Origin of the sequence: Corynebacterium freiburgense (assembly GCF_030408815.1) — a bacterium.
Taxonomy (GTDB): domain Bacteria; phylum Actinomycetota; class Actinomycetes; order Mycobacteriales; family Mycobacteriaceae; genus Corynebacterium; species Corynebacterium freiburgense.
In genome coordinates this window covers 1-57,671 of sequence record NZ_CP047355.1, presented here as the reverse complement: position 1 = coordinate 57,671, position 57,671 = coordinate 1, and the positions used below count along the sequence as shown (strand labels likewise).

55 protein-coding genes and 3 tRNA genes (1 of these 58 running past the window's edge) are annotated in these 57,671 nt (G+C 48.2%); 30 read left to right on the top strand and 28 right to left on the bottom strand.

Features of this window, described 5'->3' with window-relative positions; genetic code table 11:
• Positions 1-752 carry the 5' portion of an HNH endonuclease signature motif containing protein gene (locus tag CFREI_RS00290; RefSeq protein WP_027011585.1) on the bottom strand. Its footprint begins 739 nt before the window's first position, so 752 of the gene's 1,491 nt are visible here — the first part of the coding sequence; it begins with the start codon at positions 750-752; its stop codon lies off the left edge, out of view.
• Between the two features lie 623 nt (positions 753-1,375).
• On the opposite strand from CFREI_RS00290, the gene CFREI_RS00285 reads away from it, so the two are divergent.
• From CFREI_RS00285 to CFREI_RS00265, 5 genes are read left to right on the top strand one after another with little or no spacing between them, the layout of a single operon-like run.
• Complete coding sequence (locus CFREI_RS00285; RefSeq protein WP_205618440.1) at positions 1,376-1,822, top strand: hypothetical protein; 447 nt, start codon at positions 1,376-1,378, stop codon at positions 1,820-1,822.
• 36 nt (positions 1,823-1,858) lie between these two features.
• Entirely contained in the window at positions 1,859-3,604 is a 1,746-nt protein-coding gene (locus tag CFREI_RS00280) for a hypothetical protein (RefSeq protein WP_240483174.1), read from the top strand.
• Positions 3,601-3,858, top strand: a complete 258-nt coding sequence (locus CFREI_RS00275; RefSeq protein WP_051255756.1) for a hypothetical protein — start codon at positions 3,601-3,603, stop codon at positions 3,856-3,858. The genes CFREI_RS00280 and CFREI_RS00275 overlap by 4 nt, the downstream gene beginning before the upstream one ends.
• Positions 3,855-4,400 carry a hypothetical protein gene (locus CFREI_RS00270; protein WP_035111269.1) on the top strand — a complete coding sequence of 182 codons (546 nt, stop codon included), beginning with the start codon at positions 3,855-3,857 and terminating at the stop codon, positions 4,398-4,400. The genes CFREI_RS00275 and CFREI_RS00270 overlap by 4 nt, the downstream gene beginning before the upstream one ends.
• A gap of 4 nt (positions 4,401-4,404) precedes the next feature.
• Positions 4,405-5,955 carry an AAA family ATPase gene (locus CFREI_RS00265; RefSeq protein ID WP_027011581.1) on the top strand — a complete coding sequence of 517 codons (1,551 nt, stop codon included), beginning with the start codon at positions 4,405-4,407 and terminating at the stop codon, positions 5,953-5,955.
• Here the strand turns inward: CFREI_RS00265 and CFREI_RS00260 are convergent.
• Both CFREI_RS00260 and CFREI_RS00255 read right to left on the bottom strand, forming a co-directional pair.
• Positions 5,952-6,659, bottom strand: a complete 708-nt coding sequence (locus CFREI_RS00260) for an SDR family NAD(P)-dependent oxidoreductase (RefSeq protein WP_027011580.1) — start codon at positions 6,657-6,659, stop codon at positions 5,952-5,954. The two genes, CFREI_RS00265 and CFREI_RS00260, sit on opposite strands and share 4 nt — an antisense overlap.
• Positions 6,660-6,663: 4 nt before the next feature.
• The gene (locus CFREI_RS00255) at positions 6,664-7,278 is read right to left on the bottom strand and encodes a DNA-3-methyladenine glycosylase I (RefSeq protein WP_084170627.1); all 615 of its coding nucleotides are present in this window, start codon (positions 7,276-7,278) and stop codon (positions 6,664-6,666) included.
• A gap of 76 nt (positions 7,279-7,354) precedes the next feature.
• Here CFREI_RS00255 and CFREI_RS00250 point away from each other — a divergent pair, with 76 nt between their 5' ends.
• Positions 7,355-9,592, top strand: coding sequence for an ATP-dependent RNA helicase (locus CFREI_RS00250; protein ID WP_027011578.1), 2,238 nt, complete (start codon positions 7,355-7,357; stop codon positions 9,590-9,592).
• Here the strand turns inward: CFREI_RS00250 and CFREI_RS00245 are convergent.
• Positions 9,582-10,307 (bottom strand): TSUP family transporter, encoded by a 726-nt coding sequence (locus CFREI_RS00245; protein WP_051255755.1) that lies wholly within the window; start codon positions 10,305-10,307, stop codon positions 9,582-9,584. The genes CFREI_RS00250 and CFREI_RS00245 overlap by 11 nt on opposite strands.
• A gap of 143 nt (positions 10,308-10,450) precedes the next feature.
• Here CFREI_RS00245 and CFREI_RS00240 point away from each other — a divergent pair, with 143 nt between their 5' ends.
• Positions 10,451-10,975: a CYTH domain-containing protein gene (locus CFREI_RS00240; protein WP_051255754.1), complete on the top strand. Its 525-nt coding sequence runs from the start codon at positions 10,451-10,453 to the stop codon at positions 10,973-10,975.
• Here CFREI_RS00240 and CFREI_RS00235 read toward each other — a convergent pair.
• The 3 genes from CFREI_RS00235 to CFREI_RS00225 form a co-directional block, all read right to left on the bottom strand.
• Complete coding sequence (locus tag CFREI_RS00235; RefSeq protein ID WP_156907676.1) at positions 10,972-11,142, bottom strand: hypothetical protein; 171 nt, start codon at positions 11,140-11,142, stop codon at positions 10,972-10,974. The two genes, CFREI_RS00240 and CFREI_RS00235, sit on opposite strands and share 4 nt — an antisense overlap.
• Before the next feature lie 94 nt (positions 11,143-11,236).
• Positions 11,237-12,844, bottom strand: a complete 1,608-nt coding sequence (locus CFREI_RS00230; RefSeq protein ID WP_027011576.1) for a DUF885 domain-containing protein — start codon at positions 12,842-12,844, stop codon at positions 11,237-11,239.
• A gap of 20 nt (positions 12,845-12,864) precedes the next feature.
• Positions 12,865-13,839 carry a TIGR00730 family Rossman fold protein gene (locus CFREI_RS00225; protein ID WP_027011575.1) on the bottom strand — a complete coding sequence of 325 codons (975 nt, stop codon included), beginning with the start codon at positions 13,837-13,839 and terminating at the stop codon, positions 12,865-12,867.
• 134 nt (positions 13,840-13,973) lie between these two features.
• Here CFREI_RS00225 and CFREI_RS00220 point away from each other — a divergent pair, with 134 nt between their 5' ends.
• Positions 13,974-14,831, top strand: coding sequence for a MarR family transcriptional regulator (locus tag CFREI_RS00220; protein WP_027011574.1), 858 nt, complete (start codon positions 13,974-13,976; stop codon positions 14,829-14,831).
• On the opposite strand, the gene CFREI_RS00215 is transcribed toward CFREI_RS00220, so the two are convergent.
• Both CFREI_RS00215 and CFREI_RS00210 read right to left on the bottom strand, forming a co-directional pair.
• Positions 14,783-15,340 (bottom strand): gamma carbonic anhydrase family protein, encoded by a 558-nt coding sequence (locus CFREI_RS00215; RefSeq protein WP_027011573.1) that lies wholly within the window; start codon positions 15,338-15,340, stop codon positions 14,783-14,785. The two genes, CFREI_RS00220 and CFREI_RS00215, sit on opposite strands and share 49 nt — an antisense overlap.
• A gap of 16 nt (positions 15,341-15,356) precedes the next feature.
• A complete protein-coding gene (locus tag CFREI_RS00210; protein WP_027011572.1) occupies positions 15,357-15,938 on the bottom strand; it encodes a nitroreductase family protein in 582 nt (193 codons plus the stop codon).
• A gap of 74 nt (positions 15,939-16,012) precedes the next feature.
• Between CFREI_RS00210 and CFREI_RS00205 the strand changes: the two genes are divergently transcribed.
• A complete protein-coding gene (locus CFREI_RS00205) occupies positions 16,013-16,591 on the top strand; it encodes a DNA-3-methyladenine glycosylase (RefSeq protein ID WP_027011571.1) in 579 nt (192 codons plus the stop codon).
• Here the strand turns inward: CFREI_RS00205 and amn are convergent.
• Positions 16,584-17,969: an AMP nucleosidase gene (gene amn / locus CFREI_RS00200; protein ID WP_027011570.1), complete on the bottom strand. Its 1,386-nt coding sequence runs from the start codon at positions 17,967-17,969 to the stop codon at positions 16,584-16,586. The two genes, CFREI_RS00205 and amn, sit on opposite strands and share 8 nt — an antisense overlap.
• A 68-nt stretch (positions 17,970-18,037) precedes the next feature.
• On the opposite strand from amn, the gene CFREI_RS00195 reads away from it, so the two are divergent.
• Positions 18,038-18,484 carry a hypothetical protein gene (locus tag CFREI_RS00195; RefSeq protein ID WP_051255752.1) on the top strand — a complete coding sequence of 149 codons (447 nt, stop codon included), beginning with the start codon at positions 18,038-18,040 and terminating at the stop codon, positions 18,482-18,484.
• A 187-nt stretch (positions 18,485-18,671) separates the two neighbouring features.
• On the opposite strand, the gene CFREI_RS00190 is transcribed toward CFREI_RS00195, so the two are convergent.
• Positions 18,672-19,310 (bottom strand): TetR/AcrR family transcriptional regulator, encoded by a 639-nt coding sequence (locus CFREI_RS00190; protein WP_169719120.1) that lies wholly within the window; start codon positions 19,308-19,310, stop codon positions 18,672-18,674.
• Positions 19,311-19,407: 97 nt separating this feature from the next.
• Here CFREI_RS00190 and CFREI_RS00185 point away from each other — a divergent pair, with 97 nt between their 5' ends.
• Together CFREI_RS00185 and CFREI_RS00180 are read left to right on the top strand one after the other, a co-directional pair.
• Positions 19,408-20,646 carry an ABC transporter permease gene (locus CFREI_RS00185; RefSeq protein WP_027011568.1) on the top strand — a complete coding sequence of 413 codons (1,239 nt, stop codon included), beginning with the start codon at positions 19,408-19,410 and terminating at the stop codon, positions 20,644-20,646.
• Entirely contained in the window at positions 20,643-22,061 is a 1,419-nt protein-coding gene (locus CFREI_RS00180) for an ATP-binding cassette domain-containing protein (RefSeq protein ID WP_027011567.1), read from the top strand. Before CFREI_RS00185 ends, CFREI_RS00180 begins: the two co-directional genes overlap by 4 nt.
• A 24-nt stretch (positions 22,062-22,085) precedes the next feature.
• Here CFREI_RS00180 and CFREI_RS00175 read toward each other — a convergent pair whose 3' ends face one another.
• Positions 22,086-22,529, bottom strand: a complete 444-nt coding sequence (locus CFREI_RS00175) for an HD domain-containing protein (RefSeq protein WP_027011566.1) — start codon at positions 22,527-22,529, stop codon at positions 22,086-22,088.
• On the bottom strand, positions 22,526-23,272 hold the full coding sequence (locus CFREI_RS00170) for an SDR family oxidoreductase (protein WP_027011565.1): 747 nt from the start codon (positions 23,270-23,272) through the stop codon (positions 22,526-22,528). The genes CFREI_RS00175 and CFREI_RS00170 overlap by 4 nt, the downstream gene beginning before the upstream one ends.
• 82 nt (positions 23,273-23,354) lie before the next feature.
• Here CFREI_RS00170 and CFREI_RS00165 point away from each other — a divergent pair, with 82 nt between their 5' ends.
• Positions 23,355-24,839, top strand: a complete 1,485-nt coding sequence (locus CFREI_RS00165) for a succinic semialdehyde dehydrogenase (RefSeq protein WP_027011564.1) — start codon at positions 23,355-23,357, stop codon at positions 24,837-24,839.
• A complete protein-coding gene (locus CFREI_RS00160) occupies positions 24,827-26,062 on the top strand; it encodes a cryptochrome/photolyase family protein (protein ID WP_027011563.1) in 1,236 nt (411 codons plus the stop codon). The genes CFREI_RS00165 and CFREI_RS00160 overlap by 13 nt, the downstream gene beginning before the upstream one ends.
• Before the next feature lie 47 nt (positions 26,063-26,109).
• On the opposite strand, the gene CFREI_RS00155 is transcribed toward CFREI_RS00160, so the two are convergent.
• Together CFREI_RS00155 and CFREI_RS00150 are read right to left on the bottom strand one after the other, a co-directional pair.
• Entirely contained in the window at positions 26,110-26,616 is a 507-nt protein-coding gene (locus CFREI_RS00155) for a mycothiol transferase (RefSeq protein ID WP_027011562.1), read from the bottom strand.
• A 10-nt stretch (positions 26,617-26,626) separates the two neighbouring features.
• Entirely contained in the window at positions 26,627-28,285 is a 1,659-nt protein-coding gene (locus tag CFREI_RS00150; protein WP_027011561.1) for a redoxin domain-containing protein, read from the bottom strand.
• An 808-nt stretch (positions 28,286-29,093) separates the two neighbouring features.
• Between CFREI_RS00150 and CFREI_RS00145 the strand changes: the two genes are divergently transcribed.
• Genes CFREI_RS00145 through thrC form a run of 4 tightly spaced genes read left to right on the top strand, consistent with a single transcriptional unit; the run spans position 29,094 to position 32,131 of the window.
• Entirely contained in the window at positions 29,094-29,399 is a 306-nt protein-coding gene (locus CFREI_RS00145) for a pentapeptide MXKDX repeat protein (protein WP_156907675.1), read from the top strand.
• A 60-nt stretch (positions 29,400-29,459) separates the two neighbouring features.
• Positions 29,460-30,029, top strand: a complete 570-nt coding sequence (locus CFREI_RS00140; RefSeq protein WP_027011559.1) for a sigma-70 family RNA polymerase sigma factor — start codon at positions 29,460-29,462, stop codon at positions 30,027-30,029.
• Positions 30,026-30,673 carry an anti-sigma factor gene (locus CFREI_RS00135; protein WP_051255751.1) on the top strand — a complete coding sequence of 216 codons (648 nt, stop codon included), beginning with the start codon at positions 30,026-30,028 and terminating at the stop codon, positions 30,671-30,673. The genes CFREI_RS00140 and CFREI_RS00135 overlap by 4 nt, the downstream gene beginning before the upstream one ends.
• A gap of 30 nt (positions 30,674-30,703) precedes the next feature.
• Positions 30,704-32,131 (top strand): threonine synthase, encoded by a 1,428-nt coding sequence (gene thrC, locus CFREI_RS00130; RefSeq protein WP_027011557.1) that lies wholly within the window; start codon positions 30,704-30,706, stop codon positions 32,129-32,131.
• Positions 32,132-32,253: 122 nt separating this feature from the next.
• On the opposite strand, the gene CFREI_RS00125 is transcribed toward thrC, so the two are convergent.
• Positions 32,254-32,553, bottom strand: coding sequence for a threonine dehydratase (locus CFREI_RS00125; RefSeq protein ID WP_084170625.1), 300 nt, complete (start codon positions 32,551-32,553; stop codon positions 32,254-32,256).
• A gap of 588 nt (positions 32,554-33,141) precedes the next feature.
• Positions 33,142-33,224: transfer RNA gene (locus CFREI_RS00120), tRNA-Leu, on the bottom strand.
• 211 nt (positions 33,225-33,435) lie between these two features.
• On the opposite strand from CFREI_RS00120, the gene CFREI_RS00115 reads away from it, so the two are divergent.
• The 8 genes from CFREI_RS00115 (at position 33,436) to crgA (ending at position 43,200) form a co-directional block, all read left to right on the top strand.
• Positions 33,436-34,614: an FHA domain-containing protein gene (locus CFREI_RS00115; RefSeq protein WP_027011556.1), complete on the top strand. Its 1,179-nt coding sequence runs from the start codon at positions 33,436-33,438 to the stop codon at positions 34,612-34,614.
• 25 nt (positions 34,615-34,639) lie between these two features.
• Complete coding sequence (locus tag CFREI_RS00110; RefSeq protein WP_027011555.1) at positions 34,640-35,113, top strand: FHA domain-containing protein FhaB/FipA; 474 nt, start codon at positions 34,640-34,642, stop codon at positions 35,111-35,113.
• Positions 35,114-36,493 carry a PP2C family protein-serine/threonine phosphatase gene (locus tag CFREI_RS00105; RefSeq protein WP_027011554.1) on the top strand — a complete coding sequence of 460 codons (1,380 nt, stop codon included), beginning with the start codon at positions 35,114-35,116 and terminating at the stop codon, positions 36,491-36,493. It abuts the gene before it with no gap.
• A complete protein-coding gene (locus CFREI_RS00100; protein ID WP_027011553.1) occupies positions 36,490-37,800 on the top strand; it encodes an FtsW/RodA/SpoVE family cell cycle protein in 1,311 nt (436 codons plus the stop codon). The genes CFREI_RS00105 and CFREI_RS00100 overlap by 4 nt, the downstream gene beginning before the upstream one ends.
• Entirely contained in the window at positions 37,797-39,233 is a 1,437-nt protein-coding gene (locus tag CFREI_RS00095) for a penicillin-binding transpeptidase domain-containing protein (RefSeq protein WP_027011552.1), read from the top strand. The genes CFREI_RS00100 and CFREI_RS00095 overlap by 4 nt, the downstream gene beginning before the upstream one ends.
• Before the next feature lie 7 nt (positions 39,234-39,240).
• The gene (locus tag CFREI_RS00090) at positions 39,241-40,812 is read left to right on the top strand and encodes a serine/threonine-protein kinase (protein ID WP_051255750.1); all 1,572 of its coding nucleotides are present in this window, start codon (positions 39,241-39,243) and stop codon (positions 40,810-40,812) included.
• 56 nt (positions 40,813-40,868) lie between these two features.
• Positions 40,869-42,815 (top strand): Stk1 family PASTA domain-containing Ser/Thr kinase, encoded by a 1,947-nt coding sequence (pknB, locus tag CFREI_RS00085; protein WP_051255888.1) that lies wholly within the window; start codon positions 40,869-40,871, stop codon positions 42,813-42,815.
• Positions 42,816-42,930: 115 nt separating this feature from the next.
• Positions 42,931-43,200: a cell division protein CrgA gene (gene crgA / locus CFREI_RS00080; RefSeq protein ID WP_027011550.1), complete on the top strand. Its 270-nt coding sequence runs from the start codon at positions 42,931-42,933 to the stop codon at positions 43,198-43,200.
• 620 nt (positions 43,201-43,820) lie between these two features.
• On the opposite strand, the gene CFREI_RS00075 is transcribed toward crgA, so the two are convergent.
• Positions 43,821-44,519, bottom strand: coding sequence for a rhomboid family intramembrane serine protease (locus tag CFREI_RS00075; protein ID WP_051255749.1), 699 nt, complete (start codon positions 44,517-44,519; stop codon positions 43,821-43,823).
• A 77-nt stretch (positions 44,520-44,596) separates the two neighbouring features.
• The gene (locus tag CFREI_RS00070) at positions 44,597-45,121 is read right to left on the bottom strand and encodes a peptidylprolyl isomerase (RefSeq protein WP_027011549.1); all 525 of its coding nucleotides are present in this window, start codon (positions 45,119-45,121) and stop codon (positions 44,597-44,599) included.
• Positions 45,122-45,205: 84 nt separating this feature from the next.
• On the opposite strand from CFREI_RS00070, the gene CFREI_RS00065 reads away from it, so the two are divergent.
• Entirely contained in the window at positions 45,206-45,763 is a 558-nt protein-coding gene (locus CFREI_RS00065) for a hypothetical protein (RefSeq protein ID WP_027011548.1), read from the top strand.
• Between the two features lie 42 nt (positions 45,764-45,805).
• On the opposite strand, the gene CFREI_RS00060 is transcribed toward CFREI_RS00065, so the two are convergent.
• From CFREI_RS00060 to gyrA, 4 genes are all read right to left on the bottom strand, one after another.
• Positions 45,806-45,878 (bottom strand) — tRNA-Ala (locus CFREI_RS00060).
• An 11-nt stretch (positions 45,879-45,889) separates the two neighbouring features.
• Positions 45,890-45,963, bottom strand: a tRNA-Ile gene (locus tag CFREI_RS00055).
• A 97-nt stretch (positions 45,964-46,060) separates the two neighbouring features.
• A complete protein-coding gene (locus CFREI_RS00050) occupies positions 46,061-46,405 on the bottom strand; it encodes a DUF3566 domain-containing protein (protein WP_027011547.1) in 345 nt (114 codons plus the stop codon).
• Positions 46,405-48,957, bottom strand: coding sequence for a DNA gyrase subunit A (gyrA, locus tag CFREI_RS00045; RefSeq protein WP_027011546.1), 2,553 nt, complete (start codon positions 48,955-48,957; stop codon positions 46,405-46,407). Before gyrA ends, CFREI_RS00050 begins: the two co-directional genes overlap by 1 nt.
• Before the next feature lie 135 nt (positions 48,958-49,092).
• Between gyrA and CFREI_RS00040 the strand changes: the two genes are divergently transcribed.
• The 3 genes from CFREI_RS00040 (at position 49,093) to CFREI_RS00030 (ending at position 50,333) form a co-directional block, all read left to right on the top strand.
• Positions 49,093-49,317 carry a hypothetical protein gene (locus tag CFREI_RS00040; protein WP_027011545.1) on the top strand — a complete coding sequence of 75 codons (225 nt, stop codon included), beginning with the start codon at positions 49,093-49,095 and terminating at the stop codon, positions 49,315-49,317.
• Positions 49,314-49,577, top strand: coding sequence for a hypothetical protein (locus CFREI_RS00035; protein ID WP_027011544.1), 264 nt, complete (start codon positions 49,314-49,316; stop codon positions 49,575-49,577). Before CFREI_RS00040 ends, CFREI_RS00035 begins: the two co-directional genes overlap by 4 nt.
• A gap of 315 nt (positions 49,578-49,892) precedes the next feature.
• Positions 49,893-50,333 (top strand): DUF6918 family protein, encoded by a 441-nt coding sequence (locus CFREI_RS00030; protein WP_027011543.1) that lies wholly within the window; start codon positions 49,893-49,895, stop codon positions 50,331-50,333.
• Positions 50,334-50,405: 72 nt separating this feature from the next.
• On the opposite strand, the gene gyrB is transcribed toward CFREI_RS00030, so the two are convergent.
• From gyrB to dnaA, 5 genes are all read right to left on the bottom strand, one after another.
• Positions 50,406-52,460, bottom strand: a complete 2,055-nt coding sequence (gyrB, locus tag CFREI_RS00025; protein WP_027011542.1) for a DNA topoisomerase (ATP-hydrolyzing) subunit B — start codon at positions 52,458-52,460, stop codon at positions 50,406-50,408.
• Positions 52,461-52,588: 128 nt separating this feature from the next.
• A complete protein-coding gene (locus tag CFREI_RS00020; protein ID WP_027011541.1) occupies positions 52,589-53,128 on the bottom strand; it encodes a DciA family protein in 540 nt (179 codons plus the stop codon).
• On the bottom strand, positions 53,121-54,305 hold the full coding sequence (recF, locus tag CFREI_RS00015) for a DNA replication/repair protein RecF (RefSeq protein WP_027011540.1): 1,185 nt from the start codon (positions 54,303-54,305) through the stop codon (positions 53,121-53,123). Before recF ends, CFREI_RS00020 begins: the two co-directional genes overlap by 8 nt.
• A gap of 10 nt (positions 54,306-54,315) precedes the next feature.
• On the bottom strand, positions 54,316-55,500 hold the full coding sequence (dnaN, locus tag CFREI_RS00010) for a DNA polymerase III subunit beta (protein WP_027011539.1): 1,185 nt from the start codon (positions 55,498-55,500) through the stop codon (positions 54,316-54,318).
• Between the two features lie 509 nt (positions 55,501-56,009).
• Positions 56,010-57,671 carry a chromosomal replication initiator protein DnaA gene (gene dnaA / locus CFREI_RS00005; protein WP_027011538.1) on the bottom strand — a complete coding sequence of 554 codons (1,662 nt, stop codon included), beginning with the start codon at positions 57,669-57,671 and terminating at the stop codon, positions 56,010-56,012.

The following is a 57,671-nucleotide window of genomic DNA, read 5'->3' as shown; positions in this document are numbered from 1 at the left end:
CCAACACCGATAATGCGGATTTGGCGTACATCCTCACGGATTTTTGCCTCACCGCAAAGTCGGTTGGATACTACTTGGTCTTGACGGATTTTAAATTCTTTTGCATCTAGCTCGATAGTGTATTTGGCTTCGACTGCCTCGTCTGCGGGCATAGTAACCGAAAGAACTGATACTGAAGGGTTTTTTGTTGCTAAGAGTTCAACTCCGTATATGCAATCTGGAGAATCAAAATCTACCGCCCCGGTTTCCGCTTCTTCAAAATCTTCATAACAACCGAGCCGCACGAGTTCATTTTGCAAAGCCCGTTTGATATTTGTGGGCGTAGGTAAAGCTTGGTTCGGCAAACTTGGCGTGAGCTTTTCTACAAGTACCGCGTCGAGCTGCGCCCAAATTTCTGTGTCCTCGGGAGCTATGGGAGCAATCATCACTCCTTGCCAAATTGCACGAAGCATCCGATAGTCAAGGTGCCCCAACTCTAAGCCAAGTGTTTTTGTTTGGGGTAAATAGTGGTGCAGTAAAAAACACGCACCTACGATATTATTCATTCGCTCTTCGGAATATAATCCTGATTGAGCAGAAAATTCCTTTACCAATTCACGCATATTCGTTGCATATGCGTCTACACCATGGGTTGCTAAAAGATAGCAACTAAGAAATTCCCGATTTTGTACTACTTCGGAAGCACCTAAAAGGTTTTTAGGGTCGTGAATGGCAAAGCAGACTGGAATTGCGTTTATCGCTTTGGCACCCATCCCGTATCTCCTCCGAAACACTAACCACCCTGTTAGTAATTATTCTACCCAATAATCGCTTTAAAAAACAGCAATAATGCAGGTCAAAGCACCTTTAGCGCAATATAAACCGCCACCCCCGCGGACGCCGATAAGCAGCGAAAACAACATGCATTTAAACGGCAAGCAACATGAATACGTGCAATACATTTTGCGTAGCCCATGCGGTAAAAACTTCAAATATGCCCGAAATTCACACCTACAACAAGTTTAAACTGCTATATGAATAATAAAACACAAAAACAAAGCACTAGTGCTGTAAAAAATAATTTATGATACGTGTCATTATTTTAAATACATACCCCTACCTAAAAATGGAGGTAACCCTACCCCGAGAGGGCAAGATGTGACATAAATCACCTGAAATAGGATCGATTATCAATCTCCTATTTTCAATAGTTATCCGTGAAATTTTAAAGGTATCAATATTGAATCCTCCCCTATTTTATCCCCCACTGTAAAAAATATTGAGAATTAGATATAAAACTTCTTTACATCCTATACGATGCTCTTGCACTTGATTTCCGTACGAGCCTTGCGCCACTCCAAACCGCCTGCCGGAAGACCAACAAAGGAGACCTTTTGTGAACAATGGCCGCTCACGTAGCCGTTTTCGCCCTCTAGACATTATGCAGCAAACCAGTGTTCAAAAAACAACCGTAAATGCATTCGAACTAGAGAATCGCAGAAAGATTCGTTCGGCAGAAATTCTGCAAGCGGTGCGCAACTTGGACCACACTCAAGACGATGCCTACCGTCTTGAACTTATTCAGTGGATCGAAAATGCGTATGCAGAGCGCATGGGCGGCGTACTTACTGGATTATTTAGTAAGTGCTACTTAGGGCACCCGTATATTGATCATCGCCTCACAATTACAGGTAATATTATCGAGCACTATACACGTGCCGAAACACCACCTCCGCCCTACGATAAAGCACGCCCTTTTATCCTTTCCGGCGCGTACGAATTCGTAGAAGTGTATTCCGACGGTGAAGTTATCCCGATTTCAGCCGATGGATCACCGAGTTAGTAAACCTCCAACACGCAGCATTTCCTAGGAGATTTCGTGAGCAATAGTATAAGAATTGACTATTCGCCTGTATTGAACGCACTCGATACCGTAAATTCAAATATCGAGGTAATCCGCGGTGATATTATTCGCGTCGAAGGCCAAGTGGGGAGCATGGCTGTCGATCTCGACTCAACGCGAAACGAACTCCGCGAATTAAGAAAAGCATTCGAGAAATACGCTAAGGAGTCAGAACGTACTGCTGCTGTCCAGCGCGCAGAAACAAAGATTGGCAATCTGAAGGCAGAATTGGATCGCCAGTACGGGCATTACGCCGTGGTACGCCGAACCAGTGTTGGTGTATTGCAGGCATTCGACGTCGGCAATGTTACAAACGAAGTGGTATCCCAGGTTTCAGAAGAACTCATGATTCAAAGCCCGCGATACTGGCTCGCTCCCGCACTAGTTGGTCTTGCCGCATGGTCACGTGATGACCAGGAAATTTGCGAAAAGTCCCTCAAGGAAGCCTATAACCGCGATCAAGCAAAAACATCATTGTTTTTCGCTTTAGTGTTGCGTCGCGTAAAGCGGACTGATGCCGCAAATCAGTGGCTTAAGCATTATTTAATGACCTGTGACTCAGGCTCGCTCACTCGGGAATTCGCAGTCATTCTTGAGGCTGCTGCCGAAGGTGCTTTCGGACCTATTGCCGAGCACATTCTTTCGGAAAAACTCCATGAGTGGAACCGTATGCTCCGTCAGCAGCCTACTGTTGTAGAAGCCCAAACGGAGGAATGGAACAACGAGTTTATGAGCAATAAGCAGCAACTCGTTACAGATGACTACGCCAAACTTGCGCAACTAAGCCCTGATTTCCCGCGTTTACGCACACTAATCGAATCTGCTACTGCGCTTGGCATCTTTGCGGATAAATATGAAACTATACGCGACGTCGAATTGCAAGCTACGGACCGCATTGAAGACGCCCTCGATGATCTCTTAGAGCAATTAGTCACCGAGTATGACGAAGAAGAACTCCCAATTCGTCGCGACGTCGCTTACAACGAGGCAATTCTGGACACTCACGGCGACCTTGACGCCGCGAAAGTAAAAGCAGATCAATACGTTCGAGCATTAGAGGAAACCTTGGACGCGGTCACACTTCAAACTCGTGCCGCGATCAATCCAGAGCTTCTTGGTGTTTCAATAAATACCCAGCGCGTGGCTATTGGTACAGGTTTAGAGGATGTCCGTGCTGGCTTAGCAAAATTTACCAAAGGCTACCGGGCAGACTACTTGGATGCCGCGACTATCATCTTGGATGAAAATCACTCTGGATTTGCCCAGCAATTTAACTTTGGCCGATTCACTACGAGTACAGCTGAAGACGAGCAAACCTCCCTAAACCGACTAAAAGAACAATGGAATGCTGCCTTCCAGGGTTATATCCAACAGGTTCAATTCACCAATGTTCAGATGGTTCTTCCCATTATTGCCGCAATCCTCATAGTTTTAGTTATGGGATTGGGTGGGATTATCTCGGCATTATTAGGCCTTATTTTGGGTGCTGGCGGCGCCGCTTTTTGGATCTACACCAAAAAGACAACCGCTGAGCGGAAAGTAGCTGAAGCTGAAACCGCGCGCGAGAACGCGTTTCTTGTTTCTCGGGATTTGCTCCTTGAAACCCGTGCGGAATTTCTTGATCTTCATTTGGAATACCATGACCTCGATCAAGACGAAGAAAAGGTAAAGCGCTTGCTTGATACATGGCCTACTACTATGCAGAAAGTTTCAAACTCATGACACAACCAAACCTTGAACCAGTTGAATCGCCCATGCCGGTTATTCGACGGGAACGCCGTCACCCGCGTTTCGTTGAACCACCCAAGCAGAAAAACCAAGAACTGCTTAATCGCTCCGATCTTATTCACCGTACAAATCGCGATGGCAAGAAACCGGCTTTTAGCCGCCAACGTAATATTGCTGGTGATTTACCAACTTGGAATCCTGAACCTCCAGGCGGGATCCTTATTCAGCGGAGCAATACAACATCATGATTTCTACTCACGGGGCTCAAGCCAATGGAGTGTACGAACAATGGGTTCTTACCATTCGGGAATGGGCAGAAGACTCTACTGTTTCCCTGGCATTACTGCCTCCATTAACGGATGAGAGTTTTAATCCACCTACGTTTAAGCGTTTGCTCAAACATATTGACCGTGCGCTAAGTGCAGTCGATACTCGGTGGAATGAATCTTTGCAAAAGGCACTAAGTACGGCTAATTCACTCCACGAATTTGAGCTTGCGCTTGTGCAAAGCCGCGCGCTTCTGGCTCGGCGCATTCAACTTTGCAAACATCCATCGCTCCCAGATGTAATTCGTACTTCATTGCTTCAAGATGCTCGGGCAAAAATCCAGGACTGGCAAAACCAACTGGAAACCAGTGTTGCTCGTGCTTCATCACGTTCTTCGATTGACAACCGGGAGCGTGAGCAGTTATTGAACCTCGTGAGAAAATCTCCGCTTACAGCAGTACTCGATGAAGATTTTCAAACTTCTAATAGTCTTTTCAAGGTAATCGACCAGCAGAGTTCATAGCGCCATGCCTAATTATCATGAAACAACCGATATTATTCGGCGGTATCTCAAAGCCAGGGTTCCACTGATTGTTATTAATTCCATCGAACCGAAACGGGTTTTAGATATTTTGAAGCAACTTTCGCGGGAACTTCAATCACTTCCTTTTTTTGAATATTCCAGTGCTGAAGGTTTGCGGGAAATGTCGTCTGGGCAAACAGTCATCGATGACCAGTCTCTGATTTCCGTGCTTGAGCACGCGCGCACTGTATTTAAATCTCGTATGAATGTAAATTTTGTTTTTACAGAAATCGATGATTTATCTGCAGATACGCCCACTGCTCGGCATTTTGCTCAAATGACTCGAATCGCCGAACCGCACCAAGGTTCGCTGATTATGGTTGTAGATAAACCCGTGTGGAGTGGGCTTTCCCGATTGGGTATGACAGTAGCCTTGGACCTGCCTACGACCGATGAACTTTTTGAAACCGTCGAAGACATGATCGAAGGTCATCGTGGAACTGTACCTATTGAATGGCAACATCAGGAAATGCGCCAAGCAGCCGAAATGCTTTCTGGGATCACAGAAGCGGAAGCAATTAATGTTTTGGCCACATTGATTGTTAAAGGTGAAGTTCGTAATGAAGATCTCACGGAGTTATCGCACTTTAAGGATGCGATCTTCGGTGAACTTACTGGAATTGAACGGATTCGCCTGCGAGAGGATTACCAGATTGGCGGGTTACGTAATCTTAAGCAATGGCTGCGTAAGCGCGAGTGGTTGATTAAAGCTGATCTTTCTAATTCGAATCTTCACCCGCCGAAGGGTGTGTTATTGTGTGGCGTCCCTGGGTGTGGGAAGTCTCTCTCTGCAAAAGCGATTGCGTACGAATGGGGTCTACCCTTATATCGCCTGGATATGAGTTCGGTTTTAGGCATGTATGTCGGTGAGTCAGAGTCGAATCTTCGCGAAGCTCTTGCCACTGCGGATCGCGTTGCACCTTGTGTTTTGTGGATCGACGAAATTGAAAAGGCTCTCGCCTCAACTGGTAGTGATGGAAATGTTACCAAGCGGCTTATCGGCCAGTTCCTATTTTGGTTGCAAGAATCCACATCGAAAGTGTTTATGGTCGCTACGGCAAATGACGTTGCTACGCTTCCCCCGGAATTATTACGCAAAGGCCGCTTTGATGAGGTCTTTTTCGTTGATCTTCCCACAAGCCAAGATCGTGAGGAGATTATCCAAATGTGCTTCCGCAAATACATCAATATCAACCCCCCGCACGAACTTGTTACTGATCTAGTGGGGTTATCAGAAGGTTTTGCCGGTTCAGATATTGATGCTGTTATTCACGATATTGCATCAGATATGTTGGCTCATCAATCCACTATGCTTCCAGACGCTGCATATATTCGTGATTTGTTTGCCAATGTCATGCCATTTTCTAAGTCCAACCCGGAGGAAGTCGCGGCAATTCGCAGCTGGGGGCACACTCGTGCTGTTCCAGCTGGTGAATCGCTGCAACCAACTTCCTCGGTTCCAACACCAACCGTTGGCCGGCAAGTTGTACTTTAGATTTGGTCGGTGGGCATGATTCGCATCGTGTCAATATTCATATGCTTTGGGCATGATGCGACCCACCGGACTGCTTCCGCAATATCTTCCGCAGTCAGGCTGAGGTTTCCTTCATAGACTTTGGCTGCTTTTTCGCTGTCACCACCAAATCGGATAAGGGAAAATTCTTCGGTGTGTACGCGACCGGGATCAATTTCGCACACCCGCAAAGGTTGATCTGCGGTTTCCATTCGCAGCACTCGAGTCATTGCGGCCACACCGTGTTTGGCTGCGTTATAGCCAGCACCACCAATATAAGGTACGTGTGCTGCCACTGAACCAATATTGATTATTTGGCCTTCAGCTTTTAAAAGTTTCGGTAGCAATGCCTGGGTGACACGTAAGGTACCCAACACATTAGTGTCAAACATCCATTGCCAGTCTTCGATATTGCCATTCGCCACTGAATCTAGGCCTTTTGCACCGCCTGCATTGTTTACAAGCAAGTCAACGTTGTCGATTGCTTCCGCAAAGTTACTTACCGACGCCGCGTCCGTGACGTCGAGAAGCATGGCTCGGCCGCCGATACTCGCGGCAAGCTCTTCGAGGCGTTCCTTCCTACGCGCAGCGCAAATAACAAACCAACCATCATTTGCAAGAGCCTTGGCAGTTGCCCGCCCGATACCACTAGAAGCTCCCGTTACTACTGCAATACGCTGATTCATACCTTTAACCTAGCATGGAAGTTGAGCCTGGAATCCGGCAATCAACCATGCCAACGGCCTGCATAAGCGCAAAACAAATCACCGGCCCTACAAATATAAATCCATGCTTTTTCAAAGCTTTTGCCATTGCTTCCGATTCATTCGTTTGGGTTGGGATTTCTAAATGGTTTAACGGGATCTCCCACTGCTCAGGTGCAAACGACCACAGTAAGTTTGATAAACCTTCAGTTTCGCGCAGTTGAATCGTTGCTAAAGCATTGGTTTTTACGGCTGCAAGTTTTCGTTTATTGCGTATAAGTTCTGGCCGTTCAGCCAGGGATTCTATTTCTTTATCTGTCATTGCAGCGACGCTATCTGGATCAAAATCATGGAACGCTGTGCGTAAATCTGCTCGTTTTCTCAGCACTACATTCCAAGAAAGTCCGGCTTGGAACCCCTCTAAGCAAACGCGTTCAAATAGTCCACGTTCGTCTCGAATCTCCCTGCCCCATTCTTCGTCGTAGTACTTCCTCATTTGGTCATTCGCTTCGGCCCAAGCAGGGCGGATACGGCCATCAACACCGCGCTGTAAACCAAGTTGAGCGAGATGGGCATCGTCAAATGTATAAATATCCTTCATAATCTGAAGAGTATTATTTCCACGATGATTGAAAAAGACGCCAAATTTGAAGACCTTGCCCCTGGATACCATGACTATGAGATTTGATCTACAGCACATTGGCCAGAGACTCCCAGTTATGCAGGCAGTTCCGGAACTTTCAATGGCAATCCAAGAGCATCACGCCGCAATTGTCCAGGCACCACCAGGCACCGGAAAAACTACACTCGTACCGCCGTTGCTTCATAACCTTACGGCAGGAAAAATTCTGGTCACTGCCCCGCGAAGAGTTGCTGTGCGTGCTGCGGCCCGACGACTCAGTAAACTCAGCCAGACTCCTTTGGGTTCACTGGTTGGGTATGCCATACGTGGCGAATATGTGCCAGGCAGCGCTATAGAATTCCTGACTCCTGGTGTGCTGCTTCGGCGATTACTTCAAGATCCTGAACTACCAGATATTGCGGGAGTGATTATTGATGAAGTCCACGAGCGCCATATCGAATCAGATTTGGTTCTGGGGATGGTTGCCGAACTCCGACAACTTCGTGAGGATCTGACTGTCGTAGCAATGTCTGCAACATTGAATGCATCCACATTTGCTGATTTTCTTTCTGCGCCCATTGTGCGCACTCCCGCCGTTACCTTTCCATTGGACATTACCTACGTACCCGGGCCGGAGCGTCTTACTAGTAGTACAACGTTTTTAGATCATATTGTCAGCCAAGCGTTAGGTCACTCGGATTCAGTCTTAGTATTTGTACCTGGCCTACGGGAAGTTGAGTACGTTTGCAAGCAAATTGGTGGTCTCGCAATTCCGCTCCACGGACGCCAAACTCCCGCCGAACAAGATCGAGCTTTTGAAAGCGCACATCGCATAGTTGTAGCAACAAATATTGCAGAATCTTCGGTGACAGTACCTGGCGTTCGGGTGGTAATCGATGCTGGGCTTTCTCGTGTTCCACGGCGCGATACTTCCAGAAATATTACTGGACTGGTTACGGAATCATGCACACGTTCACAGGCTGATCAACGTGCTGGTCGGGCAGGACGCGAGGGGCCAGGCCAGGTTATCCGCTGTTACTCTAAAAGGGACTATCAGCATTTTAAACCTGATATCACACCAGAAATACAGACCTCTGACCTTACTGAAGCTGCGCTTTTTATTGCCTGCTGGGGCCCGATGGAACTTATCGACGCCCCACCACCAACAGCGCTAAAAGCAGCGCGAGAAACCCTTACCCGCATTGGCGCATTACATCAAGAAAGCATTACACCGTTGGGGCGTCGATTAGCGCAAATGCCTGCGGATCCACGCTTAGCCAGGGCACTAATTGATGCCGCTCCTTTGACGGGTTCCCGGGCCGCCGCCAAAGCAGTATCAATTCTCGCTCACGGCGATACCCGCGATAGTAAACGATTTGAAAAGCTCATTGATTATTTCCCTGATACCCGACATAATGCATCCGCACTGGTAACCGCATATGCATTTCCCGACCGGATAGCGAAATATAATAACGGAGAATACATACTCGCTTCCGGAACACGAGCCCAAACCACCGAATACAATGACCCCTGGTTAGCGATCAGTGAAATTCAACGAATCGGCCAGAAAGTAGTAATTAGGCAAGCATTCCCGATTACTGAACAGGTGGCTTTGAGTATTCTGCCGATTACCGAGCAATTGGATATCAGCCTAGATGCGAAAGGCCAGCCATTAGGGAAAAACATACGGTTTGCAGGTGCAATAGAACTCTCGAAAACGCCAGCTACACTTTCTCCTGAAGACCAATGGGAAGCCATAGCCCAAGGAATTATTAATGGTGCAATCACCCTTCCCAAACCCCAACAGGAAATCCAAGCTCGTCTCCAGTATCTGCACACTCACTTGGGCAGCCCTTGGCCAGCAGTGACGCAAGTTGAGTTGAACAACCGTATTTCGGAATGGCTCAATCCTGACCTCACTATGAACTTAGAAAATCTAATCCCATGGGATTTAGCACGTGATTTTCACGTTCTTGCGCCAATAAAATTCCAAGTTCCAAGTGGTCGCAATGTCCCGATAATGTACACCAATGACCGCGCAATAGTACAAGTAAAACTCCAAGAATGCTTTGGGCTAAACACAACCCCACAACTTGCAGGTAAAAATATCCAATTTCACTTACTCTCTCCTGCAAATCGGCCAATAGCAATCACAGACGAACTGGAGCGATTCTGGGCAGGACCGTACCAAAATGTGCGAAAAGAAATGCGCGGACGCTATCCAAAACATCCTTGGCCAGAAAACCCTTTCACCGCAATGCCTACCGCACAAACAAAACAGTCTAAGGCGTAAGCAGAAGCTTCCCCACCAAAATAACCACCAATGCTAAAAGGGCCACTCGGATAAACTTTGCTCCGCCAGCAACCAAAGTTTTAGCCCCCAGCAATCCACCTGCAATATTCGCGATTGCAAGACCCAGACCAAGTTTCCAGAGCACTTGGCCTTCAACCGCAAACGCAAACAATGCACCCAAATTTGTACACGCATTTACAAGTTTTGCAAGCACAGAGGAGCGGAGAAAATCTCCCGTAAGAAAAGCCGTAAACACCATAATCAAAAACATGCCTGTTCCTGGCCCAAAAATACCGTCATAAAATGCGATACTTCCTGCGAGTAACAATGCCAATAATGGTCGTTTTCGCACCTCAGAGTGCGTCGTTCCAAATTCTGGCCGTATAGCTACAAATATTCCGACTGCCAGCAATAACCCAATAATAAATGGCCGCATTATTTGCGTGGAAATCACACTTGCCGCAAGTGCACCACCACCGGCACACACCAAAGCAATAATAATATATTGGACAGTCTTTTTAGGTAGGCCAAATTTTCGAATTAACGTAATTGCAGCTGATACAGTCCCGGAAAAGCCCGCGACTTTATTGGTTGCCAAAGCCATTGTTGGTGGTATTCCATAGCCCATAAGTAAGGGCACAAGAACTAAACCACCACCCCCAATGACAGCATCAATCCATCCTGCGACAAACGCGCCGATGAATAACCATGTCATAACCGCCAGTCTAACTTTTATATTGCTCCGAACATTAAAATTTAGTGTTTGGATTCCAAACAAATACTCGTTCGGACCGGGTATTCTGAGGTCAGAGCTTTACGTGGCCAGATAAAAGTTGCAGAACAAGAGGCAATAACACAATGTTTAATATTGAAATCGAGAAGAAATTCTTAGCTGCTCACATACCTGCTGAGATACATAATGCTCACTCGATTCGACTCTTTGATGTGTACTTTCCCGATGACCCAACAAAAGAAGCTCATCTTCGCGCACGGAAAGCAAACCAAAACTTTAAACTTACAAAGAAAATTCCTGTTATTGGGTCTCATTCCACAGCGCACTTGGAAACAACGATTGCTTTGGAACCTGCAGAGTTTGCATCCATTACCAAAGGCCACACACGGATAATCGAAAAAGATCGATACAATATCGATCTCCATGGTCATCGCACCCAAGTTGATGTATTTATCGGGAAACTCGCCGGCCTAGTCCTTATAGAAATTTCCTTTGAAGACGAAATTCATATGCGAGGATTTAAACCTCCTAGTTGCTGCGGCCCGGAGGTAACCAATGAAGATTTTATTATTGGCGGACTACTTGCCGCCTGTACTTATGATGATATTCGACCTCATTTAGATCGACTTGGATACCGCCCGGTTCACTAGTGTTGAGCCAGTAATGATGGCAGTATTGAGCCAACTACAGCTAACGTAAAAATACCTACCGCAAGCATCGTGACAGCTATTCCCGAGCCAAATGCAGAACTCAAACAAGATCCGGCAAAACCAAGTACAAAAAGAACAGAAACTATGTAGATTGATTTCCGATTCATGGTTCACAACACCTCCAAAAGAAGCATCGGTAGTATCCTTAAGCCTACCAATCCTCGATAAGGTGTTCACCTGGTTTGGCGATAAACATGAAATCTACTCTCCGTTGTCTTGCTTGAGCACTACATCACGCAGGATAGACATTGGAATTGATCCTTCCGCCAGTGCTTTTGCATGAAACTCTCGTGCCGTTTGTCCTGTTTGGAGGGCGTCGGCCCGAAGTTCTTGCCAAAGTCGTTGTCCCAGCGCATAGGATGGTGCTTGCCCTGGCCAACCAAAGTAGCGATGCAATTCAAAATGCAGGTTAGCGTCACTCATTGCTACGTGATTACGCAGGAATCGGTGTGCGTACTCAAATGTCCATTCGCCTCCATCTGGAGTCTTTTTACCCAAGTGAACTCCAATGTCTAGCACTACTCTGGCGGCTCGGAGACGCTGAGCATCATAAAACCCCATGCGATAGCCAGGATCATCAAGATACCCGAGTTCTTTCATAAGTGCTTCCGCATATAACGCCCAGCCTTCGCCGTGGCCGGAATTCCAGCACGCAACACGACGCCACAGATTTAGTTTGTCGCGTTGGCAAATTGCAAGTCCCAGTTGCAGGTGGTGCCCCGGAACGCCTTCATGATAGACGGTGGTGAGTTCTTTCCATGTATGAAACGTATCCTCGCCCGGCGGGACGGACCACCACATTCTTCCTGGCCGAGAAAAGTCATCTGTGGGTGGTGTGTAGAAAATACCGCCAGTGCCAGCAGGGTCAATGCAGCATTCAATTGTCCGCATTACGTCCGGGATTTTAAAGTGTTTTTCGGACAGTTCATCTACAACAGTATCTGCGATGTTTTGCATCCAAGCAGTAAGCTTATCAACACCGTGCAGGGTATAACGTTCCTCTTGATCTAAGCGCTTGCAAGCTTCAGTTACCGAGACCCCAGAACCGTAAAGTTCCTTTGCGCACTCTTGCTGTTGCGCAATGATCTTAGCCAATTGTTCTTGGCCCCAGTTATATGCTTCATCAAGGTCTATTTCCGCACCAGTAAATTCGCGGGAAAATAGTTCGTACCGGTCTCTGCCAAAACTATCTACTTCCGGTGCCCGAGGTAAAAGTTCTTCCCGTAACCAGGCAGCGAGTTCCGCAAATGCTTGCTTTGCTTGCGGTATTTCAGGAACGGGGGCGTCAAAAAGTTTATCTAGGACAGTGCCGTTGACCAGATCATCTATTTGGCTCAATAACTCAATAATTTGTCGGCGTGCCGCAATGTCCCCAAGATTGGCAGCAAGAGCAAGGGATTCGCGATATCCACCCAGGGCTTGTGGAACTTTTCCAAGTCGGCCCCGTATAGCATCCCCAATTGGCATTTGCAGTAGTGAATCTCGAATATGCTGCACTGGCGAATCGATAGTATTCAAATTGCGTAGGTTTTCGCCGCGCTGCCATAACTCGACGGCAATTCCAAGACGGTCGCGCATTACTGCGGCGGTGATTTCATCACCATCACTTTCGAAGGTATCGACGTCGCGCAACATCTGTTGAGTACGCTGACTGACGCTTTCATAAAATTCTGGGCTGAAATCCTGCAATGCATCATCATGCCCTGGAATCCCCCAGTCAGTCGCCTGCGTTGGGATTAGTGCGGCAAGATCATACACATATTGCTTAGCGCATTGATCTAATTGAGAAGGCTTATGTTGTTGGTTCACTATAGTCCTTTGTTTTTTGGCTAGCCCCACTTAATACCAGGTGCTCGCCAAGTATCTAATGCTTCAAAAAGTTCTGGAACACTTTCCACGACAATCAAAGCATCAATATATTTTCGCGGAATGAAACCTTCTTCGCTCATACGCGTAAGTGATTCAATGAGTGGGGTCCAATAACCCTCAATGTTGTACAACACTACTGGCATGCAGTCTGGGCCTAGTAATTGCATGGTAAAAACTTCAAAGAGTTCTTCCAAGGTTCCAATACCGCCTGGTAATGCCACAAAAACATCCCCCAATTGTTCCATCCGGGCTTTGCGCTCAGCCATTGTGTCTACAACTTCAAGATGAGTCAGACCGGTATGTGCAATTTCTCGATCAAGTAGCGATATTGGAATCACACCGATAACATCGCCACCTGCAGTAAGCGCGGCGTCGGCAAGCTCTCCCATAAGGCCCACGTTGCCACCACCATAGACAATATCCACACCATTCTCAGCTAACCCACGGCCGAATTCCCGTGTTGCGTGAACATATTCCGCACGGGCCCCGCAAGCAGAACCGCAGTACACGGTAATCGCATGAATTGCTGGCGCTAGCGGTTTGACCATGACACCATCTACGCGAGTTTCAAACCCTAGACGCGCATAGAGACGTCGAGCTGGGTTTGTATCCGAGACCGTGAGTGCCAAACCAGGCCAACTAACGGTATATGCATGAGTAATTAGAGAATCTAGTAAGCGCGTACCAAGTCCTTGGCCTTGAAACCCAGGATCCACGCTTACAGTGATTTCAGGCAAGGATCCTTGCAATGACGCCCAGGCAACTCCAACCACGCTCGATTCGTTCAAAGCTACGATTCCATAGTCACCACGTTTTGGAAGGAAACCTAAGAGCCTGGGGGCTCGCTCCTCACGTGCCGCATTACGCTCTTCCGCCGCTTTCCGCAACTCGATGTCATCGCTGGTCATAGGACGGAAGGTCAAAGTGGTTTGCATGCCCATTATCGTACATTCTTTACCTTCTTTTACCGCGTTCTATACCCAGATCACTAAAAACCTGAACAAAAATCTCAGGAAAATCAGAATGATCATTACATTCGATTTAGACATATCAGTCTATACTTGTGCGCATGCAAACTCCGCTCGGAAACCCAATCACCGCGGCGGCACAGTGTCTGCACCATATTCGGCAACATCGACTTTCCGTTCGCGCAGACCTCACTGCCGCCACGGGCTTATCGCAACCCACTATTACTCGCGCTGTGGCAGCCCTTAATAAAATTGGACTTGTTCGTGAACGACCCGATCTTGTTCACCCAAATGGCCCAGGTCGCCCTACAATCCCCCTAGAGCTTGATGGCACTGGAAAAACATTCGCTGGAGTATCTATTGACCACCTGGTTACCTATGCAACCCTGGTAGATGCCCGTGGAAACACGATTCGAGACGTATTTTTAGAAAACACGAACGAAGGACTTGACGCCCCTGCACTCGTTCAAAAAGTCTTGAATACGTTGAATGGCTCCCCCGTTTCTATTGGCATAGCGATTACTAATTCACTTTCAATTGACTTCCCGCAAGCTGAGATCACATCAACTGCATGCGCACTCGCTGCTTCAGAGATACAATCCGCATCACTTGCAGATACAAAAGCACGCCGCACCGTTGTATGTCACCTCCCATTACGGGAGTCAACAGCAGCGCTTGCATGGGCTGAAGGCCCGGAAATCCGCGAAGAATCCGCCTCATTACGATCATTACCCCACCTAGTAGACCAAATTAAACCGACCAGTCTAGTTTTAGCTGGTTGTGGTTTTACAGAGATTCGGGAAAACCGGGCTATTGTCGCGGAAAGTGTAAAAAATACCGAACTTCGCATGATCCCAACTCATGGGGATACGGTACGGATTGCAGCACGGGCAGTAGCCCTCGGAAGGCTTTATACGGATCCATTAAAAACGGTCACCTCTGCCAAACTGAGTGCTTGATCACTTTGGTTGTGCGCCGTCTTAATGTAGCGAGCAGCATGTGGAATAAACGCCGCTGATTGCTCAGATGTTAATTCCCTGCGGACCTTTGCGGGGATTCCAGCCGCCAAATGACGTGCTGGAATCTCCTGCCCCTCCAAAACGACCGCACCAGCTGCAATCAACGAACCTTCCCCCACAATGGAATGCGAAAGCAGCGTTGACTTCATCCCTACCAATGTGCCATTACCAACCGTTGTGCCGTGGAGAAGTGCCATATGCCCCACGGTAACGTCATTTCCGATAGTGCATGGAGCATCCCCATCCACATGGACCGTACAATTGTCCTGAATATTAGTACGAGCACCGATACGGATTGGCGCTACATCACCACGTAGCACGCAACCATAAAACACACTGGAATCCGGGCCGATCTCCACGTCACCAATAATCGTGGCATTTGGCGCAATCCAAGCATCTTTGTGGATACGCGGAGTTTTTCCTTGGTAAGCGAGGATTAGAGGTTCCATGGTGCCCAGTGTAGAGCTAGTACCGGTTCTCTACACGACGATTCGACTGACGCCCTGGATGCTGCGGCGCCTCATCTGGATACCCCACGGCAATCACCATTCCAATGGCGCGATCCGCACGACCACCTATACCAATCGCGGCTTTTACCTTTTCTTCATCCCAACCAGTCGTTGGACTTGTTGCTAACCCTTCGGCCTGAGCTGCAAGAAGCGCAAAACCAGAAACTAGCATTGCATCTTTTAGTGCCGCCTCCCGTAGCTTTTCAGGGGTTTTTGTTTCTTGCCAACCAGCAATCATATTCAAACGTTCTGTGGGAAGAATTTCTTTTACGTCATCAGGAAATGCTTCGGCGCGAGCAACTGAAATCAGCACCACCGGGGCGTCGAGAAATTGACGTTGATTTGACGCTTCAAACAGTGCTTGTTTGATTCCGGCATCGCGAACAACCACTAAATCTCTTAGCTGCAAATTAAACGCACTCGGCGCTTCCAAAGCCTGTTCAACAACACGATCAAGTACAGCTTCGGGAATTTCTTTATCCAAGTATTTACGTGTAGCTCGCCTGCTGGCAATTGCTTCCGCAACGGTTAAAGACATATACATCTCCTCAATTTCATGTTCGAATATGGTCTCTTAACCATATCCTTCAAATTAGCCAATACACTCAACACATGATCGACTTCACTGAAGCGCCGGATATCGTTGCTCCAAAACTACTTGGATGCATATTGAGTTTTGGAGGTGTAAGCATCCGCATCACCGAAGTTGAAGCTTATCTCGGCCGCGAAGACGAAGCCTCCCATGCATACCCTGGCAAAACCCAAAGAAACGAAGCAATGTTCGGCCCACCTGGGAGGATCTATGTATATAACTCTTACGGAATCCACAAAGCCGGCAATATTGTGTGCTGGCCAGCCGACCGCCCAGGGGCGGTTCTGCTGCGTGCAGGTGAAGTCATCCGTGGTGTAGATATTGCTTTACGACGCCGCGGTAATATCCACCCCACCAGCCGCCTCGCCCAAGGACCAGGGAACTTCGGCAAAGCCCTTGGATTGCTAATCGAGCACAATCACAAGCCAGTAGTTTGTTCCAAGCAATCTAAACCAGGCTCTTTTACTCTTATTGAGCCAGAAGACGTGCCTGAATACGTCACTGGCCGAAGAATTGGAATTACCAAAAACCCAGAACCAAAATGGCGCTTCTGGATCCCAGACGATCCAACAGTGTCTAGGACACGTAGTACTACCTAAAAGGCACTTCTCCAATTGCTCTCCGAAGTTTTCTTGTACGCAGTTTCATTGGAGCTTCTGCCATTGTTTCCACCGCCCTGACCGCACACATCACATGTGCTTCTTTTGAAGATGAGTAAAATGCTTGTGCGCCAGCAGGCAGTTTAGGCACAGCATGTAGCGGCAAATCCGAAACACTCAGCAATGTTCCATATGGGATGCGATAACGGTATCCATTCGCCGCAAGTGCTGAAGACTCCATATCCACTGCAACAGCTGTTGACCCGCGGAGAATCTGCCATAGATCAGAATGCGTATGCCATTCCCAATTTCGGTCGTCCGTGGAGAGTACCGTACCAGTACGCATAAGGTCTTGATTCTCCCCATACACTTCCAATACCGCATTTTCGAGCGTTCGTTGTACCTCCGGTACAGCAGGAATCGGGATATCTAAAGCAATCCGATCGTTAAGAATATGGTCCCGACGTTGATATGCATTGCCAAGGATAAGGTCTCCGATTCGCATTCGGGCATCCAGTCCTGCGCAGTGTCCAATCATTACCCAGCATTCTGGACGGAGAACGGCCAAGCAATCAGTTACCGTCTTTGCATTCGACGGCCCAACTCCAATATTGATCATTGTTATGCCATCACCCCTGGCAGTGCAAAGATCAAACCGCGGCATCTGATAAGCACTGCCCAAATCTAACTGGGTCCCGTTTGCAGCGGCCTCACCCACAGATACCGTAAGCCCATTAGGCAAGCATAGTTTTGTATACCGGGAGTCAGGTCGTTCCAACTCCGTCAACGCATAGCGAACAAATTCACTTGTATGCATGTCATAGTTGGTAAACAGAATGTATTTCTGCACGCTATCAATGGCAATTCCCGTATAGTGTTCGATCCTTCGGCATGCGATATCGAACCGCTGTGGAGTGAAATAACATAACGGTAATTCATCCCCATGAAATGCAGTCCAAGCTCCATCAACGATAGCGTCATCAATATCATCCAATGTGGGTTTCGGTACATCGCTGCGTCCTTGAGCTGGCGGCGCGCCATCAATATATTCTGGAGCAATCGGGATATTGCTTGGCCCAACCTCAATTTTGCAAGGATAATTATCTACGAGTGCTTCTAACATCTCCAAGAGATAATCCCGCATAAGTTCTGGCCTGCTAATCGCTGAAGAATATCGACCCACATTATCTACATATCCATATGCAACCGTGCGGTCAATTGGCTTCCATTCCATAACTTCGACAATGAGCTTGGGGTACACCACATTGTCATAAGCATGCCCCCGAGTGAGCGCACTGCGAGCATGTTCGCACGCGGCATCATAAAGTTCAATAAGTTTTTCTACGGCCACTTCAGGAGTTTTGCAAGAATGGAACATAGGGTAATTCTACCCACCTATTTCCCGTAACGACGCCCTGCACACCATGTACCGTGTAAGCTAGCGGTATGAAAACGTATCTCACACAAATAAGCTGGTCATTCACTCATTTTTGGGAAAATACTTACGATTTTTCCCAAGCCGTAAGAGAATATCAGCAAGACATCCATAAGACCGATACTTACTGGAAGCCTGACGAGCCGATCATTAAAGAACCGGAAATCTATATTCAATATGAGGCCTGGTTACGCAACCCAAATGAACTTATGGCTAATGAAGAATTCGCAATAAACCGTAATACTACAGCAGAGGAAAAAGGATATTTTGAGGTAGAAATTGTAGCATTACTAGAAGCAGACAATGGTGAGTATTTTACCGCAAACGAGCTGCTATATAAGACACACCAACAAATGGCCACAAAAGAGCTTGGTGATCATGTCTTTTTCGAGGGTTTTACCCACACAAGCAAAAAACTTCGCAACCACATCGTGCTTGAAGTGAATTGCGGAAGTTAAAAGATGCCTACGAATTTCCGTGCCAGCTACCAGAGCGTTTGGGCATACTCCCATAACCAAACACAGATTCCTACTGTAAGTAAAACTTGAAGTGTTGCAATAATGGCCTTCTGCTTCATTTCTATCCCATCCTTCCACCAATGTAACCAAGTATAAGTTTTACTCAATACTTCCGCATAGCTTAGCTTTAGCGCATGTTCCTATAGTGATCAAGCACTGGCCCCACATCTTTAGCTATTTCCTCAATGCTCATTGCAGTTAGTGCTGGAACCTTCACCAAGTAGCGCGCTACTACCAGCCCAAACATCTGCGAACCGATCAACGAAACCTTAATATCAAACATCGGATCGTTCGTATCCGCACGCAACTTTGGCAAAATCTGTTCGTAAATAAAACCCTGAAATACATCCCGCGATTCCTCGTGCTCGGAAAACCCACGCAAAATACTTAGCACTGCTGGGCCAAAATTTGATGTTTCCATTGCACGTAAAACAAGCTTGATATATTCCTCCCCATTTAAACTGCCATCAATAAAAAATGCATGCAGACGATCAACAATATGATGCTCTTCGTAGGCATCAGCAATAAGCTTGGTAAAAAGCTTCGATTTTGAACCAAAATAGTAGTGGATAAGTTTAGGGTCAACATTCGCTCGTTTGGCAATGCCCCGCATTGTTGCTCGTTGATACCCCTTGCTTGCAAACTCATATCGAGCAGCCTGCAACACGTCTTCTTTTACATCTATTCGGTCCGCTATTGGACCTCGTTTACCTTGCACTTCTTTTGCATTTGTCTTCAGCTTATCTTCCGTTTGCGATGGCTTCACATTGCAAATTTTACCCACTCCCGTTAATTTCACCAAGCGTGGAAATTCTGTGATAAAATGAGTTTCCACAGACGATGAAATTTGAGTGGAGGTCGATATGAAGGCGATGATCATCAAAGAGATACGAGAACTAGCAAGAGATCGTCGCACGGTTATGTTGCTTGTTGCTATCCCATTGATCTTGTTGATCATTTACGGCTATGCCGCAAATTTCTCGATTGATAAAACAAATATCCTTATTGCAGGGCCTGGAGCAAAGCACACGGAACAAATTCTACGAACCAATGAATCAGCCAAAGAGTCTTTTGCCATCACATCAGTAGAGCCCGATATACCGAAGGAACAAATAGAAGACCTCTTGCGGGATCGCACCTATAACGCCGTAATCTTTGCGTCTGAGCCTGAGGTTCCTGACAAATTAGGACACGAAGAACCCCTGAGTAAACACAATCATCTCTACATCGACGGATCACAACTTTTTGCTGCTCAATCGGCACAACAGGCATGGATACGGACAATTATTGAAGACAATAAAAACAAATTTTCGGAAGCTCATGCCAATATCGAGAAATTCCTCCGAGAAATCCAGAGGCCTCAGTCTAACCCCAGCCAATCGCCGATGAATCCGAACCAGATACGTGAAATACCCATACTTCCTGAGACTTCCACTGCGCTAGATATCAAAGAATTTTCCACGGTGCTTTTCAACCCGGAACTCAAAACATCATGGGTTATGATTCCTGGTCTTATCGGATTAATCCTCACTTTTATTGGAACCGTAATCACAAGTATTGGCTTGGTTCGTGAACGTGAATCTGGAACCCTCGAGCAATTAGCCGTTATGCCTATACGTCCTTGGGCAATTATTTTAGGCAAGATTATCCCTTACTTTGCTTTGGCCCTATTCGACACGGTTCTTATTACCTCCGTAGCCGTCTGGCTCTTCGGCGTTCCATTCGAAGGTTCAATATGGCGCTTCAGCATTGTTGCCGCGTTATTCCTATTTGTGGTCCTTGGATTGGGAGTTTTTGTTTCATCGATATCCGAAAATACTGGCCAAGCCATCCAAGTAGCTTTCATGCTCGTTATGCCACAAGTTTTATTGTCTGGGTTTATTTTCCCAATCGAATCCATGGACGTGAAAATTCAATGGATCAGCTATATATTGCCGCTCACCTGGTTTAATAACGCGGCACAGGGCATTATGTTGCGCGATACCTCTCTCACTCAGATCCTCAGCTCCGTTGAAATCCTTGCACTTATGGCTGTTGTAATCTTCGGTGCTTCCGTTATTCGAATGCACGCGATTCTCCGGAACGGAGGCAGTGTTCGATGATCCCCATCCCTCAATTACTTAAGGACCTAGCACCAGGAACAATACACACTCTTATTGGTGGTGATGGTGCCGGTAAGACCACTATCCTACGAAACTTGGCATTTGCACATCGAAGTGGAAACGCTAATTCGGATATCCCAGTCTCCTATCAGCCTGCAACTTCAGGCGTGTGGCCCAATCTCTCCGTACGGGAAAACCTGGAATTTATTTCACAAACCTTTGGTATGCCTACACAGTTTGCCGCAAACCGAATCGATGAACTTATACACTTAGCTGGTCTCTCTCACGCCGAACACCGAATCGGGCGAAAGCTTTCAGGTGGCATGCGCCAAAAGCTCGGCGTAATTATGGCCATGCTGCCCAAACCACAACTTTTACTTCTGGATGAACCGACTACCGGCGTGGATTCAAAAAGCCGAATAACCATGTGGGAGCTTATTACGCAAGCCGCACAAGAAGGCACAACGGTAGTCTTGGCGACCACATATTTAGATGAAGCTGAAAAGTCTGACCAGGTATATCTCCTGGATAAGGGTCAATTATTGGCAGCCGGCACCCCACCTGAGATATGTGCCAGCGCACCTGGAATCATCTGGCAATGCCATATTGACGCGGACGCTGTTTTAAGTATGGAATCAATTCGAATATGGCGCCGTGGAAAAACGATGTATCAGTGGTCTCCTGAAACTCACGCTGAACCTCCTGCAAACATGGCAACAGCAGATTTTGATCTCGACCTTGCAACAGTTGCATTCCTGTTACAAAATACTCCCGATAACCGCCCAAAGTTCCCGATACACATTGATGTACCCAGTGGAAAACCTTTAGTTGACGTCCAGCAAGCAACCAAGCGTTTCGGCAGTTTTACCGCACTTAATAACGTATCAATGAAAGTTTGCAGTGGTGAGATTGTTGGATTAATAGGCAGTAATGGCGCAGGTAAAAGTACACTTATCAGATTAATACTAGGCTTGGACAGAGCTACCAAAGGCACGGTTTTGCTATTCGGTCAAACACCTCAACACATTACGCGGTCCCGTATCGGATATGTACCACAAAGCCTCGGATTGTACCCAAGTTTAAATGCACAAGAAAACTTGGATTTCACTACTTCAGTATTTCACAAGCAAAAAATGAATTCGCTATTCAGTGACAATCAGCAACCAGTAATCACTATGCCATTAGGTACACAACGTAACCTCGCGGTGGAGTGCGCACTCAGTCATGCACCGGAACTGCTTATCTTGGATGAACCCACTTCAGGAATGGATGCACTCTCACGGGCTATGTTATGGAAGACATTACGACACGCAGCTTCGTGCGGAGTAGGTGTACTGATCACTACTCACTACGAACAGGAAGCATTGCAATGTGACAGGCTCATTACATTGGAAAACGGCCGACGCATTCAGTGAATGCGATTGTTCTGTGTTTTAGAGCTAACTGTCTTCTAGCAGTGTTTTCCACATAAGATGGTACTTCTCCCGCAGCCTTGTGCGCATTGAAACAGGCAATTCATCGAGTCGCGCCGGAGAAGAATTGTCAATTAAATCCGCGATTTTTACCGCACGAGCAATGCGATGGCTGCGGAGTCCCAATATGTAGTCCTCAACTGACACATCGGCGTGATGTGTCATAAGCTCTACAACTTCAATAACTGATGCTGGAACCCCTTCTTCACGTAAATCAGCACTGGTCACGTTAGTATCTTCAAGCACATCGTGAAGCCATGCCGCTGCGACAGCTTCCGGATCAGGCACAATGCCAGAAACAATCCTGGCAACCCGCTCAGGGTGCAAAATATAAGGTTGCCCTGATTTATCAACCTGCCCAGCGTGAGCTGTACGTGCGATCCGCTCAGCGATTGCTACCCAAGAAATCATCCCGCTACCAATCGAGTAAGTAGGCGAACGACTCGCAGCGGCGAACATTTAGCCGAGTAGTAAAGCAATTTGTCCAAGTTTGATACACCATAGTGTACTTTTCCCCGCGCCCAACGGTTACGAGGATGCACTGCCTCCCACAAAACCTTGGCAACTTCCTCAGGAGTAATGCGAACACCAAGGCGACGTGTTGATTTTGCCTTAACATCGGCCAGTTTCGTTTTTGTCCAAAGCGGGCAAATGTCGATAACACGAATGCCATCACGTGACCATTCAAGATTTAAGGCTTCCGTTAAACCCGAAACATAGAATTTCGAGGCCGAATACACGGCAATCCCCGGTTGCCCATAGATTGCAGAGGCAGAGCCCATATTTACCAGTGTTGACCCCTTGCGCAAATAGCGCCTTGCCGCCCGCGCACCTAATGTAACACCGGTGCAATTTACATCGACTTGTTTCCGAATTTGCTCGGGCGAAAGCGTTTGTAGATTTCCGTCTGCAATTATGCCAGCGTTATTATCCAAAACATCGATATGCCCACCTGTGTGGCGTACAAAGTCACCAAGTGCTTGATCCCATGAGGTCGGATCGGTGACATCTAAGTATCCAGTCACTAAACGTTTGTGTTGGTATTCGATTGGCGCAATATCGTATGCCCCAACCATCCAGCCAGCGGATAGGAACCTTTCCGCTACTGCACGTCCTATACCAGCAGCCGCCCCAGAAATAAAAATCGATCGCATAGGCCCCAGTCTAGGTTGAACAAGTGTTTCAGCGCAGTATTTCCTAGCCTCCGAGCAAGGAATATCAGTACGCTGGTAAAGCATGACAAACACACTAAGTTCGATTGTTGTTACTGATCCGCGTACCGGAAAAACCTACGGTGAAGTCCCCGCCCACTCGGCTGAAGATACTCAAGAGGCGTTTCGCGTAGCTCGTAAAGCACAAGCAGCGTGGGTTACCACCCCACTCCTAGAACGTAAACGAATTTTTCTTCGATTCCATGACTTAGTGCTCGAACGCCAAGACGAAATCCTTGATGTTATCCAAGCGGAAACCGGCAAAAATCGGGCCAGTGCCTTTGATGAAATCCTTGATGTAGCGATTACTGCGCGGCATTACGCCAGGCGGCTACCAAAACTTTTAAAACCTCGCCGAGTAAAAGGGGCACTGCCAATATTGACTCGCACCGTTGTCGACCATAGTCCAAAAGGTGTCGTCGGGATTATTTCCCCTTGGAATTATCCATTGACACTTACTATTTCTGATGCAATTCCTGCTCTCCTCGCAGGCAATGCAGTAGTGATTAAACCTGATTCAAAGACACCATTCACCGCACTACTTGGCGCAAAATTACTGGTAGAGGCAGGACTGCCACAAGATCTATTCCAGGTAATTACAGGAAGCGGAAGTGTAGTTGGGCAAGAAATAGCACAATGTGCGGACTATTTAATGTTTACTGGTTCCACCGCAACTGGCCGGAAGCTCGCAAAAATCGCTGGAGAGCGTTTAATTAGTTTCTCCGCAGAATTAGGCGGTAAAAATCCATTGATTATCGCCCCTGATGCCGATCTTGATCAAGCCGTGCCTGCTGCTATCCAGGCGTGTTTCTCAAATACTGGCCAATTGTGCATATCAATCGAACGTATCTACATTCACAAGGATATTGCCAAGGAATTTACCGAACGTTTTATTGAAGCCACAGAAACCTTGCGCATCGGTGGTGGCGGCTGGCTCGAAGATATTGGATCAATGATCTCTCCAGCTCAAGTAGATCATGTCATTGAATTCATTGACGACGCCCTCGTACGCGGCGCTCGCCTGCTTACAGGAGGAACTCGGCGCTCTGACCTTGGCGAAGCCTATCTCACCCCAACCATTCTGACGGATGTACCAGAAGAGGCACGGTTGTACCGAGAGGAAGTATTTGGCCCAGTTGTATTCCTTGAGGAAGTCCAAACAATTGAAGAAGCAATCCAGAAGGCAAACGATACGGAGTACGGCTTAAATGCCGCGGTCTTTGCCGCCCCACACACTGGTTGGAATGTGGCACTGCAACTACATGCCGGCACCGTTAATATCAATGAGGGCTTCGCCGCAGCATTCGGAAGTATGAACGCTCCTATGGGTGGCTGGAAAGCCTCGGGTGTGGGGCGTCGACACGCGGACGAAGGGCTACTTAAATACACCGAACCGCGCACCATCGCCGAACAGCGCTTTATCCCAATCAGCGGTCCCATAACAATGTCTCGCCCAAGTTATGCACACACCATGACCACCGCACTGAAACTAGGTAAATGGGTCCTTTAAACGCTCCAACAATTTTATGGTTACGGCGGGATCTCCGCGTATTCGACCACCCCGGCTTCGAAGCTGTCTTGCAATCTCCAAATCCCCGCATCATATACAGTAACGACGCCCCGGCCTCTCCATTCCAGCGCCGGTTCCTGCACGAAACCCTCCAGGAACTGGCACGTAATATACGAGACTTCGGGTTAGAGCTGGAGTACAAAACACCCGCTGAAATCATTAAGGAACACCCCGAACGCGTGGTTGTCACCGCCGACTACTCTCCCAAAGGACTTCTTCGAGACAAACAAATCGCCGACGCCCTGGGCCCCAATATCATGCAAGCCGTGGACTGCAATTACGCTGTACAACCTGGGTTCCTAAAAACCAGCACAGGAGGACACTACAAAGTATTCACGCCCTTCTATCGCGCATGGTCAGAATGCGGGTGGGAACACCCCAACCTCAGAAACGCTAAAGGCAAAGCCTGGGAACACTGGCAAGAATGCCTGGAAGACGGCCTTAACGGCTACGCCACCCAACGCGACCGCCCCGATATAAAAGGCACGTCGCAAATATCCCACTACCTTAGCCTCGGGGCCCTCCATCCACGCAGCCTCCTGGAAACCCTCCAACAAAGCGACCACATTCCTAACGAAGACCGCACAGCCTTCGCCCGTGAACTCGCATTCCGCGAATTCTACGCCGACTTCGTATACCACCGGCCGGAAAGCCTTACCAAAGACGTGAACCCAAAATTCGCGCAATTCAAATGGAATGACATATCGGATGACTTCCAGCTTTGGAAAACTGGCCACACAGGATACCCGATAATCGACGCTGGAATGCGCCAACTCAATACCACAGGATGGATGCATAACCGCGTACGAATGCTTGTAGCCAGCTTCCTTACCAAAGATCTACTTTTGCCTTGGCAACTCGGAGCAGAGTACTTCCGAGACACCCTTATCGACTACGACGAAACCATTAATCAACACTCCTGGCAATGGTGCGCTGGCACCGGAACCGACGCCTCCCCTTACTTCCGAATCTTTAACCCCCAAACCCAAGGAAAACGCTACGACCCCGACGCAATATATATTAGAAAATGGGTACCAGAGCTAGCAGAAACCCCAGCAGACAATATCCATAAACTACGAGACCTCCCCGAAACGTATCCAAAACCCATTGTCGACCATGCCGAAGCACGGCTCGAAGCATTGGCCCGCTACCAGGCACTTTAACCTTTTAAATACAAGGCTAAAACATCAAGGTTTTTCCCACGCTAGTTTTATTGCGCGGTGAGTGCCCCAGCAATATAAGCAGCTTGGCCAACATGCTGAGCTGCATCATCAACGAGAGACACCAGGCGAGTAGAACGAGTAACCGGGAAATCCCAAGAATGATCGACGACCTCTTCCCATGCTTCTTCTTCAAGATCGTCAGCATACAAGGTACAAGCATTAAGCGCCGCTTCTAAATAATCAACGAGAAGATCTTGTCGATCCACGATTATTCGAGCAGCTTCGAAACGCGAATGTCCGTACCCCATAGAATCGCCGAGGGGCCCGAGACCAAAACGCTCTCGGAACCCCTCGGCAGTCCAAATCTGTTCTTTACCACTGAGCTCGCTTAGCTGCATATCAACTTCACGTCCAGCGTGCCACAATAACCACGCAATACTATTTGGGTGTTGAGCCAAATGAGAATTCAGTTGTTGATAACTCAGTTCAGGTATTTTTCTCGCCGCTGAAGCGGGCCGGAGGGCAAAATCACGGAATAAATCTTGAAGTCTCATACCCTCCGTTTTAGCCGAATGTTAGCGAATACATGCGAACACCGGGCTCGACTTCAATCGAAAGCACTCCCTCTTGAGCGTCCTTCATTTTCACAATATCGACTGTGCCAGGGGTTTTAGGAACTTCAAAAGTCTCCTTTGAGCCATCAGGACGCGTGACGTGAATTTTGCCATTTCCGGATGCGACCACCTGTACGAGGGCCGCCCGGTAGTTTAGCGTTAGTTTCGCGCTCTTATTTTTAGGTTCGATAGCATCATCTGAAAGATTCCATTCTCCGGAAAGATGGTACGCAAAGCGATCTGGATCTGAATCTGATTCCTTAAAATCATGGACACCATTTGTGTAGCCTTGATTCTCATAGAAACGCGCACGTTTCGTTCCGAGGTATGTTTCTGGATTCCGATCCAAAGTCACAGCATCAGGTGTTCCATCTTCTACAGGATTAGGTAGTTGGACGTTTGGATTTGCCTTAGTAAGTAACTCTCGAACGAGTTTTTCTGTTTCCGCATAGGCCCCCTCACCTTCGTGGATTTGGCGCACTTTTCCTTCAGCATCCACGAGATAATGTGCTGGCCAGTAGCGGTTATTGTACTTCTTCCACGTGATGAACTCATTATCTTGAGCCACTGGATAGTTGATCCCTTGATCCTGAGTAGCTGATTTCACGTTGCCGAGCTCTCGTTCGAAACCATATTCGGGTGCATGAATACCTACGACCTGAAGACCGGCATCCCGATAAGTGTCATACAGCTTCGTAATGTGTTGATTGGCCCTTTGGCAGTTAATGCAGGCATAGGCCCAGAAATCTACCAATGTAACCTGACCATTCTTCACTTTCACTGGTTCATCTGTGTTAAACCAGCCTTCAAGCCCCTCAAATTCTGGTGCATCGCCACAATCATGAAGTTCATCTGCGCCTGCTGTGCGGCAAAACTCAAGGGTGCCTTCTTCTCCGCCCGCAGCACCTGTAAGAACCTCTTGCACTCTACGATTCTCACTCAAAGAACGCTGGACTCCAGATGTCCAGTCCGGAAGTGCGCGTTGTACAGCTGCTGGAGCGTCAAACACGAGCGCAATAGCTAAGACGATAATTACAGCTCCGGCGATTCGATGAACGAATGCATTTTGCATTGCACCAATACGATTGCCTGCTGCAGCGAATACAAGTAGTGGTGCCGATGCACCAATTGCAAACGCCACCGTCAGGACCACGGTTGACCAACCAATTTCACCCGTAGCACCCGCAACGGTAACCGCAGCCAACACTGGGCCGGCACAAGGTACATAGACAGCACCCAGTGCCAAACCTATAAGAAAACCACCTTTGCCCTGCGCCTTAGTTTGTAAAAATGTTGGCCTTGGCAAATGCTGGAACGGAGCTTCTATTAGACGACCAAAAGCCGGAACAATCATTCCGAGCCCTACTAGTATCAGAAGAATAATCCCCGCCCACCGCAGTGTTGATTGCGGCAAACCAATCGCATTAAGAACCAACGTTCCAACTAAGGTAATAGCGGCGAAACTCAGTGCAATGCCGGCGACAACCGCAACTGGCTTCCGTCCATTACCTGCAGTAACAGCAAGAACTACGGGAAGCACCGGTAAAATACACGGCGAAATGCCAGTCACCAAGCCCCCAATAAGACCTATCACCGCTAATTCAAACACCTTCAAATCCTTTCGATCAGAGGATGCCACCAAAGTGCGGAACAATAGCTCCAGTTCAAAAGGGACCCAAGAAAACAACCGAAACCATCTGTAAGTTATCTTCCCACCTTGGTGGCATCTATTCCCTACTACGGACCAAACACAAAGACCGGATTGCAAAACGCAAGAAAACTTCCGGAAAATTTTTGACATGCCTGGTGAGAGGCATTTTGAAGCCAAGACTTTGCCACAAGCATGAAAGAAGTAGCCGCAAACACTGAAGAAGTAGCCGCAAGCTGAAAGGATCCCCGATAGTTGGTTCTTTGATAAATCATTCCTGGCGTTTTAGCCAAGCTTGCTTGCTTTTGGGGAAACAACCTGTACTCGAATCTTTGCGAGCGTTTGACGTGTTTCAGGTAAAGCACCTCAGATGTATAGAAGCACCTCCTTTTTCATTATGAAACTATGCAGATGTTACAAAAAGGGCAAGTTTTTTAAAAACCCCTCCATTTTGTAGCAGAAGCCCCCCTAAAACCCCAGGCCAGATTTGCGGGCGTGATACTAAAGTGGCAAGTTTTTTAAAAACTTGCCCTTTTTGTATCATCTGTAACCCAGGACACAATACGGCCACCCGTTCCTAGAGCTAAAAAGCAAGAAGGAGCACCTACAAATCGAGTATCATCGCCAACCCATCTCGATCACCCCCAATAGATACCCCCGAAAAATAACACATCCAATCTAAAACAACGCCCTTCTCCGCAGTACTCGATGAACAGCAATTCACTGCCACCTAGCTCAAAAACGGTGGTCTATTTCATAGGAGTTCAGAATGCGAAAACTCACTCGTACATCAATCATTGCCGGAACAATCGCACTATCAGCACTTGGTCTCGCGGCGTGTGGTGAAACCACAAAAGAATCAACAATGCCTTCCACTTCAACGAGTTCAACAGACAAGATGGAGAAGTCCGACGACAAGATGGAGAAGGATTCCATGGAGAAGATGGAGAAGTCCGACGACAAGATGGAGAAGTCCGACGACAAGATGGAGAAGGATTCCATGGAGAAGATGGAGAAGTCCGACGACAAAATGGAGAAAGACTCCACAGACAAAATGGAAAAGGACTCCAAGTAGTTCTGCCGTTTAGCCTCTATATTTATAAAACCTCTAATGCATGCGCTAGTCTCAGCGTCTATGGAGTCTACTCAACCTGTCGATTGCGAAGTGTTGCTGGTTCGCTCGGCTGCAGGTGATAAGGAGGCGTTTGCCTCTTTGTATGATGCGCTTGCTCCACATGCTTTGGGCATGTGTTTGCAGGTTTTGCGGGACCGTGCTCAGGCGGAGGAGGTTGTGCAAGAGGTTTTTATTGAGGTGTGGCGTCGAGCTGCGGAGTTTGATGCCAAGTTGGGTAGTGCTCGTTCTTGGGTGTTACGGCTATCGCGGTTACGGGCTATTGATAGGCTTCGATCGTATCGTGCAGCTCAGGGGCGTGACGAGCGTGATTTCCAGTTGCAATGTGCTACGTGGTTCGCCTCTGTTGAGGATCAGGCTGTTGCGTCGATCGAAGCTTCTGCTGTGCGCCGCGCTGTAGATAGTATTGGTGAACCGCATCGCACTGCTGTTATGTTGGCATATTTTCGTGGTTTGACGCACCAAGAACTTGCGGATGCTTTAGGCATTCCACTTGGAACCGCTAAGACCAGAGTTCGTGATGGATTGCGTAAGCTGCGCGCGGTCGTTGAGAAGAAAGGAGTTGCGCCGTGAGCAATGCTTTTGATGAGGCCCGCGCTCAGGACCCAGATTTGGCTGACATCGATGAAGTGCTTTTCGACGCCGTGGTGCCGGTCGCACCGTCGCCAGCTTTGCGCAGTGAAATACTCGCCAAAATTTCCAATGAACCGCAAGTTAGTTCGCTTGATCAACGCCGCACGTCAAAATCCTCAAACATAGGTATGTTTGTTGCCGCTGCGGCCGCGATTGTCGTGTTAGCCGGAGCTGGAGTGTGGATCTCTAATTCCTTGAATGGCCTGCCTGAGCAAACCCTGGCTTCCTCGTCAACCACAAGCATGCCGAACATTTTGAGTGAAGTCATGGCAGCCTCCGATGCACGAAGTGGAAGCGGTGAGGCGATGGGCGCTCAATTCGAGGTGGCCATTTCCGAACAAATGGGTAAAGGCGGGTTGATGGTGAATGGTGCGCCGAAGTTAGACCAAGGAATGGGTGCACAAGTTTGGGCGGTTATGCCCGACGGGCAAATGGAATCAGCAGGAATAATAGACCAATCCCCCCACACTGACGTTTGGATGCCACTACCTGCCAAAACCATGCGTGTACTTATTACCAAAGAACCGATGAATGGGAGTAAAACACCTCAAGGCGAACTTTTAGAGGAAGTCACATTGGTATAAAACTCGGCTTCGTTCAGTATGGTTTATGGCGTGGACTACATTTCAACGCGCGATGCATCTCAGACCCCCGCAAGCTTTTCCGATATTCTACTCGGCGGATTGGCTCCAGACGGGGGTCTTTACCTACCCAGCCACTATCCACAAGTAGACGATGCAACTCTTACGGAGTGGCGCTCAATCCTTAACTCACAGGGTTATGCTGCCTTAGCCGCACAGGTACTGAAGCTTTTTATCTCAGATATCCCCCCATCAGACATAGAACGAATTTGCGCACGAGCGTACACTTATCCGAAGTTTTCGGAGCCAGAAATTGTGCCAGTCACCGAACTTGAGCCCGGCATGTACATCGGCCATCTTTCTATGGGGCCTACTGCAGCTTTTAAAGATATGGCCATGCAATTACTCGGTGAACTTTTTGAGTACGAGCTTGCACGTCGCGGTGAAACCCTAAATATCCTCGGCGCAACGTCTGGTGACACTGGTTCCGCAGCCGAATACGCAATGCGTGGCCGACCAGGTATCTCGGTTTTTATGCTCACACCAGCTGGGCGTATGACACCCTTCCAACAAGCTCAAATGTTCGGCCTCCAAGATGACAATATCCACAATATTGCCCTCGATGGAGTATTCGACGACTGCCAAGATGTAGTGAAAGCAGTTTCCGCCGACTTAGAGTTTAAGCAGTCCCACTTCATTGGTGCAGTAAACTCCATTAACTGGGCACGCCTTGTAGCCCAGGTAGTTTATTATATTTCCTGCTGGATTCGTACCACAGACACAAATGACCAACGTGTGAGTTTTTCTGTACCCACCGGTAATTTTGGTGATATTTGTGCTGGCCACATTGCCAAATCAATGGGAATCCCGATTGATCGACTTATAGTGGCAACTAATGAAAATGATGTGCTCGACGAGTTTTTCCGCACCGGCACCTACCGCGTCCGAAACAGTGCTGAAACACTTGAAACTTCCAGTCCATCCATGGATATTTCTCGCGCATCGAATTTCGAACGCTTTATCTTTGATCTCCTTGGTCGCGACGCCACCCGCATCACAGAACTCTTTGGCGAAAAAGTAAAGACTGGCGGTTTTACGCTTGTCGACGACCCCGCATTTTCAGAAGCTGCCGCAAGTTATGGTTTCCTTTCTGGACGTTCAACCCATGCTAATCGTGTAGCAACCATCCATGATTGCTATAAGCGCCTTGGAGTCTTAGTAGACCCCCACACTGCCGACGGCATCTATGTAGCCAGGGAACTCCGCAATAAAATCCAGACTCCGATTGTCTGTTTGGAAACAGCACTACCCGTGAAGTTCTCTGAAACCATCCTTGAAGCAATAGGCGAAGAGCCCGAAATGCCCGAGCGTTTTAAAGACATTATGAACGCTCCAAGGCGCGTTAAACCACTACCAAACAATGTTGACTTGGTGAAAGAATTTATTCACAACAACGTCTAGTAACTGGTCTAGTATTGGCAAAACGCGACATAAGGATCTAATCCTCTGTCGCGTTTTCTTATTTAACGACCCTGTCAAGGGTAAAACCAATTTCTAACCTTGGCTTATTTCACCCGTATCTTTTATGCGCCTGCGCATTCGTCCCAGTGGTCTTCGTGCTTGTGATGGAGGTGCCCATCGTGGACGTAGTCGACGTGATCGCCGTGCGGAATTGCTACGTGGCCGCAACCTTCGCCGTGTTCGTGGTCATGATTTTCGTGAATGTGGTGTCCTTCAGAAACGCATTCGTCCCAGTGGTCTTCGTGCTTGTGATGGAGGTGCCCATCGTGGACGTAGTCGACGTGATCGCCGTGCGGAATTGCTACGTGGCCGCAACCTTCGCCGTGTTCGTGGTCATGATGCTCATGAATCTTGTGTGCCATGGTGACGGTTTTCCTTTCGGGTTTAACCTTTTTCGGCTTATTTTGGAGCGTTTCTTTCTCGTTCCAATAAGGCACTGTAGTTGAAAACACTACTGAAAATCAAGCCTTTTACCAGCAATTTTATCGGCGCTTATTGAAAATAAAACCGGTTTCAATAGTTACGTTTTGTAGATGCCTTGGTGCACACCGCAGCAAGGGTGAACCACTTAGCTACTGCGAATATATTCCCATCATTCAAGTATTTAATCCGGCAGTAGACTGTCATCCACAATGCTAGACAGACAAAAAGAAAAGCCTACTAAATTAATCAGAGAACTCGTTGCAAACCTAGGAATAAGACCTTTAGTCGCCAAGCACCCCCAAAATTGCAATGAATATCACGTATTTTTCAAGGTGTGACCTAGCTATCCTTATAGGAGTTATATTTTCCAATAAATTCAGTTACAGATCACAAAGGGTAGCAGACTACAGATTTTTTATTACTCACATACTTTTTAGGCAACTTTTTCCTGTGTAAGAGAACTTTCAGTCCCGCCCAGCTGTAAACAAAAGAAAACCGTAAACCTCATGGTTCACGGTTTTGATTTGTGGGCGAAGGGGGACTTGAACCCCCACGTCCCGAAGGACACTGGCACCTGAAGCCAGCGCGTCTGCCATTCCGCCACTCGCCCGAGTGGATTTTGGTGTCGCTGTGGACCTCAAAACAGTACCATATTTTGCTTATCTTGCGTCAAATCCCCAGGCCACATAGCCTTTTCTTAAAATCCCCCCAAAACCCCTGCATACCCGCCTCTTCAATCCTCTTGCCTAAAACACATATACTGGTCGCATTGACCTTGTCATTCAACTACTCATCGATACTGATAGAAAGGTGGCCTGAACGTGTCCGTAATGGGCCGAATTGCCAAGCTGGACAGTGCTCTTCAGCGTGGCTTGGACAACGGTTTCGCTTTCGTGTTTGGAGGCAAGGTTGTCCCTGCTGAGCTGGAGGAACTGCTCAAACAAGAAGCAGAAGACAATATTGCCCAAGCCAACGGCGGTGGCATCCTTTCCCCGAACTTATTTGAAGTCTCAGTAAGTACCAAGGATTTCCTCAATCTTTCCTCAAATCACCCGTCACTCCCGGCTGATTTCGCTGATCGTATGGGGAGGTTTGCCCGCAATAAAGGTTGGTCGTTGGCTGGTCCCGTTGTGGTATTTGTCATGCTCGATGGCGGTTTGCGCACGGGCCAGTTAAAGGCACGATCCACCTCAAATCCGAACCCAGGTTTTTCAAGCGGGTTTGCGGGCCAAGATTCTGATCAGGGTCCCGTTTCATATGGCTCGCAGTATGAGCCACAACCTTATGCTGATTCCGGAACTTCTCATACTGGAACGCCAAGTAATGGGTCCGGTGGTTACCAACCTCAGCCTGAGACTTTCTTACAGCCTGCTCAACATCCAAATCAGCAGCCGATGCATCAGCCTTCTATGGACTCTTCCTCTTATTCGCAAGAGCCACCTCGCTTCCAAACTGAGCCTCCGGCCTTCCAGCCTGAACCCCCAAGTTTTCCGCAGGAACCTGCTCCTCAGGCTGATATACACCAACCTGGTCATCAACAACCGATGCATCAACCTCCGGCATCACAAGGCTCAGGGCAGTCTGTTGCTCCTCCAATGCATCAACCTTCTATGCACCAGCCGATGCCGCCAATGCACCAGCCTCACCCCCCACATCTGGCACAAGAAGAGCCTGCAACTGAGATCGTTCCCGCCCCACACCTGCAGAATTACCCGACTGTTTTATTAGTTCTTCAAGATGGTTCTAACCGTTCCTACCAAGTTCAGGAAGGTTCGAATATTATCGGGCGCGGTGTAGACGCGGACCTGCGTCTCCCGGATACTGGTGTCTCCCGCCAGCATGCTGAGGTTACCTGGGATGGTCGCGACGCTGTATTGGTTGATTTGCAGTCAACCAATGGCACAACGGTGAATAACATGCCAGTGGAAAACTGGCTGTTGGCTGATGGCGACGTAATCGCTGTGGGCCACTCGTATATTGAAGTTCGTATCAGCGGCTAATTCATTTTTAAACAAGGAGACCCACATGGATACCTTCGTGTTGTTTGCTTTTCGCATTGGCCTGCTGGTCTTGCTGTGGTTCTTTGTTTTTATGGCGTTACGTGCATTACGAAATGACGCCAAGCTTGCCGCTACAGTCGGGCCCTCTGGTGTGGGTTCGGCACCTCCCATAGGTGAGAGTAGCGGAGGCGGAGGAAAGTCGGGTACAGCCCGTATTTTGATGGTCATTGAGGGACCGTTAGCGGGTACTTACGTGGAAGTAGAAAACGTCCAAGATATTGTTCTTGGACGCAGCCCTGATTGCTCTTTCCCCATTAACGATGACTACGCATCCGCTCGGCACGCGCACATGTTCCGGCGCGGCTCTGAGTGGTTTGTGGAGGACCTTGATTCCCGAAACGGCACCTTTGTCAATGGGTACCGTATCGACCAGCCAGAACGTGTTGATATTGGAATCGAAGTTGTGATTGGCCGGACTACAGTGAGGCTCGAACCTTAAATGCTGAAACTTAACTATGCCGTTGCCTCAGATAGAGGTTTAGTTCGCGGAAACAATGAAGATTCAGCGTACGCCGGCCCACATCTTTTAGCGCTTGCAGATGGTATGGGCGGTCATGCCGCAGGCGAGATTGCTTCTCAGCTTATGATTCAGCATGTCAAGCAATTAGATGTTCACCCTGGCGAAAATGACATGCTCGCGATTCTTGCCTCGGTAGCTGACGATGGCAATAGAGCCATTGCCGAGCGGGTGCGCCAAGCACCTGAAACTGATGGCATGGGAACTACGCTTACCGCCCTTATGTTTGATGGTTATCACTTTGGGCTATGCCACGTTGGAGATTCCCGAGGCTACCGTCTCCGCGATGGTGTGCTTCAGCAAATTACTACCGATGATACTTTCGTCCAATCATTGGTCGCTGAAGGAAAACTCGATCCCGAGGATGTATCCACACATCCTCAGCGGTCTCTGATTCTAAAGGCATATACTGGCCGCCCCGTCGAACCCACTGTTACGCTTCTCGACGCCCAGATCGGCGACCGCCTGCTGCTATGCTCTGACGGTTTATCCGATCCGGTCACGCATTCCACAATTGAAGAAACAATTCAGCTTGGTTCACCGGCAGATGCTGCACAACGGTTGGTGGAACTCGCACTACGGTCCGGTGGCCCCGACAATGTCACCGTCGTAGTCGCTGATATTGTTCCAGGTGATAATCCAAGCAGCGCATATATTTCTACCGTCCCAGTGACTGCGGGTGCATTGAATGCAAATGAACCCGAATCACCTAGACCTGATACCGCTGCGGGTCGCGCAGCGTCCATGAATTCCGGGGTTGCCCTAGCAGCTCCACCCGATCCGCAGCCTCAATTGCAGCAAGCTATTGAGGAACCTGCACCTGCGCAGAAACCGCACAAGAGGGGGCGTCGATTAGCACTGTGGGTAACGTTAGGTTTGCTTGCAGGGCTTGCAGTTGGTGCTTGGTTTGGATACAACCACATACGGAATACATTTTATGTGGCTGAAGACGAGGGGCAGCTCGTAATTGAGCAGGGTTTAAGCCAAGATGTTTTCGGGTATTCACTCCACAGCAATTTTCAGAGAACCTGTTTAAATGAGCGTGATGCATTAATTCTCGTGGATACCAAAAATGGTAACGATTCCAACTGCCGCCCGTTTAAATTAACAGACCTGCCAGAATCTCGTAGAGATATTTCTACACTTCCTGCAGGATCATATGAGTCTGTTCGAAGCCAAATGTTGCGCCTATCCGAAGATGCTTTACCATTATGTTCTTCAGCACCTAGTGGAAATGCAGCTCCGGGTCAGCAGCCTACGGAAGCGAAAAAACCTGGAGTGAATTGTCGGGAGGCGTCATGATTGTTTTCGAGCGCCTAGGTATGCGCCGTTTAGAGTTGGGCCTTTTGATCCTCGCGTCTTTAATCGTGGGGGTCGCTGTTATTAACCTTGAGATTTCTGTTAGCGGGAATCTCACCTCAGACATTTTTATGCTTATGGGTGGCTTTATCACCGTTTTCCTGATAGCCCACCTTGTAATGTGTTGGAAAGCACCCTACGCAGATCAGATTATGCTGCCCGTGGCGGCAATACTTAATGGTTTGGGTCTTGTGGTGGTATACCGCATCGATATTGCACTGCCGAATGTAGAACTGGCACCCCGTCAGGTTATGTGGACCTTCGTTGGCGTTGCCCTTATGGTGCTGGTACTAATCTTTCTAAATGATTACCGGTCCCTGACCAAGTTCTCGTTTTTGCTTGGGCTCGTTGGGTTGATTTTCTTGGCACTGCCCATGGTTTGGCCTGTAGACACAGAGGCAGACGCAGATATTTGGATCACCATTGGACCATTGTCCTTACAACCCGGTGAATTTTCCAAGATCATGCTTTTGCTCTTTTTCGCTCAACTTTTAGTGAATAAGCGCGCACTTTTTAACGTGGCTGGTTATCGTATCCTTGGTCTCGATTTTCCCAGGGTCCGTGACCTAGCACCGATCCTTGGTGTATGGGCAATCGCACTAATGATTATGGCTGGCGAAAACGACTTTGGCCCTGCTTTACTTCTTTTCGGCACAGTACTGGGCATGCTTTACTTAGCATCAGGCCGCGCCTCCTGGCTTATTATTGGCGTGATTCTGGTAAGTATCGGTGGTTTTCTGGTGTACCAGATTTCAGGAAAAATCCAGGCTCGTGTATCCCACTTTATGGATCCGCTAGCAGACCCATTAGGTACTGGGCGACAACTATCACAATCACTATTTGGAATGTCGTGGGGCGGAATTACTGGTACTGGTTTAGGGCAGGGTTATCCACAAATGATTCCTGTTGTATTTTCTGACTATATTTTGGCCGCAGTGGCTGAAGAGCTCGGCCTATTCGGTATCGCTTCCGTTTTGATTTTGTTTGCAATTTTTATTTCTCGTGGCATGCATACGGCACTTACGGTACCGGATTCTTATGGCAAGCTTGTTGCTTCCGGACTATCGCTCACATTGGCAATCCAGATTTTCGTCGTCACTGCTGGAATTTCGGCACTGATGCCAATGACTGGTTTAACCACGCCGTTTATGTCGCAAGGTGGATCTTCATTGATGGCGAATTATATTCTGATGGCCATTATTCTCCGAATTTCCGATTCTTCTCGGCGAGAAGCGGAGGCGAATTCATGAACAAATCTATCCGTAACACCGCAATCTTCTCGCTAATACTCATTATTATCTTGTTGGTAAACCTTTCATGGATTCAGGTTTTCCAGGAAGAAAAATACGCCGAAAACTCCTACAATCGACGCCAATTCTTAAAACTGAAGTCAATGCCTCGTGGGCAGATTTCTGCCGGCGGGATTGTATTGGCACGCTCAAATAAAGACGAGAATGGCTACTACCACCGAGAATACGTCACTAATCCCATTGCGTACGGCCCCGTTGAGGGCTATATCTCTGATGTCTATGGCTCTGCTGGCATTGAAAAAAGCTATAACGACATACTCAACGGTACGGACTCATCACTGCTTTCTTCGCAATGGTGGGATGCTCTGACCGGCAAAGAAGCCAGCGGTGCAAGTATCGAGTTGACTCTTGATCCGGCGATGCAAGAAACCGCTTATAACGAACTTGCAAGTCGAAATTACCAAGGCGCAGTTGTTTCCATTCGACCAAGTACTGGCGAGATCCTAGCGATGGCTTCGACCCCCAGTTATGATCCCTCACCAATTGTCGATCCTGCTACCGCGGAAGCAACAATGACAGAGCTAAATCAAGATCCAGATTCGCCGTTGCTGAATCATGCGACGCAAGAAATCTTGCCTCCTGGCTCAACGTTTAAAGTAATCACTACGGCTGCTGCTTTACAGAAAAACTACACGCCTGACAGTCAGGTTACGGCTGCTTCCGAAATCACTTTGCCAGGCACAAACGTCACCTTGGAGAACTATGGTGGGCAGGCATGTGGCTCCGGCTCAACGACTACGTTGATTGATGCTTTTGCCAAGTCTTGCAATACGGCATTCGTGGAAATGGGAGTTGATATCGGGGCTGAAGCCCTTGCCGAAACGGCTCAGGCTTTTGGTGTAGAAGACTCATATGAGTTTGGTCTACCAGTAGAAAAAGGTGGCATTGGAGATATCAGTGATGCTGCCGCACGCGGTCAGTCATCAATTGGTCAGCGTGACGTCAGAATGTCTGTATTGCATAATGCTGTTGTGGCCGCCACTGTAGCTAATGGTGGTATGCGGATGCAGCCATATGTGGTCAAGCGCATTCTCCGCTCCGACCTCAGTGAACTGCGAGCCACCAAGACAAAGGAATTGGGCCAAGCTGTTTCTCCAGAGATTGCTGGGCAATTAACAGAAATGATGCGGTCTTCTGAGCGAGCTATGCCTGGTGGTACAAATCACCTGGCATCTAAAACTGGTACAGCGGAACACGGCGAGGATTCCCGCAATTCTAACCCTCATACATGGTACATTGCGTTTAATCCAGACGCTGACGTTGCAGTTGCGGTCGTCGTGAAAAACGGTGGTGATCGTGGTCAAGCTGCCACTGGTGGCTCAGTTGCTGCGCCGATCGGCCATGCCGTTCTCAATGCAGTGCAAAGGCAATAGGTGAAACATGAGTACTGATTCCCAAACGCGTTTGCAAGAGCTCATTGGCGAAGACTACGCCCTCCAGCATGTTATTGGTCACGGCGGTATGTCCACCGTATGGCTAGCGACTGACACTCGGACAAATGAAGAAGTCGCCGTAAAAGTACTCCGACCGGAGTTTGCTGATAATACAGAATTTCTAAGCCGCTTCCGTAATGAGGCTCAAGCCTCAGAGGGCATTGATTCTCCAAATGTTGTTCGTACATTTGATTATCGGGAGTTGCCTGACCCTTCGGGAAACACGTTCTGTTTTATTGCAATGGAGTATGTGCGTGGCCAAACATTAGCTGAACGTCTATTGCACGAGACGTCGATAAGCGAATCTGAAACCCTGGACATCCTTGAGCAAGCAGCGCACGGTTTATCCATTATTCACAGCATGGGTATGGTCCACCGCGATATGAAACCCGGAAACCTCCTAATCGCTGAAGATGGCACCGTAAAAATCGCTGACTTTGGTATCGCCAAAGCCGCAGAAGCAGTTCCTTTGACTCGCACCGGCATGGTAGTGGGTACGGCGCAATACGTTTCTCCTGAACAAGCGCAGGGCAAACAAGTCACCGCCGCAACTGATGTCTATTCACTCGGCGTTGTTGGCTATGAAATGCTTGCTGGACGACGCCCATTCGCCGGGGACTCCTCCGTATCTGTGGCTATTGCACACATCAATAAGCAACCGAGGCCTTTACCACCCGAAATTTCCCAGCCAACTCGCGACCTTATCGGCGTTTCCCTGCGTAAAGACCCTGAACGACGCTACCACGATGGCAAGGCGCTCGCGCTAGCAATAGCTGACGTTCGAAAAGGCAAAAGGCCTCTCCCACCCGAACCAACCAATGCAAATGCTAACGCCCCTACGCAGGCACAACAACGCCCGCCAACGCCTCGCCAACAAGCCACAACTGTTATGCCTCAAGGCATGGCTCGGGGGCTGCCAAATCATATAGGAACGCAACAACGCCCAGTTCAAGGTCCGCCGTTGCCTCCTCAACATTTGCAGCAACACCGCATGCCACAACCAATGCCTCAGGGGATGCAGCAAGGCATGCAACAGCGTCCACTTGCAACGGCAAATCCTCAACAACGCCCACCGCAAAGACAAAACTATAACCAATCCAATAACAGCAATACAAGCATTTACGCACTACTTGCCGTGCTTGTACTGGCGATTGGTGCAATTGCCGTTTGGCTGATACTAAGTTTTATAAACCAACCTGCACCCCCATCCCCTACTACAACTCCCGCCGCGACTACGAAAGAAACCTCATCAGAAGAAACTCCTGATAACACTTCGCAGCAACAACAAATACCGCAAAATCCACCAGCGCAATCAACGCCAATAATCCCTACACAAAATCAAGTTCCATCACAACCATCATTTGACGAGGTACCACCAAGTAATGCAAACACCTTCCCATTCCCAACGGTGTTTCCGCTTGTGCCCTCTCAATCACCAACAACAAGCGAAGTTTCAGTACCTACAAGTAGTGCCCCAGCCCCGCCAACTACCGCACAAGAAGAGGTGAACCAACAGTGAGCGCGAAAACACTTGCTAATCGCTACGAGCTTGGTGGCATCATCGGTAGCGGCGGAATGTCAGATGTTTATGCAGCAACTGACACGTTATTGGGTCGTCCTGTAGCCGTAAAAATGATGCGCCTCGAACTGGCGCGCGACACTACGTTTAAAGAACGATTCCGCCGAGAGGCACAAAACTCCGGAAGGCTGAACCACCCAGCCATCGTATCTATTTACGACACAGGCGAAACGGAGATTCAAGGTACCGCAGTTCCGTATATTGTGATGGAACTTGTGCACGGGCGAACGTTGCGCGAAATCATAATGGAAGACGGGCCACTCGCGCCTGCCGACGCCGCGAAAGTACTGGTACCAGTATGCGAAGCGCTCGCAGTGTCACACGAGGCTGGCATTGTTCACCGCGATATCAAACCCGCCAATATTATGATTACAAATACTGGCGCAGTAAAAGTCATGGACTTTGGTATTGCACGTGCTTTTACTGATGCAGCATCCGCTATGACTCAAACCTCGACGGTAATCGGAACAGCACAATACCTATCACCTGAGCAAGCCCGAGGCAAACATACGGACCCACGATCCGATATTTATTCTCTCGGGTGCGTATTTTATGAGATTGTTGCCGGCCGACCACCGTTTGAAGGTGAAACTGCATTTGCAGTGGCATATCAGCACGTGCAAGATACCGCACCTCCCCCCTCAGAATTTATTCCTGGGTTATCTCCAACAATGGCCACAAATGTTAATGCAGTTGCGCTCACTGCAATGGCCAAAAACCCTGCTGATCGCTACCAAAGCGCAATGGAATTAGCTGAGGATTTCTCTCGGGTCAGCCGTAATGCTGTGGCACGCGCGGCACAAGCACACCTTACAAGTACCTCATCAATAAATCCTGCCGCTATGGCCGCTACTGCGACCGCAATGAATAGCGCACAAAATATTGGTGTAACACCTACTCCTGGGACGATTCCGCCAGTGGTACTCGCGGACGAACCAGCACAAATTGCTACGACGAATTTCCAAGCGGTAGAAGAACCAGAAAAACGAAGCAATTGGCTTACTTGGGTGCTTTCTATTATCGCGGTCATTGTTATTGCCGTAGGAGGTGTTTTTACATATAGCTACATCGGTGGCAGCGGGATTTCAGCAGCAGACAAGATTACCGTTCCACGAGTCAATGGCATTAGCCAAGAAGCAGCTGTAAAACGCTTGGAACAAGAAGGGTTAGTAGTCACTGTAGAAACCAAAACTGACCCCGAAGTAGCACGCGGCAGTGTGATCAGCACCGAACCTGATGCTGGGGCTCAAGTAGAAAAAGGATCAAACATTAAACTTCTTGTCTCTGCTGGAAAAGAAGTCACGGAAGTACCAAATGTTGTAGGTGAAAAACCGGAAGATGCAGCTCGCATCCTGGAAGACCACTCTCTTAAATTGGACTCAAATATCAAGGAGACCTCCTCAGATTCGGTTCCTGAAGGTGCCATTGTAGAAATGTCCCCCTCAGCGGGATCACAAGTCAGTAAAGGCACTACGGTTACGGTCACGATTTCCACTGGCATTGCAAAAGTACGCATTCCAGTACTTACTGGTAGCCGTTGGGCAACCGCTGAAAGCAATGTGACATCTCTGGAATTCATTCCACATGTGGAATATGTCGATTCCTCCGAACCAGAAGGAACTGTCATTTCTGTTACTGGACCAAACGGTGAGCAAGAAGGTACCCAAGCCTCCAAAGGAGCTGAACTAACCGTTCGAGTATCTAATGGACGTGCGCTAACCACACCAAATCTTGTCGGAATGAATGCTGCTCAAGCAATAGGTGCCCTCCGCGCCGCTGGATGGGAAGGACCAGAAACTAATTTCATCCAAGAGCGTGTAGAAACAAACGCTCTTATTGACCAAGGAAAGATTGCCCACCAATCACCTGCGCCTGGTACTCCGCTACCTAAAAATGGAAAAGTCACTGTCGGCGTATTTGCCTTTAACCTACTACAGCGGTAACTAGCGCTTCCATTTTGTACTCCCTGATACATTTCAGGGAGTATTTGGTGGTAGGGTTCCAATCAAATACCTGCCATTATGTTCATAGTTTTATATCTCGGAAGGTGCACTCAAGTTGCCTAAATCTAAGGTCTCTCCCAGCTCTACCCCGATCTCCTCGGGTGCATCCGCGAATCGCACTCCAGTAAAAATCAATAGCAGTGGTACGCCTCTTTGGTACAAGACCATTATGTTTGCGCTTATGCTGGTCGGCCTCATGTGGTTGGTAGTTAACTATATCGCTGGCCCTCAAATCCCGTTCATGGTTGAGCTCGGCCCCTGGAACTACGCCATTGGATTCGCACTATTTATTATGGGCTTACTCATGACCATGGGTTGGCGTTAATACCTTTTACATCCAATAACCATGCTTATCCGGGAGTTTTCCCGGATAAGCATGGTTTTTTATTTTGCTCTTTTCTATGGCCCCTGAAATACCCAGAAACCACCACCACATGAATCCGACTATCTGTTCGAGATATACAGGCCAGTCAAGATTTTTGTTTTACATAGTTATCCACAGGAACGGTACTTAAATTACACAATTGTGAGTACACCCCTATGTAACCCCCTGTGGATAACCTTGTTATCCACAGGTTCGCAAACTTACACACAGGTGATTTGTGGATAGTTTTTCTCACACATCTGTGAGTAAAGTTATCCACAGGGTGTGAATAACTCTGTGAATAGTGCACCATCAAAAAGTTATCCACACTATCCACACCCTGTGGATAACTCTGTGTAATACTTGTCCCCAAGTGCAAAGAAATACGAAAACTTTCCACATTCTCCCTGTTAATAGCACGCTTTTCGAAAATCAGTACGTTCGATTATGAAAAATTACTCCCATGTTATTTTTCACAATGTGGATAACTTGTGTGGAAAATCTGGCATTCCGTGTAGCCCTCAAAAACTTCACTACCCCCGGTGGATAACTTTTTTCAGAGTTATCCACAGCTTCTGTCTTCACAAAATTGTTAACACATGAGCCTCTGTGGATAACTCCAAAATCCTGCCATATCCCAAGACAAAACAAATCACGCACACTCCAAATATCACAACAAGCTGTACCCCCTTTTGGCGGATTGCCAAAGATACGATAGCTAGTACGATTCCAATTCCTAATCCACCGAAATGGCCCCATACTGAAACCCATTCAGACCAAATAATGGTAAAGCCTGCATTCACCGCGATAAGCGCTATAAGACCCCGGAGTTCCCGACGTTGCTGCACAGCAACCCCCACAAGTTGAGCCATAAGGGCATAAACCGCTCCTGAAGCACCCGCTGTCGCCGCCATTGGGCTCATCCAAATAATTGCTGCCGATGCACCTAAGGTTCCCGCTAAGAAGCTTAATGCGAAAGTATCACTACCTAGTGTTTGTTCTAGTTCTCTGCCAAATAGGAAAAGCAAAATTAGATTCATAGCTAAATGCACAGGCCCTATGTGAAGGAACGCCGTACCGAGCATTCGGAATATTCCCCATTCGCTATCAAGCATTGCGGGAACATAAAGGACCCAGGCATCGGCTAGTGAGCTTGCTCCTACATTGTTTATTAGTGAGCCTGATTGGATAGCCGTAATAAGAAAGACAACAGTTATGCTCATGCATAGCAGCAAACTCACTGGTGCTTGTTGTTGGGCTTTACGTAACCATTGGGTCACTTGAGTTCGTACCTTTCAATACAAAGACGGCCCCTTACCAGCAAAGCACTCTGGTAAGGGGCCGTCTTCAGGCTGGATTATTCGGTGATTTCAATGCTTTCAATAATTACAGGGTCAACTGGTCGATCGTTACGATCGGTGGGAGTTTGCGCAATTGCATCTACCACTTTCTTGGATTCGGCATCCACAACTTCACCAAAAATCGTGTGGCGCATATTCAAGTGTGGTGTTGGCGCAACCGTGATAAAGAACTGTGAACCGTTTGTTCCTGGGCCCGCGTTTGCCATTGCCAGCAGATAAGGACGGTCAAATTGCAGCTCTGGATGGAATTCATCGCCAAACATATAGCCAGGGCCGCCTCGGCCGGTGCCTGTCGGGTCGCCGCCTTGAATCATGAAACCATCGATAACGCGGTGGAAGACTGCACCATCGTAGAAAGGTCCACTGGCATTACCTGCTGCATTTGCGGCACGATATTCTTTGGTGCCTTGTGCAAGTCCAGTAAAGTTGGCCACGGTTTCGGGGGCGTGATTTCCAAAGAGCTCGATAGCGATATCCCCATGATTTGTGTGGAGAATCGCAGTGGCTGTCTTAAGGGTCATGCCGACCATCGTAGTGAACTCTGCAATACATCGCTACGCTTGTGTATGAACCAATTCATTTCCTACTGAATAAAAGGAACCTAAATGAACACTACAGTGCTTCGGACCGCATATAAGGTCACTCGCGCTGGCCTTCACGCATTCAATGATTACCGTCAACGTAAAGCAGCGGAGGCCTATGATGCGCTTGCTGACGCCGCAGCCGCTACCAGTGATTTCCGTGCCACCGCTTCAGACCGTGCTGAAGATTTTATTGAGGATGCTGGCGCTGTGACCCGCGCAGCTCGTGCCCGCCTTGACCATGCCTTTTCTGATGCTCTTGAAGATGCAAGCACTACAGCCAATAAAGTGCTTACCAAGGCGCAAAGCAAACTTCACAAGGTAGAACCAGCACCAAAGAAAAAGTGTTGCGGCTTTAAAAAAGTAGCGAAAGCAGGGCTATTAGTCGCCGTTTTCGGTGCTATCGCTGCTGCTGTTGCATATTGGTTCTTCACTCCGATCGAAGAACCTGAAGTCACTCCGCCAAGAGTTGAGGATTTTCCTGAGGAAGATGAATTTCCGGTAGATACCGAAGAGTCAGTACTGGTGTATTCCACTGAAACTCCAGTAGATGAAGATCCAAAGGATGCAAAAGAGTCCTAATGCAAAAACCGCTAGTCATGTGACTAGCAGTTTTCATATTTGTGGAGCATAGGAGAATCGAACTCCTGACCTCCTGCTTGCAAAGCAGGTGCTCTACCAATTGAGCTAATGCCCCTTTGTTCCGCGTGGGCCTAGCAAGAATTGAACTTGCGACCTCATCATTATCAGTGATGCGCTCTAACCAACTGAGCTATAGGCCCTGGGAACGAGATAGAACTTTACCGAGCAACTCCGACTAAGGCAAATCAGCTGGTAAAACCCACTTTTAGGGGAGGTTTTACCAGGAGATTTTAAGCCTTATTCGTCTTCGTCTTGCAAGGTAACAATCACGCCGCCAAAAAGATCAACGAATGCGTTGTACATCATTGCTGTCAGTGGTGCGAGAATCGATGAGGAAAGTGCGACCATTGCACCTAAAAGTGCTGCAGCGCTTAAGACAATTGGAAATGTAATAAGCTCTGAGCCGCCAGCACCACCAATCACCGTATTGAGCTTGGTCCAAATTCCCGCCATATTCATACCGAAGTACACAATGCAGACGCAAAGAATCCACGCCACAAGACCAGATAGCGATAGCGCAAGCGAAGTCCGAAACACCGAAAGCGGTGACACCCTGCGAACAGTAACTTTACGGGTAGACATTAAGTATCCTCGCCGTCGACAAGCATTTCTTGAGCCTCAACAGCTTCATCCGGGATTGCCTTTGCTTTTTCCAAAAGCTCCGCTTCCTCTTCCTGCTCAACATTTCGGTCAATAGCGTAAAGTTCCTCACCCTTAGGCAGATCGACGAGGCGCACACCCATTGTTTTACGGGTGGAAGGACGAATCTGATTAACAGAAGTGCGAATCACACCACCAGCAGTAGTAATAGCAAAGATTTGATCATCATCATCCACGGCAAGCGCCCCAATAAGCTTGCCTCGTTTCGGTGTGTACTTAAAGGTAACAACACCCAAACCGGCACGGCCCTTGACGCTATATTCATCCATAGCCGTGCGTTTACCATAACCGCCGGTGGTGGCCACCATAAGGTATTCACCATCACGAACAACACACATAGCTAGCAGCTGGTCTTCACCGCGGAAACGCATACCCTTAACACCCTGGGTAGCCCTACCCATTGGGCGCAAAGTCTCATCATCAGCCTTAAACCGTAGAGCTTGGCCTTCTTCAGAAACCAACAATAAATCATCATCAGCCGAACACAATGCAGCCCCAATAAGACGATCGCCTTCATTGAGGTTAATAGCAATTAATCCGCCAGAACGGATGGAATCATAATCCGCCAGACGTGTTTTCTTCACACGCCCATATGCGGTGGAGAGCACCAGATACGGGGCGTCTTCATAGCTTTGGATTTGAATTACCTGTGCAATTTGTTCACCAGGTTGGAATTCAAGAAGGTTTGCCACATGCTGCCCACGTGCAGTACGCGAAGCTTCCGGCAACTCAAAAGCCTTTAATCGATAGACCCGACCAAAGTTGGTAAAGAACAAGATCCAATCATGGGTGGAACACACAAAGAAGTGACGAACAACATCATCTTGCTTAAGCTCTGCACCCATTACTCCCTTACCACCGCGACGTTGATTGCGGTAAGCATCAACTTTTGTGCGCTTTGCATAGCCAGTGGAGGTAATGGTCACCACTACATTTTCACGAGCAATAAGGTCTTCTTCGGTGACATCTCCGCTGGATGCAACGATTTGTGTGCGGCGGTCATCACCATATTTATCCACGATTTCTTTTAGCTCATCGTGAACAATAGAACGCTGACGTTCTGGGCTAGCCAGGATATCTTTGAGATCTGCAATTTCCAGCTCGATCTCTGCGAGCTCATCAATAATCTTTTGACGTTCCAGTGCGGCAAGACGGCGCAACTGCATTGCCAAGATAGCGTCCGCCTGAATTTCATCAATATCCAGGAGGTCAATCAAGCCGTTTCGAGCAATGTCAACTGTTTCTGAACTGCGGATTAAGGCAATAACCTCATCCAACATATCCAATGCTTTTACTAATCCGCGAAGGATATGGGCGCGTTTTTCAGCTTCATTAAGGCGGTATTGTGTTCGCCGAACAATAACGTCGATTTGATGCTCGACGTAGTACCGAATCATTTGATCAATGCGGAGGGTACGAGGAACACCATCCACAATGGAGAGCATATTTGCACCAAAGCTGGTCTGCAGCTGGGAATGCTTATACAGGTTATTCAAAACCACGCGAGGTACCGCGTCGCGCCGTAGTGTTACAACAATGCGCATGCCTACGCGATCTGAGGATTCATCCTCAATCTTGGAAATGCCAACCAGTTTCCCTTGTTTTACCTGTTCAGCGATATTAGAGATCAGATTATCGGGGTTAACTTGGTAGGGCAGTTCTGTAATCACAATAGTTTGACGGTGACCATCTTCTTCAATACTGGTCACGCCGCGCATACGGATTGAGCCGCGGCCTGTGGTGTAGGCGTCTTTAATCCCCTGGTCACCTACAATAAGTGCTGCTGTTGGGAAATCAGGACCCTTAACGTATTTCATACATGCTTCAAGCGAAGCAGCATCATCTGCATCAGGGTTTTTCAGCATCCAATAGATTGCATCTGCAAGTTCCCGTAGGTTATGGGGAGGAATATTGGTTGCCATGCCAACCGCGATACCACCAGAACCATTCATAAGCAGATTTGGCACGCGCGATGGCAAAACTGTTGGTTCATTGGTTTTACCATCGTAGTTTGGTGTGAAATCTACGGTATTTTCCCGAATGTCTCGCACCATTTCCATAGCTAACGGCGTTAGGCGAGATTCGGTATAACGCATAGCTGCGGGGCCGTCATTACCTCGCGAACCAAAGTTACCTTGACCGTCTACGAGTGGGTAGCGCATCGACCATGGCTGCGCCATACGCACTAGGGTGTCGTAAATAGCGGAGTCACCATGAGGGTGATAGTTACCCATAGTGTCTGCTACTGGTTTGGCAGACTTTACATAGGAACGTTCCGGCCGGTACCCATTGTCATACATTGCGTACAAAATGCGCCGGTGCACAGGCTTTAGACCATCACGCACTTCCGGTAACGCACGTCCCACAATAACGGACATGGCGTAGTCAATATATGAGGATTGCATTTCCTCGCCGATATCAATCGGATGAATGCGGTCGAAAAGATCCTCACCGTCAAAATTATCGTCGCTCACTATTCACCTTTTGTTTGGAGCTTTCTTATGGTTATCCTCCGTAAGTTTACCTGCTGAAATTCCATAGGAAGAGATTTAAGGCTGTTTTACGCTGTTTTTTCTACCACAGTGATACCATTTTGGTATCTTTTGGCTATGGCTATGACGCTACGATTATCCACTGAACAAGAACGCGCACTCTCCCTCCTAGCCGCCGCTCAGGGCACCAGTAAACAAGAAGCCGCCGCTCGGGCAATCGTTGCAGCCGCCGCTCGCATGCTTCTCGACGCCGAAGTGGCCGACCTGGCACGCAGCTATATCGCCGAATGCGCCAGCATGGAGCAACGTATTCGACAAACTCCACCACGGAAACAGCGATGAGACATCTTTCCCCAGAACAATTACTGCTTATTGCCGATCAGTGCTGCAAACAATACCGCGTAGATGTTATCGACTTTTCTGCAATTTTTGCTGCCGCATCCATTACCGGGGGTCAATTCGAAGGGGTGCCGGTACATCGCCATAGCTCCTCAGCACGAGAGAGTTTAGAAAGTGCAATAGTCGCATTGACCCCGCTAAGTGCACATAATGAAGAGTTTGCGAAAATCGCTGGTCAAGTTTTTGCCCGAATTAATACATAACACGCGCTCTGAAATCTTGGCACGCGGAGCTAATCCAATGTAAACTCTGTGACTGTTGTGATTGCAGTTAACTAATGTGGTGAATTAGCTGTGGAGGAAGAATCACAACCTGGAACGACCCCATCACAAAGCGCCGAAGTTTTATGATGGAGGTCGTTTTGCATTTCCAAACAACACATGTGCTTCGTGGGCACCCAACAGGGTGTATTCTAACCCCGCTGAGCTGGGAAAATTAAGTAGATATTTCAGTACACGGCGGTTACGCCTAATCTAGTCTGCGATCCTCAGTCCAATCCTTCAAAGGAAGTTATATAGATGACCGATCTGAAAACCATTCTTACAGGTGCTGCGCAAGACGCAGTAGTCGCTGATATCTCTGATCTGATTACTAAAAGTGTCAGCGATATGTCTGGTGTCGGTGGCGTAGCTGTAAAAGGCGCAATGGCAGCGGCTACCAAGTACGATTCTGAAATCGTTTCAAAGGTAGTAAGCCGTCTTCTCCCCGATATTGCAGAAGGTTTAAACCCAAAGTGGTTGGCTTTCCTAGCTTCTGGCGATAGCGACTTCGGAGCATACCTTGATTCCCAGAAAGCTGACGTTGCTAGCAGCATCCTTGAAATCACCGATCAGCGTGCTCAGGAGGAGGGCAACCCGACTCTTTCCAAGATTTATGGCACCGTCCGCAGCAAAGGCGCACAAGCCATCGAGGCAAACGCTGGTAACATCGGCACCATTATCCAGCGTCATGCTGGGTAATTAGGCGCATGAACGCCCGGACTTTCAAGGTCTCTCCTCGGTTTTCTTCTTGAAAGTCCGGGCGTTTAGCTTTTATACGTCGAGGAAACGTACGTCTTTAGCGTTGCGGGTAATAAATGACCGACGGGCTACAACATCATCTCCCATAAGGATAGAGAACAGTTCGTCCGCACCCTGCGCATCTTCCATGGTTACTTTCCGTAAAATACGCGTAGAAGGATCCATCGTGGTTTCCCACAGTTCCTTTGCATTCATCTCGCCAAGACCTTTATAGCGCTGAATTCCATCGTCTTTATTGATCTTTCGGCCGGACTCTAGACCAATTTTGAGTTCTTCGTCTCGCTCCGCATCAGAAAACGCAAAGCCAGGCTCGCCTTTAGACCACTTCAGTTTATACAGCGGTGGTTGAGCCAAATATACAAAACCGTCATCGATTAGTTTTGGCATAAAGCGGAATAGCAATGTAAGTAACAGCGTGGCAATATGTTGGCCATCAACGTCAGCATCCGCCATCAAAATAATCTTGTGGTAGCGCAGCTTGGCAATATCAAATTCATCGTGGATACCAGTGCCTAAAGCAGTAATAATCGCCTGTACTTCATTGTTTTTAAGCACTTTATCTAAGCGAGCTTTTTCCACATTGAGGATTTTTCCTCGCAGCGGCAGAATCGCCTGGAACATGGAATCTCGTCCTGATTTTGCGGATCCACCTGCGGAGTCACCCTCCACAATATAAAGTTCGGATTTCACCGGGTCCTTAGAACGACAATCCGCCAGTTTGCCTGGTAAACCACCAAGATCGTTTGCAGATTTACGCCGCACCAAGTCACGGGCTTTACGGGCTGCTTGACGCGCATGTGCTGAAGCAATGGCTTTATTGATAATTACTTTAGCTTCGGCAGGGTTGGCTTCAAGCCAGTATTGGAAATGCTCAAAAGTAGAGCGCTGTACAAAACTCCGTACCTCTGAATTACCAAGTTTGGTTTTGGTTTGTCCTTCGAATTGTGGCTCACCAACTCGCACCGAAACTACTGCTGAAAGCCCTTCTCGGCAGTCTTCGCCGGAAAGGTTGGCTTCTTTTTCCTTGAGTAGTTTGTGTTCGCGCGCGTACCTATTCATAAGCGTGGTAAGCGCAGTTCGGAACCCTTCTTCGTGGGTCCCGCCTTCAACGGTGTTAATGGTATTAGCAAAGGTATGGATACTCTGCGAATAACTAGAGTTCCACTGCATAGCCACTTCAACCTCGTGGTCTTTGCCCTTTGCCTCAAACGAAATAATTGAAGGGTGGATAACCGTTTTTGTCTTATTCAGGCTATTGACGTAATCCTTTAAACCATCAGGGTAGTAAAAAGTCTTTTTACGCTCTTTAGATTTTTGTGGTTTTTTGGGTTCTTCAGCTTCACCTTGTGCTTCCGCAGAGTCATCGTCGAATGACGGGGTGACCAGTTCGGCCTGTTCCCCAGCCTCAGCAATTGCATCAAGCTCAAGCTGTTCTTCACTTACTCTCTGGTCAATCAGATTAATAGTCAATCCCTTATTAAGGAAAGCCATTTCCTGGAGCCGACGAGAAATCGTTTCAAACTTAAAATCTGTGGTTTCAAAAATTTCGGGATCTGGCCAAAACCTTACTGTTGTTCCAGTGCCCCGAGCAGGTCCACCTTTGACCAGTTCTTCTGGAACAGCATTTGTGAAATTTTGGTACCAGTGGTGTCCTTCACGTTTAATATCTGCTTCTACTCTGGTGGATAGCGCATTCACTACAGAGATACCCACGCCATGGAGACCACCTGAAACTGCATAAGATTCGGAGTCGAATTTACCGCCAGCGTGTAGTTGTGTCATTACTACTTGTACCGTTGGGGCACCTGAAGGATGCATTTCTACGGGGATACCACGACCATTGTCTTTGACTTCGACACCGCCGTCTTCCAGCAGAGTCACATCGACTTGGTTCGCATACCCTGCCATTGCTTCGTCGACGGAATTATCCACAACCTCCCACACCAGGTGGTGCAGGCCACGTTCATTCGTTGAACCGATATACATGCCTGGACGTTTTCGGACAGCTTCCAGGCCTTCCAAAATGGTAATGGATGAGGCGTCATACTGATGTTCTGTGGCAGCCACGGTAGTGCAGCACTCCTCACTCAGGATTGAAATAGACCTTAATTATCTTACACCCAATATCCCCCTACACGCGGTAGGGGTTCGGCGCGTCTATGGGGCAAATAAATAGCAAGCCAACGTTATTAGATCTATCCGTAGGTGTCTCTTGGTCCACGCCCTTGAATGTGCAAACGCCCTTTCCTCCAACTAGGAGCTTGAGGCCCATAGATTCGAAGTTCTAAAACAATATCCGGGCCCACTCGTTGGGCAATAGTTTGAAGAATATTGCGTTGCATCATCCGCAGATTTGTGGCCCAAGCTGTGGAATCACAGGTGATATATAAGGTTTTTTCTTTTAACATTTCCACTTTGGTATGTTGGGCGATCTTCTCCCCTACTACCTCATCCCAATGGCTGTGTACCCAACCGCCGGCAAGATCACGACGCCAACCTCGACGCTGAATTTCTGATTGAAAAATACTCCCCAATGAGGTTGCTGGTCGTCCTTGCCATGCGCTGCGGCCATCAGGACCGGTGGCTTGTCGGAATATTCGGCGTCCCCCATTTGGGGCAGGGCGGGTTGGTGTTCCTTGGCGGGAAAGATCTGGGACTTGTCCTGTACGTTTTTCAGCCTCCCTGCGGATAGCTTCAAATGCTGCACGAATTGCGTCAGGCTGAGATTCATTCATCGTGCACCTCTTTAGGATTAAGACGCGAGATTTTTCCTTCGGAGGAATCGACTGCAACAACAGTATGGAATTTCACCGCCTGTTCTATAAGGCTTTCCGGTACATCGTCCCCGACCGCTGCTGTAATCAAGACTTGTTCGGCGTCAGCAATAAGTTTTACCAGCGCCTCACGGCGTTTAGCATCCAATTCTGCGAACACATCATCCAAAATCAAAATAGGATTATCGCCTTCACTACGAAGTAGCCCAAAAACCGCCAATCGTAGTGCTAACGCTAATGACCAACTTTCCCCGTGGCTCGCAAAACCTTTCGCAGGGCTACCACCTAATAGCACTTCCATTTCATCGCGATGTGGCCCCACCAAACTCACCCCACGCTCTATTTCACGGCTACGTCGAGCACCCAGCTCGGCAAGCATGGCGGCCTCGGTGACCGCGACGTCGTCACGCATAACTCCAGGCACAGAACACCGATAGCGTATCGACGCCGCGGAGCCCCCAGGCGCCAAGCCCATATAGGCATCACTAAACTTCGGGCATAATGCCTCAATTAATTGCAATCGAGCAACAATAATTTGTGCGCCCAACCCTGCAAGCTGCGAATCCCAAACATCCAGTGTAGATAAAGCCGCTGCACCATCCTGCGAAGAATACCCGCGGCGCAATACTCCGCCAGCACTTTTAAGCAGGGCATTCCGCTGACGCAGTACTTTCTCATAGTCAGCTTTAATACCCGCTAATCTTGGCTGGCGAAGAGCCAAGACATCACTCAAATATCTACGTCGTTCTGCGGGTTCACCTCGGATCAACGCAAGATCTTCTGGAGCAAACAGCACTGTTTTTACAACACCTAGCAACTGCCTAGGCGTAGAAACTTTTGTTCGATTAATTTGGGCTTGATTCGAACGATGAGAATGGATCAATAAATGTGCCGTGAGCTCCCTACCATTATTTACTGCGGTCGCAGAAATACGTGCATTTTCCGCGCCAGACCGCACTAACGCCGCATCATGAGACACCCGATGTGAAGACAAATGTGCGAGATACCCAATTGCCTCCACAATATTGGTTTTCCCATGCCCATTTTGACCAACAAACACGGTCACACCGGGCTCCATTGCAACCGAAACTTCAGGCCACGAACGGAAATCCCTCAGTTCCAACGATCTGAGGTACATGTCAAACCGCTTAACCTGGCAAACGTACAGGCATTAGCAGGTACGTGAAATCAGTCTCAGGTGTTGGAAACTCGCCATTTTCATTAGCTTCTGGAAGCTCAGCGGGCTCGGGAATCAGAATCGCAGGCCGCGACGGTTGCGTAAAACCAAACACCACACGGTCGGTGTGAATCACACTTAAACCATCTTTCAAATAGCCCGGATTAAACGCAATAAGCAATGGTTCGCCAGCAAAAGCACAAGGCAATGTTTCCTCAGCATGTCCAGCATCAGTACCACCAGCCGACAAAACCACCTGACCGTGTGAAAACTCCATACGGATCTGTGCATTGCGTTCTGTCATCAAAGCAACACGACGAATCGCGGTTTGCAGTGGGGTGATCTCAACGGAAGCCAAAGAAGTATGCGTTTTAGGCAATAATGGCTGGAAATTGGGGAAATCTGCATCGAGCATTCTGGTTGTGGTTTGCCGGGCATCCGCATGAACGCCAAATAGCCCCTCACGGCCGATCTGATCGCCTGTACCTACCGCTATGTCCAAAGAGTCCAAGATCCCAGAATCAAGCGAGCGAGCGTTGTCTAGGAGCGTTTTCGCGGGGATTAAAAGCTTTGCCTCCACATCTGGGCTCGCCGGACGCCACTCTAAATGCCGAACCGCCATCCGGAAACGGTCAGTAGCAGCAAGTAGCATTTTCTCGCCGTGAATTTCCATATGCACACCGGTCAACATTGGCAGGGTATCGTCTCGACCCGCAGCCGTAGCAACCTGCGTCACAGCCTCTGAAAACAACCGGGGATCAATTTCACCTGTAGTAGCTGGTAGCGAAGGAAGCTGAGGATAATCATCTAGGGGAATTGTTGGCAGCTCAAAGCGTGCAGAACCACATGTAAGCAAAACCTTAGATCCATCGACAACAAAGTCCACTGGCTTAGCCGAGAGTGTTGAAGAAATCTCAGCGATAAGCTTGCCAGCTACCGCAATGCGGCCAGGTTGTGAAACCTCAGCAGAAATTCGAGCTTTTGTAGAAACCTCATAATCGAAGCCTGCAAGCTCTAGTCCTTCATCATCAGCCGTGATCAACATTGCGCGAAGCACTGGTTGCGTCGGTTTCGAAGGCAAACTTCGCGCTACCCATGCAACGGCATTAGCCAGGTCGTCTTTATTGACGCGGAACGCTACCGCTTGTGACTCCATGCTAGCGAGCTCCTCAAAAAGTCGGATGTGCAAGACTGCCGTGCTGCCCTAGCCAAACCAAGGCGGGAAAAACCCTACACACGAATCTTGGATTACAACCCAAGGTACCGCGAAGCGGCGCAAGAGCTTAAACTCTCCCGGCTTTTAATGGGTCTGTCAAGGACTCAAAAACACCTCGAACCGCAAAGTTTTCCCCAGGCCCTATTTCTTCTTTAAGATTTTTAGAGAAAAAAGAAGTAAAAGCAGTAGGTCCTGTGAAATTGTGGATAAGTGGTTGTATCAGCAGGTTAAGTATGAATTCTGCTTGTGAAAAACCCTGTGGATGAAATGTGGATAGTTTTGGCGCCCTGTGGACAAAAATTTTATCCACAGATTTTATTCACAAGAATTCCACAATTTGCTACCTAGTTATACACAGGGAATAAGCCGTTATCCACAGATTTGAAGCCCCAAATTTAGTGACCAGCATCACATATTTTGCCTGTGGATAACTTTGAATGGACGGCAACCTATTCCCTGCTCCGGCTCTTAATTACCTGAGTCAGTTCCTGTATCTGATCAAAGGTTTCCGGCTTCTGCTTCATTTCTTTACGGATCTTTCGTTCCGCATACATCACAGTTGTGTGGTCTTTACCGCCAAAGCTTTCACCGATTTTCGGCAGCGACAAATCCGTAAGCTCACGGCATAAATACATAGCGAGCTGCCGTGCGTGTGCCACAGAGCGTGTTTTTCCAGTGCCCCGGAGAGCTTCCAATGTGATATTGAAATATTCAGCAGTGGCATCCATGATTGCTGCAGCTGTAATAACCATATCGGACCGCTCCGGCATGATGTCTTGCAACGCGATCATCGCAGTATCTGTTGTGATAGGCACATGATTAAGCGAGCTATATGCAGCTACGCGGATTAGTGCCCCCTCTAACTCACGGATGGAGTTTTCAAAGCGGCTAGCAATGAGTTCAAGCACATCACGGTCTGTTTCCGTATGATCCATCTGGGCTTTTTTCATCAAGATCGCAATGCGAGTCTCTAGGTCTGGCGGCTGGATATCCACAATAAGACCTTGCTCAAACCTGGTACGAAGCCGATCTTCCAGAGTTGTTAGTTCTTTTGTCGGCCGGTCAGAGGAAAGAATAATCTGTTTATTTGCCTGGTGAAGTGCGTTAAAAGTGTGAAAAAACTCTTCCTGGGTGCTTTCCTTGCCTTGAATGAATTGAATGTCATCGACCATAAGCATGTCGAGGTTTCGGTAGCGGCGTTTAAAAGACTCCTGCCGATCATCACGCATGGAATTGATAAAATCATTCGTGAATTCTTCGCTGGAAACATATTTCACACGCAAACCAGGTTGAAGTTGGCGTGCGTAGTTACCTGTTGCATGTAGCAAGTGGGTTTTCCCCAGGCCAGACCCGCCCCAGATAAACAGAGGATTGTAGGCGTTAGCAGGATTTTCTGCCACAGCAACTGCAGCTGCATGCGGAAAGCGATTCGAAGAACCAATAACAAACGAATCAAACGTGTACTTCGAGTTAAGCGATTGGTCACTACTGGAGGGGGCTGGTGGATTGTTGAGTAGTGCATGCCGCCCTGTGGGCATGACCCTCCCCCCTGTAGCCCAGCGAGGAGGTGCGCTGTTTTCCTCTTGGTGAGCAATTTGTTCGCGTGTTTGACGTGCAGTATGCGCTGGTGGAGCGATATTTAGATTTCGCCAACTTGTAGCTTCTTGGGCTTGTAAAAAAGTAGCAGGGTCTGGCGCAATATGTGCCGGTGGTGGCTGATGTGTTGCTGGTATTGCTGGTGCGGCATCCACAGTGGAGTCAAGAACATCAGCGCGATTGTTTGGCTCCTGATATTGCTCTTCTTCTGCTGAATTCCGCTCGATTTCATCGTTCGATGCAACACTGACTGCAAGATTGCAATGCGTACCCATCCGCGCAGACAAAACCTTGATAATAGGTTCGCGCAGGTCACGCTCTACAATATTGCGTGCTGAAGCTGACTTTGCATGCAAAACAGCGTAACCATTCACAATGGCTACAGGTTGAACTACACGCAACAATGCCAGCTGGGAATGAGTCAATGGTTGCATCCCGCTATCAGGCATTTTCGAGAGCCGATGAAGCTCTTCGACTACTTGCTTCCAGGTTTCCTGGAGTGCTGCTTGTTGCAC

What these genes read in the sequence shown, in the direction of transcription:
- CFREI_RS00275 (WP_051255756.1), top strand. Translation starts at nt 3,601, where the DNA reads ATGACACAACCAAACCTTGAACCAGTTGAATCGCCCATGCCGGTTATT.
- CFREI_RS00170 (WP_027011565.1), bottom strand. Translation starts at nt 23,272, where the DNA reads ATGCGATCGATTTTTATTTCTGGGGCGGCTGCTGGTATAGGACGTGCA.
- CFREI_RS00225 (WP_027011575.1), bottom strand. Translation starts at nt 13,839, where the DNA reads ATGCAAACCACTTTGACCTTCCGTCCTATGACCAGCGATGACATCGAG.
- CFREI_RS00215 (WP_027011573.1), bottom strand. Translation starts at nt 15,340, where the DNA reads ATGGAACCTCTAATCCTCGCTTACCAAGGAAAAACTCCGCGTATCCAC.
- CFREI_RS00210 (WP_027011572.1), bottom strand. Translation starts at nt 15,938, where the DNA reads ATGTCTTTAACCGTTGCGGAAGCAATTGCCAGCAGGCGAGCTACACGT.
- amn (WP_027011570.1), bottom strand. Translation starts at nt 17,969, where the DNA reads ATGTTCCATTCTTGCAAAACTCCTGAAGTGGCCGTAGAAAAACTTATT.
- CFREI_RS00180 (WP_027011567.1), top strand. Translation starts at nt 20,643, where the DNA reads ATGATCCCCATCCCTCAATTACTTAAGGACCTAGCACCAGGAACAATA.
- CFREI_RS00175 (WP_027011566.1), bottom strand. Translation starts at nt 22,529, where the DNA reads ATGATTTCTTGGGTAGCAATCGCTGAGCGGATCGCACGTACAGCTCAC.
- recF (WP_027011540.1), bottom strand. Translation starts at nt 54,305, where the DNA reads ATGTACCTCAGATCGTTGGAACTGAGGGATTTCCGTTCGTGGCCTGAA.
- CFREI_RS00260 (WP_027011580.1), bottom strand. Translation starts at nt 6,659, where the DNA reads ATGAATCAGCGTATTGCAGTAGTAACGGGAGCTTCTAGTGGTATCGGG.
- CFREI_RS00155 (WP_027011562.1), bottom strand. Translation starts at nt 26,616, where the DNA reads ATGAGACTTCAAGATTTATTCCGTGATTTTGCCCTCCGGCCCGCTTCA.
- CFREI_RS00205 (WP_027011571.1), top strand. Translation starts at nt 16,013, where the DNA reads ATGATCGACTTCACTGAAGCGCCGGATATCGTTGCTCCAAAACTACTT.
- CFREI_RS00255 (WP_084170627.1), bottom strand. Translation starts at nt 7,278, where the DNA reads ATGAAGGATATTTATACATTTGACGATGCCCATCTCGCTCAACTTGGT.
- CFREI_RS00235 (WP_156907676.1), bottom strand. Translation starts at nt 11,142, where the DNA reads ATGAATCGGAAATCAATCTACATAGTTTCTGTTCTTTTTGTACTTGGT.
- CFREI_RS00050 (WP_027011547.1), bottom strand. Translation starts at nt 46,405, where the DNA reads ATGTCTACCCGTAAAGTTACTGTTCGCAGGGTGTCACCGCTTTCGGTG.
- CFREI_RS00020 (WP_027011541.1), bottom strand. Translation starts at nt 53,128, where the DNA reads ATGAATGAATCTCAGCCTGACGCAATTCGTGCAGCATTTGAAGCTATC.
- dnaN (WP_027011539.1), bottom strand. Translation starts at nt 55,500, where the DNA reads ATGGAGTCACAAGCGGTAGCGTTCCGCGTCAATAAAGACGACCTGGCT.
- CFREI_RS00245 (WP_051255755.1), bottom strand. Translation starts at nt 10,307, where the DNA reads ATGACATGGTTATTCATCGGCGCGTTTGTCGCAGGATGGATTGATGCT.
- CFREI_RS00105 (WP_027011554.1), top strand. Translation starts at nt 35,114, where the DNA reads ATGCTGAAACTTAACTATGCCGTTGCCTCAGATAGAGGTTTAGTTCGC.
- CFREI_RS00100 (WP_027011553.1), top strand. Translation starts at nt 36,490, where the DNA reads ATGATTGTTTTCGAGCGCCTAGGTATGCGCCGTTTAGAGTTGGGCCTT.
- CFREI_RS00240 (WP_051255754.1), top strand. Translation starts at nt 10,451, where the DNA reads ATGTTTAATATTGAAATCGAGAAGAAATTCTTAGCTGCTCACATACCT.
- CFREI_RS00095 (WP_027011552.1), top strand. Translation starts at nt 37,797, where the DNA reads ATGAACAAATCTATCCGTAACACCGCAATCTTCTCGCTAATACTCATT.
- CFREI_RS00090 (WP_051255750.1), top strand. Translation starts at nt 39,241, where the DNA reads ATGAGTACTGATTCCCAAACGCGTTTGCAAGAGCTCATTGGCGAAGAC.
- CFREI_RS00165 (WP_027011564.1), top strand. Translation starts at nt 23,355, where the DNA reads ATGACAAACACACTAAGTTCGATTGTTGTTACTGATCCGCGTACCGGA.
- CFREI_RS00160 (WP_027011563.1), top strand. Translation starts at nt 24,827, where the DNA reads ATGGGTCCTTTAAACGCTCCAACAATTTTATGGTTACGGCGGGATCTC.
- CFREI_RS00110 (WP_027011555.1), top strand. Translation starts at nt 34,640, where the DNA reads ATGGATACCTTCGTGTTGTTTGCTTTTCGCATTGGCCTGCTGGTCTTG.
- CFREI_RS00195 (WP_051255752.1), top strand. Translation starts at nt 18,038, where the DNA reads ATGAAAACGTATCTCACACAAATAAGCTGGTCATTCACTCATTTTTGG.
- CFREI_RS00070 (WP_027011549.1), bottom strand. Translation starts at nt 45,121, where the DNA reads ATGACCCTTAAGACAGCCACTGCGATTCTCCACACAAATCATGGGGAT.
- CFREI_RS00030 (WP_027011543.1), top strand. Translation starts at nt 49,893, where the DNA reads ATGACCGATCTGAAAACCATTCTTACAGGTGCTGCGCAAGACGCAGTA.
- CFREI_RS00140 (WP_027011559.1), top strand. Translation starts at nt 29,460, where the DNA reads ATGGAGTCTACTCAACCTGTCGATTGCGAAGTGTTGCTGGTTCGCTCG.
- CFREI_RS00270 (WP_035111269.1), top strand. Translation starts at nt 3,855, where the DNA reads ATGATTTCTACTCACGGGGCTCAAGCCAATGGAGTGTACGAACAATGG.
- CFREI_RS00065 (WP_027011548.1), top strand. Translation starts at nt 45,206, where the DNA reads ATGAACACTACAGTGCTTCGGACCGCATATAAGGTCACTCGCGCTGGC.
- CFREI_RS00145 (WP_156907675.1), top strand. Translation starts at nt 29,094, where the DNA reads ATGCGAAAACTCACTCGTACATCAATCATTGCCGGAACAATCGCACTA.
- CFREI_RS00265 (WP_027011581.1), top strand. Translation starts at nt 4,405, where the DNA reads ATGCCTAATTATCATGAAACAACCGATATTATTCGGCGGTATCTCAAA.
- CFREI_RS00035 (WP_027011544.1), top strand. Translation starts at nt 49,314, where the DNA reads ATGAGACATCTTTCCCCAGAACAATTACTGCTTATTGCCGATCAGTGC.
- CFREI_RS00220 (WP_027011574.1), top strand. Translation starts at nt 13,974, where the DNA reads ATGCAAACTCCGCTCGGAAACCCAATCACCGCGGCGGCACAGTGTCTG.
- CFREI_RS00040 (WP_027011545.1), top strand. Translation starts at nt 49,093, where the DNA reads ATGGCTATGACGCTACGATTATCCACTGAACAAGAACGCGCACTCTCC.
- CFREI_RS00250 (WP_027011578.1), top strand. Translation starts at nt 7,355, where the DNA reads ATGAGATTTGATCTACAGCACATTGGCCAGAGACTCCCAGTTATGCAG.
- pknB (WP_051255888.1), top strand. Translation starts at nt 40,869, where the DNA reads ATGTCAGATGTTTATGCAGCAACTGACACGTTATTGGGTCGTCCTGTA.
- CFREI_RS00125 (WP_084170625.1), bottom strand. Translation starts at nt 32,553, where the DNA reads ATGGCACACAAGATTCATGAGCATCATGACCACGAACACGGCGAAGGT.
- CFREI_RS00185 (WP_027011568.1), top strand. Translation starts at nt 19,408, where the DNA reads ATGAAGGCGATGATCATCAAAGAGATACGAGAACTAGCAAGAGATCGT.